This window comes from Burkholderia sp. 567 (assembly GCF_040545115.1).
Lineage (GTDB): Bacteria > Pseudomonadota > Gammaproteobacteria > Burkholderiales > Burkholderiaceae > Burkholderia > Burkholderia ambifaria.
Map to the genome: position 1 here is coordinate 56,615 of NZ_JBEPLG010000005.1, position 57,671 is coordinate 114,285.

49 protein-coding genes and 1 pseudogene (1 of these 50 cut by a window edge) are annotated in these 57,671 nt (G+C 64.7%); 20 read left to right on the forward strand and 30 right to left on the reverse strand.

Going from position 1 to position 57,671, the window contains the following annotated elements:
• Positions 1–16: 16 nt before the first annotated feature.
• The 5 genes from mhpA to ABIC50_RS16120 are packed head-to-tail and all read right to left on the reverse strand — an operon-like array spanning position 17 to position 4,862.
• Positions 17–1,579 carry a bifunctional 3-(3-hydroxy-phenyl)propionate/3-hydroxycinnamic acid hydroxylase MhpA gene (gene mhpA / locus ABIC50_RS16100; protein WP_354165381.1) on the reverse strand — a complete coding sequence of 521 codons (1,563 nt, stop codon included), beginning with the start codon at positions 1,577–1,579 and terminating at the stop codon, positions 17–19.
• Positions 1,580–1,584: 5 nt separating this feature from the next.
• The gene (locus ABIC50_RS16105) at positions 1,585–2,460 is read right to left on the reverse strand and encodes a fumarylacetoacetate hydrolase family protein (protein WP_354165383.1); all 876 of its coding nucleotides are present in this window, start codon (positions 2,458–2,460) and stop codon (positions 1,585–1,587) included.
• Positions 2,457–3,392 carry a VOC family protein gene (locus ABIC50_RS16110; RefSeq protein WP_354165386.1) on the reverse strand — a complete coding sequence of 312 codons (936 nt, stop codon included), beginning with the start codon at positions 3,390–3,392 and terminating at the stop codon, positions 2,457–2,459. Before ABIC50_RS16110 ends, ABIC50_RS16105 begins: the two co-directional genes overlap by 4 nt.
• Positions 3,389–4,444 carry an amidohydrolase family protein gene (locus tag ABIC50_RS16115; RefSeq protein WP_354165388.1) on the reverse strand — a complete coding sequence of 352 codons (1,056 nt, stop codon included), beginning with the start codon at positions 4,442–4,444 and terminating at the stop codon, positions 3,389–3,391. Before ABIC50_RS16115 ends, ABIC50_RS16110 begins: the two co-directional genes overlap by 4 nt.
• The gene (locus tag ABIC50_RS16120) at positions 4,437–4,862 is read right to left on the reverse strand and encodes a GlcG/HbpS family heme-binding protein (RefSeq protein WP_011659294.1); all 426 of its coding nucleotides are present in this window, start codon (positions 4,860–4,862) and stop codon (positions 4,437–4,439) included. Before ABIC50_RS16120 ends, ABIC50_RS16115 begins: the two co-directional genes overlap by 8 nt.
• Before the next feature lie 166 nt (positions 4,863–5,028).
• Between ABIC50_RS16120 and ABIC50_RS16125 the strand changes: the two genes are divergently transcribed.
• From ABIC50_RS16125 to ABIC50_RS16140, 4 genes and pseudogenes are all read left to right on the forward strand, one after another.
• Positions 5,029–5,760, forward strand: coding sequence for a GntR family transcriptional regulator (locus ABIC50_RS16125; protein ID WP_175734762.1), 732 nt, complete (start codon positions 5,029–5,031; stop codon positions 5,758–5,760).
• Between the two features lie 7 nt (positions 5,761–5,767).
• Positions 5,768–5,989: pseudogene (locus ABIC50_RS16130) on the forward strand (carboxymuconolactone decarboxylase family protein); the annotation flags it as partial.
• Between the two features lie 121 nt (positions 5,990–6,110).
• A complete protein-coding gene (locus tag ABIC50_RS16135; RefSeq protein WP_175790462.1) occupies positions 6,111–6,878 on the forward strand; it encodes a nuclear transport factor 2 family protein in 768 nt (255 codons plus the stop codon).
• A gap of 16 nt (positions 6,879–6,894) precedes the next feature.
• Positions 6,895–7,263, forward strand: coding sequence for an antibiotic biosynthesis monooxygenase family protein (locus ABIC50_RS16140; RefSeq protein WP_126225791.1), 369 nt, complete (start codon positions 6,895–6,897; stop codon positions 7,261–7,263).
• Between the two features lie 267 nt (positions 7,264–7,530).
• On the opposite strand, the gene proX (ABIC50_RS16145) is transcribed toward ABIC50_RS16140, so the two are convergent.
• From proX (ABIC50_RS16145) to ABIC50_RS16205, 13 genes are all read right to left on the reverse strand, one after another.
• A complete protein-coding gene (gene proX, locus ABIC50_RS16145; protein WP_011659298.1) occupies positions 7,531–8,559 on the reverse strand; it encodes a glycine betaine/L-proline ABC transporter substrate-binding protein ProX in 1,029 nt (342 codons plus the stop codon).
• A 118-nt stretch (positions 8,560–8,677) separates the two neighbouring features.
• Positions 8,678–9,205, reverse strand: a complete 528-nt coding sequence (locus ABIC50_RS16150) for an Lrp/AsnC family transcriptional regulator (protein WP_354165390.1) — start codon at positions 9,203–9,205, stop codon at positions 8,678–8,680.
• A gap of 150 nt (positions 9,206–9,355) precedes the next feature.
• Complete coding sequence (locus ABIC50_RS16155) at positions 9,356–9,568, reverse strand: hypothetical protein (protein ID WP_471685703.1); 213 nt, start codon at positions 9,566–9,568, stop codon at positions 9,356–9,358.
• A 148-nt stretch (positions 9,569–9,716) separates the two neighbouring features.
• Positions 9,717–10,106, reverse strand: coding sequence for a carboxymuconolactone decarboxylase family protein (locus tag ABIC50_RS16160; RefSeq protein ID WP_126225794.1), 390 nt, complete (start codon positions 10,104–10,106; stop codon positions 9,717–9,719).
• 67 nt (positions 10,107–10,173) lie between these two features.
• Positions 10,174–11,202 carry a glycine betaine/L-proline ABC transporter substrate-binding protein ProX gene (gene proX, locus ABIC50_RS16165; RefSeq protein WP_354165393.1) on the reverse strand — a complete coding sequence of 343 codons (1,029 nt, stop codon included), beginning with the start codon at positions 11,200–11,202 and terminating at the stop codon, positions 10,174–10,176.
• Between the two features lie 129 nt (positions 11,203–11,331).
• Positions 11,332–12,282 (reverse strand): ABC transporter permease, encoded by a 951-nt coding sequence (locus tag ABIC50_RS16170; protein ID WP_354165395.1) that lies wholly within the window; start codon positions 12,280–12,282, stop codon positions 11,332–11,334.
• Positions 12,275–13,462: a quaternary amine ABC transporter ATP-binding protein gene (locus ABIC50_RS16175; RefSeq protein WP_354165396.1), complete on the reverse strand. Its 1,188-nt coding sequence runs from the start codon at positions 13,460–13,462 to the stop codon at positions 12,275–12,277. Before ABIC50_RS16175 ends, ABIC50_RS16170 begins: the two co-directional genes overlap by 8 nt.
• Before the next feature lie 5 nt (positions 13,463–13,467).
• Entirely contained in the window at positions 13,468–13,836 is a 369-nt protein-coding gene (locus ABIC50_RS16180) for an NIPSNAP family protein (protein ID WP_011659305.1), read from the reverse strand.
• Positions 13,833–14,675, reverse strand: coding sequence for an alpha/beta fold hydrolase (locus ABIC50_RS16185; protein ID WP_175734756.1), 843 nt, complete (start codon positions 14,673–14,675; stop codon positions 13,833–13,835). Before ABIC50_RS16185 ends, ABIC50_RS16180 begins: the two co-directional genes overlap by 4 nt.
• A 3-nt stretch (positions 14,676–14,678) precedes the next feature.
• A complete protein-coding gene (locus tag ABIC50_RS16190) occupies positions 14,679–15,761 on the reverse strand; it encodes an LLM class flavin-dependent oxidoreductase (RefSeq protein ID WP_354165399.1) in 1,083 nt (360 codons plus the stop codon).
• A gap of 31 nt (positions 15,762–15,792) precedes the next feature.
• On the reverse strand, positions 15,793–17,304 hold the full coding sequence (locus ABIC50_RS16195; RefSeq protein ID WP_354165401.1) for an aldehyde dehydrogenase: 1,512 nt from the start codon (positions 17,302–17,304) through the stop codon (positions 15,793–15,795).
• Between the two features lie 28 nt (positions 17,305–17,332).
• The gene (locus tag ABIC50_RS16200; RefSeq protein WP_175678672.1) at positions 17,333–18,316 is read right to left on the reverse strand and encodes a flavin reductase; all 984 of its coding nucleotides are present in this window, start codon (positions 18,314–18,316) and stop codon (positions 17,333–17,335) included.
• Positions 18,317–18,548: 232 nt separating this feature from the next.
• Complete coding sequence (locus ABIC50_RS16205) at positions 18,549–20,357, reverse strand: helix-turn-helix domain-containing protein (protein ID WP_354165403.1); 1,809 nt, start codon at positions 20,355–20,357, stop codon at positions 18,549–18,551.
• Between the two features lie 144 nt (positions 20,358–20,501).
• On the opposite strand from ABIC50_RS16205, the gene ABIC50_RS16210 reads away from it, so the two are divergent.
• The 3 genes from ABIC50_RS16210 to ABIC50_RS16220 all read left to right on the forward strand — a co-directional run bounded on the left by ABIC50_RS16210 (position 20,502) and on the right by ABIC50_RS16220 (position 23,492).
• A complete protein-coding gene (locus ABIC50_RS16210) occupies positions 20,502–21,107 on the forward strand; it encodes an amino acid synthesis family protein (protein ID WP_354165406.1) in 606 nt (201 codons plus the stop codon).
• A gap of 133 nt (positions 21,108–21,240) precedes the next feature.
• A complete protein-coding gene (locus ABIC50_RS16215; protein WP_354165408.1) occupies positions 21,241–22,185 on the forward strand; it encodes a 2-hydroxyacid dehydrogenase in 945 nt (314 codons plus the stop codon).
• Between the two features lie 131 nt (positions 22,186–22,316).
• Positions 22,317–23,492, forward strand: coding sequence for a porin (locus tag ABIC50_RS16220; RefSeq protein ID WP_354165891.1), 1,176 nt, complete (start codon positions 22,317–22,319; stop codon positions 23,490–23,492).
• 132 nt (positions 23,493–23,624) lie between these two features.
• Here the strand turns inward: ABIC50_RS16220 and ABIC50_RS16225 are convergent, their stop codons facing one another.
• The 6 genes from ABIC50_RS16225 to ABIC50_RS16250 form a co-directional block, all read right to left on the reverse strand.
• Positions 23,625–24,569: a PDR/VanB family oxidoreductase gene (locus ABIC50_RS16225; protein ID WP_354165409.1), complete on the reverse strand. Its 945-nt coding sequence runs from the start codon at positions 24,567–24,569 to the stop codon at positions 23,625–23,627.
• A gap of 152 nt (positions 24,570–24,721) precedes the next feature.
• Positions 24,722–25,816, reverse strand: coding sequence for a Rieske 2Fe-2S domain-containing protein (locus tag ABIC50_RS16230; RefSeq protein WP_354165412.1), 1,095 nt, complete (start codon positions 25,814–25,816; stop codon positions 24,722–24,724).
• A 743-nt stretch (positions 25,817–26,559) separates the two neighbouring features.
• Positions 26,560–27,447 carry a LysR substrate-binding domain-containing protein gene (locus ABIC50_RS16235; RefSeq protein WP_354165414.1) on the reverse strand — a complete coding sequence of 296 codons (888 nt, stop codon included), beginning with the start codon at positions 27,445–27,447 and terminating at the stop codon, positions 26,560–26,562.
• 490 nt (positions 27,448–27,937) lie between these two features.
• On the reverse strand, positions 27,938–28,123 hold the full coding sequence (locus ABIC50_RS16240; protein WP_229063468.1) for a hypothetical protein: 186 nt from the start codon (positions 28,121–28,123) through the stop codon (positions 27,938–27,940).
• A 153-nt stretch (positions 28,124–28,276) separates the two neighbouring features.
• Positions 28,277–29,119, reverse strand: coding sequence for a formate/nitrite transporter family protein (locus tag ABIC50_RS16245; RefSeq protein WP_354165416.1), 843 nt, complete (start codon positions 29,117–29,119; stop codon positions 28,277–28,279).
• A gap of 328 nt (positions 29,120–29,447) precedes the next feature.
• Positions 29,448–30,803, reverse strand: a complete 1,356-nt coding sequence (locus ABIC50_RS16250; RefSeq protein ID WP_354165419.1) for a nitrate- and nitrite sensing domain-containing protein — start codon at positions 30,801–30,803, stop codon at positions 29,448–29,450.
• Positions 30,804–31,338: 535 nt separating this feature from the next.
• Here ABIC50_RS16250 and ABIC50_RS16255 point away from each other — a divergent pair.
• From ABIC50_RS16255 to ABIC50_RS16265, 3 genes are all read left to right on the forward strand, one after another.
• Entirely contained in the window at positions 31,339–31,995 is a 657-nt protein-coding gene (locus ABIC50_RS16255; RefSeq protein WP_354165420.1) for a response regulator transcription factor, read from the forward strand.
• 118 nt (positions 31,996–32,113) lie between these two features.
• The gene (locus ABIC50_RS16260; RefSeq protein WP_354165422.1) at positions 32,114–37,624 is read left to right on the forward strand and encodes a trifunctional serine/threonine-protein kinase/ATP-binding protein/sensor histidine kinase; all 5,511 of its coding nucleotides are present in this window, start codon (positions 32,114–32,116) and stop codon (positions 37,622–37,624) included.
• A 208-nt stretch (positions 37,625–37,832) separates the two neighbouring features.
• Positions 37,833–38,993, forward strand: coding sequence for an NAD-dependent formate dehydrogenase (locus ABIC50_RS16265; protein WP_354165425.1), 1,161 nt, complete (start codon positions 37,833–37,835; stop codon positions 38,991–38,993).
• A gap of 132 nt (positions 38,994–39,125) precedes the next feature.
• Here ABIC50_RS16265 and ABIC50_RS16270 read toward each other — a convergent pair whose 3' ends face one another.
• The 4 genes from ABIC50_RS16270 to ABIC50_RS16285 all read right to left on the reverse strand — a co-directional run bounded on the left by ABIC50_RS16270 (position 39,126) and on the right by ABIC50_RS16285 (position 43,460).
• On the reverse strand, positions 39,126–39,800 hold the full coding sequence (locus tag ABIC50_RS16270) for a response regulator transcription factor (RefSeq protein WP_354165427.1): 675 nt from the start codon (positions 39,798–39,800) through the stop codon (positions 39,126–39,128).
• Positions 39,790–41,979 (reverse strand): PAS domain-containing sensor histidine kinase, encoded by a 2,190-nt coding sequence (locus ABIC50_RS16275; RefSeq protein ID WP_354165429.1) that lies wholly within the window; start codon positions 41,977–41,979, stop codon positions 39,790–39,792. The genes ABIC50_RS16270 and ABIC50_RS16275 overlap by 11 nt, the downstream gene beginning before the upstream one ends.
• A 121-nt stretch (positions 41,980–42,100) precedes the next feature.
• Positions 42,101–42,487, reverse strand: a complete 387-nt coding sequence (locus ABIC50_RS16280; protein ID WP_012366369.1) for a response regulator transcription factor — start codon at positions 42,485–42,487, stop codon at positions 42,101–42,103.
• Positions 42,488–42,638: 151 nt separating this feature from the next.
• A complete protein-coding gene (locus ABIC50_RS16285; protein ID WP_354165432.1) occupies positions 42,639–43,460 on the reverse strand; it encodes an alpha/beta fold hydrolase in 822 nt (273 codons plus the stop codon).
• A gap of 336 nt (positions 43,461–43,796) precedes the next feature.
• Between ABIC50_RS16285 and ABIC50_RS16290 the strand changes: the two genes are divergently transcribed.
• The 9 genes from ABIC50_RS16290 (at position 43,797) to ABIC50_RS16330 (ending at position 54,741) form a co-directional block, all read left to right on the forward strand.
• Positions 43,797–46,130 carry an FdhF/YdeP family oxidoreductase gene (locus ABIC50_RS16290; RefSeq protein ID WP_354165434.1) on the forward strand — a complete coding sequence of 778 codons (2,334 nt, stop codon included), beginning with the start codon at positions 43,797–43,799 and terminating at the stop codon, positions 46,128–46,130.
• Positions 46,131–46,364: 234 nt separating this feature from the next.
• A complete protein-coding gene (locus ABIC50_RS16295; protein WP_354165436.1) occupies positions 46,365–48,029 on the forward strand; it encodes a cbb3-type cytochrome c oxidase subunit I in 1,665 nt (554 codons plus the stop codon).
• A 1-nt stretch (position 48,030) separates the two neighbouring features.
• Positions 48,031–48,630, forward strand: coding sequence for a cbb3-type cytochrome c oxidase subunit II (locus ABIC50_RS16300; RefSeq protein ID WP_354165439.1), 600 nt, complete (start codon positions 48,031–48,033; stop codon positions 48,628–48,630).
• The gene (locus tag ABIC50_RS16305; protein ID WP_354165441.1) at positions 48,627–49,220 is read left to right on the forward strand and encodes a c-type cytochrome; all 594 of its coding nucleotides are present in this window, start codon (positions 48,627–48,629) and stop codon (positions 49,218–49,220) included. Before ABIC50_RS16300 ends, ABIC50_RS16305 begins: the two co-directional genes overlap by 4 nt.
• A complete protein-coding gene (locus ABIC50_RS16310) occupies positions 49,217–51,499 on the forward strand; it encodes a heavy metal translocating P-type ATPase (RefSeq protein ID WP_354165443.1) in 2,283 nt (760 codons plus the stop codon). Before ABIC50_RS16305 ends, ABIC50_RS16310 begins: the two co-directional genes overlap by 4 nt.
• Entirely contained in the window at positions 51,496–52,740 is a 1,245-nt protein-coding gene (locus ABIC50_RS16315) for a molybdopterin-dependent oxidoreductase (protein ID WP_354165446.1), read from the forward strand. The genes ABIC50_RS16310 and ABIC50_RS16315 overlap by 4 nt, the downstream gene beginning before the upstream one ends.
• 14 nt (positions 52,741–52,754) lie before the next feature.
• Positions 52,755–53,189 (forward strand): c-type cytochrome, encoded by a 435-nt coding sequence (locus ABIC50_RS16320; RefSeq protein ID WP_354165448.1) that lies wholly within the window; start codon positions 52,755–52,757, stop codon positions 53,187–53,189.
• Between the two features lie 204 nt (positions 53,190–53,393).
• Positions 53,394–53,735, forward strand: a complete 342-nt coding sequence (locus tag ABIC50_RS16325; RefSeq protein ID WP_354165893.1) for a DUF4148 domain-containing protein — start codon at positions 53,394–53,396, stop codon at positions 53,733–53,735.
• 97 nt (positions 53,736–53,832) lie between these two features.
• Positions 53,833–54,741: a LysR family transcriptional regulator gene (locus tag ABIC50_RS16330; RefSeq protein WP_354165451.1), complete on the forward strand. Its 909-nt coding sequence runs from the start codon at positions 53,833–53,835 to the stop codon at positions 54,739–54,741.
• A gap of 35 nt (positions 54,742–54,776) precedes the next feature.
• Here ABIC50_RS16330 and ABIC50_RS16335 read toward each other — a convergent pair whose 3' ends face one another.
• A complete protein-coding gene (locus ABIC50_RS16335) occupies positions 54,777–55,202 on the reverse strand; it encodes a DUF3331 domain-containing protein (RefSeq protein ID WP_354165453.1) in 426 nt (141 codons plus the stop codon).
• Positions 55,203–55,448: 246 nt separating this feature from the next.
• The gene (locus tag ABIC50_RS16340) at positions 55,449–56,399 is read right to left on the reverse strand and encodes an AraC family transcriptional regulator (RefSeq protein ID WP_126225822.1); all 951 of its coding nucleotides are present in this window, start codon (positions 56,397–56,399) and stop codon (positions 55,449–55,451) included.
• 636 nt (positions 56,400–57,035) lie between these two features.
• Here ABIC50_RS16340 and ABIC50_RS16345 point away from each other — a divergent pair.
• Positions 57,036–57,671 carry the 5' portion of a LysR family transcriptional regulator gene (locus ABIC50_RS16345; protein ID WP_354165455.1) on the forward strand. The gene runs 333 nt beyond the window's last position, so the window shows 636 of its 969 coding nt (coding positions 1–636); the start codon lies at positions 57,036–57,038; its stop codon lies beyond the right edge, outside the window.

A 57,671-nucleotide genomic window follows, 5' to 3' on the forward strand; every position in this document is an offset into this window, starting at 1 on the left:
TCGTTTTGCCGGCGTGCTAGCGCAGTGCTATTGCGAGCGTCGAGAGCTGCCGCTCGAGTTCGGCTGCGTCGGCGGCCACGCCCCACACGTAGTGGTCGGGGCGCACGATCGCCGCCTTGCAGCTGTGCGTAACGAACCAACGGGCCAGCACGCCCTCGCATTCGGTGACGGCGAGCACGCCAGCCGAGGCCTCGCCGCCTGCCGGGCCCACCTGTATGACCGTCGCCGGAATTTCCCGCGCTGCCGCCAGCGCCGACGCGCCGAGCACGCCCGCCTCCGACGCGACGATGCGCCAGCCCCCGCCCACCACGACATCGAGCAGTTGCGCCGCACCGCCTTGCGCATCGACAAGCGGCTGCGGAAACAGCGTCCCGCCGACCGGATTGTCGTCTTCGGCGAGCAGCCCCGCCTGCAGCGGCGGCACGATTTCCTGGCGCGTGACCGTCTTCACAACGCCGCCCGCCTCGCGCAGCAAGCGCGCATCACGCTCGCGCGCCGCCTCGACATCACGTTCGCAGATCACGCGGCCGATGTCCTTGATGCGCGTCGTGAGGCAGCGCACATGGGCCTTGCGCTCGACCTCGTAGCTATCGAGCAGCGCATCGGACGACCCGCCGTGCAGCACGCGCTCGAGCTTCCATGTCAGGTTGACGACGTCGCGCACGCCCTGACACATCCCCTGGCCGATGAACGGCGGCTGCTGATGCGCCGCATCGCCCGCGATGAACACCCGCCCGCGCCGCCACTGCGCCGCGACGAGCGCATGAAAGCGATAGCTCGCCGCGCGCCAGAGCTCGCCGTCGTCGGGCGTGAGCCAGCGCGACAGCAGCTCCCACACCTTCTCTTCCCGCTGCATTTCGCGCGGATCTTCATCGGGCGACAACATGATTTCCCAGCGGCGATGCGAGCCAGGACCGACGATGTACGTGCAGGGACGCGCAGGTTCGCAATACTGGATCGCCACCTTCGGCAGCTTCGCGAGGCCTCGCTCGTTGACGCGCATGTCGACGACGACCCAGGGCTCGTCGAAGATCAGATCGTCGAGCGCGATGCCGAGACGCGTGCGCACGAAGCTCGACGCGCCGTCGCACGCGATCAGATAGCGGCCGGTCACCGTCCTCGTCTCGCCGATATCCGAGCGAAGCTGTGCCCGCACACGCTCACCGTCGTCCTCGAAATCGACGAGCTCGGTGCCGAGCGCGACCTCGATGCAATCGTAGGTCGCCGCCTGCTCGCGCAGCGCCGCTTCGACGGGCGGCTGCGTGAAGACCATCGTCGGCGTGTAGCCGAGTGGATAAGGCTGCGGAACAGTATCGATGCGCTTGATCAAGTCGCCGTCGACGCCGTAGTACTCCGACGGCGGGAACGCCGCAATATGGGACGCGATGCGCTCTGCCAGACCAAGATCCTGGAAGATCCGCATGATCTCGTGATCGAGCGCGATTGCGCGCGGCTTGTCGTACACCGTGCGCGCCTTGTCGAAGCACAGCGTGCGGATGCCAAGCTTGCCGAGCAGGTTGGCCGCCACCGCGCCCGCAGGGCCGAAGCCGGAAATGAGAACGTCGAAATCGTCGGTCATCGCTTTCACTGCGCCGCAGCCTCGTCCTGCACGACGTTCGACAGCACGCCGATGCCTTCGATATCCACTTCCACGCGATCGCCGGCCTTCATCCACACCGGCGGCGTGCGCGCGAAGCCGACGCCCGCGGGCGTGCCCATCACCACCACGTCGCCGGGCTCGAGCGTGAGGCACTCGGTCAAGAGCTCGATCGTCTCGGCAACGCTCCAGATCATGTCGGCCGTATTCGCGCGCTGCATCGCCTCGCCGTTCAGGCGCAATTCGAGCTTCAGGCCCGCGGCGCCCGGCGGCAATTCGTCGGACGTCACGAGCCAGGGGCCGAATGCGCCGGTGCCGTCGAAGTTCTTGCCGATGGTCCATTGCGCCGTGCGCTTCTGATAGTCGCGCACCGAGACGTCGTTGAAGCAGGCGTAGCCGAACACGTGGTCGAGCGCGTTTTCGCGCTTCACGTGGCGGCCTGGCTTGCCGATCACGACGACCAATTCGGCTTCATAGTCGAGCTTTTCGGACACGAACGGACGAATCACGGGATCGCCATGCGCGATCAGCGAGGTCGCGCCGCGGAAGAAGATCAGCGGATAGACGGGCTTCAGGTTGCCGCCTTCCTTGGCGTGGTCGTAGAAATTGTGGCCCAGGCAGACGATCTTGCCGGGCTTCGGCACCACCGGCGCCAACTCCACTTCGGACAACGGAATGCGATTGCCCACGTCAGCACGGGTGGCCGCGTTGCGCGCCGCCGCGACGACATCCACGCCCGCCTCGAGCGCCGCGCGCAAGTCGGCCGGGACAGCCGGGTCCGCGCGGTTCAGGTCGATGACGTCGCTGCCGTCGAGTACGCCAAGCCGCGTGTCGCCGTTCTGTTTAAACGTGATCAGTTTCAATTGAGACTCCCTGGATCGGATGAGTAGTGACGGCCTGCCTCGCCGTGAAAGAAAATCCTCTTTTGCGCTTCCTTGAGCCGAGGCGACGGCGCACGGCCCACGCCCCACTGGTCGATGCGGCCAGGCGGCCAAGTCCAGTCGGCGGGACCGCCGGTGCGATAGGTGTCGTCGACCTGCTGGACTTCCGCCGTGTACTCGATCACGAAATCGAACGGCCCGAGGAAATACGCGAAGACGTTGTTGCCGGGACCGTGCCGGCCCACGCCCCATTCGATCGGATAGCCGGCGTCGTTCATCCGGCCGCCGCCGCGCATGACCGAATCGAGATCGGGCATCAGGAACGCGATGTGGTTGAGCGTGTTCTCGGTGGCGTCTGCGAGCGCGATGCTGTGGTGGTCGCTGCTGCAGCGCATGAACGCCATGATCCTGGTCCGGTCGGACAGCTTGAAGCCGAGCGCGTCCTCGAAGAAGCGCTGTGCCACGGCGACGTCGGCGCTGTTGAGCACCACGTGCGTGATCTTGACCGGACGGTCCTCGACCTCGGCGGTATCGGCATGGCGGTCGTCCCCCGTGATGAAGCGCAGGATGCGCCCCTGCGGATCGCGAGCGACGAGCTGCGTGCCGCCGCCCGGCTCGCCGGTCGCGTCGGGGCTGCTGACGATCGCGCCGCCGTGCTCGGGAATCACCTGCGCCAGCGCATGCAGCGCATCGATCGAGGCAACGCTGAAGTCGACCGAGCGCACGTCGGGCTGCTCGCTTCGATGCAACGCCAGAATATGGTGCGCCGCGCCGGTGCCGCGCAGATAGACGGCATCGGCGGTGCGCGCGACCACCGCGAGGCGCCACGTTTCCGTATAGAACTGCTCGGCCAGCGCGAGATCGGGAACGCCGATCGCGATGCCGCGCAAGGCGGTGACAAGCGGTTGCTTCATGCAAAGCTCCTTGAACGCATGCCGAGGAACGTTTCGGCATTCTGATGAATAAGGCGTACTTGCGCGGAGGGTTCCAGGCCGGCGCTCAAAATCCGGCCGACCGGGTCCTTGTCGCGGAACGCAAACGGATAGTCGGTGCCGAGCATGATCTGCGTCTCGCCGAAACGCGACACGAGGTGCGCGAGCGTGGCGTGATCGAAGACGAGCGCGTCGTAATAGAGACGCCGCGCCTGCGCAGAAGGCGATTCCACGATCGCCTCGCCGAGCGGCGCGAACACCGAATGCGCCTGCTCGAGACGCGGCAGCAGCGACGCAAGCGTGCCGCCGCCGTGGCTGAACGCGATGCGCAGGCGCGGCCGGCGCACGATCAGGTTCGTGCAGATGACAGAGGCCGCCGCAAGACCCACGTCGGTCGGATAGCCAAGCGCCTGCAACAAGGGCTTCGGCCCTACGAGCCGCTCCGTGCCCGCAGGCTTCAGTGCATGGACGAAGATCGCGGCCCCGAGCGCTTCCGCCGCCTCGAAGAACGGATCGAAGCGCGGATCGCCGATCGGTACGCCGTTGACGTTGCTGCCCACCTCGACGCCGGCGAACTCCGGCACGGCCATCAGTCTGGATAGCTCGGCGATCGCGGCATCGATGTCCTGCAGCGGCACGGCGCCCAGACCGATCATGCAACCACCGCTTTGGGAGACCATCCCGCCGATTTCATCGTTGATATAGCGCAGCAGAACGGCGGCATCGGCCACCGGCATCCAATACGAAAGCAGCTCGGGCATCGGCGAAAGCGCCTGAATGCCGACCTGCTGCGCCGTCATGTCGTCGATGCGCTTGCCGATGTCCCAACATTGGTCGGACACCGTGCGATAAACGGCACCATCGATCATCACGTGGCGGTGGCACGCGTGAGCCGGTGCCATCAACGGCCACGACAAGGGCGCGTGCGCCCCCGCATAGCGCGGGAAGTCCGCCGGCACGACGTGGGTGTGCACGTCGATGCCGTGCCCCGCGCAGCAGGAATGGGCGGCATGCCCGCGCGTTGCCTCATCCATGCTGAAGTCCCGCCGCCGTCACGCCGGCGATGCAGATCATCTCGTCCTCGTCGCCCGTTCCGCCGGAAGCGCCGACCGCGCCGAGCACGTCGCCCGCCTCGTTGCGGATCACGACGGCACCCGTCTGCGGAATGAATTTGCCGGCATTCATGGCCGACAGCGCGTTGAAGAAAGTCGGGTTGTCCTTCGCCCGCGCCAGCAGCGCGCGACTCGAGACGCCCATGCTGGCCGACGCCCACGCCTTGCCCTGCGCGATGTCGACGCGGGACATCGACGCCCCGTCTTCGCGCTGCGCCGCCTTGAGGTGTCCCGCCTCGTCGAGGACCACCACGGCCATCGGCTTGAAGCCGTGCTCGCGCGCCGCCTCGAGCGCGACGCCCACGATCTGGCTGGCTTGCGCCAGGGTCAAACGGTCCATGGTTTGCCGCTCCCTCCGAACTCTGATGGAGCGGATTATATATATTTTTCCGTTGTTTTATCGTTTTTATACACAAACAAGGGAAATCACCTATATTTCACCAACTCTTACGGTGTGCGCCACTATCGGATATACTTTCCCGCACAATCCCAACATAGAGGTCACCGTGTCCCGACCGAGCGAGCAGCCGTTTCCCGTCACCGTCCCCGCGGCCAACGGCACGGCTTCCAATATCACCCTGGCGACCAGTCTCTACGATCGGCTGCGCACGGACTTGCTGGCCGGCAAGCTGGAACCCGGCCGTAAACTGCAAATCGAATTTCTCTGCGAGCAATACCAGGCGGGCCAGACGCCGGTTCGCGAGGCGCTCAACCGGCTCACCTCGGACGGCCTGGTGGAAAGGCGCGACCAGCGCGGCTTCGCGGTGACGGACATCAGCGCCGACGACCTGCGCGAGATCACCCGAACGCGAATCCTTCTCGAAGAAGTCGCGCTGCGTGAAGCATTTGCCGCCAACCAGCCCGAGTGGGAAGAAGAACTGGTGCTCGCCTATCACCGGCTGTCCAAAGTGCCGCGCTCGCTCAACGAGACCGAGTATCTGGAGAACCCAGAGTGGGAGCGGCTCCACCGCGCGTTCCACCGGGCGCTCATCAGCGGCTGCCGGTCGCGCTGGCTCATGGGCTTTTGCGAGCAGCTCGCCGACCAGCTCTACCGCTACCGGCAACTGTCGGTGCGGCGCATCTATCCGAACCGACACGAAAAGGAAGAGCACAAGGCCATGCTGGACGCGGTCGTCGCCCGAGATTCCCTGCGGGCAATCGAGTTGCTCAAGACGCACTACCAGAAAACGGCCGAAATCATTTTGACCGATACCGCGCTGTTCCCACGGAACGAATGACCACATGGGCCGACGCACCCGCAGCCTGATGCAGATCGCGCTGCTGACCGTGGCGGGCCATACCAACGAACTCAAGCTGCATGTTTAGGGAGTTCTAAACAACGGCGTCAACGTTGAAGAGATCAACGCAGCCTTGCTGCACGCGACGGCCTATTCAGGCATTCCCCACGGCCTGGGTGCCTTCAAGGCGGCGCATGAAGTGCTGGTGAGCGAGGGCGCGCTGGACTGACAGGGGGCGCCACGTTCGCGCTCCTCCCGCGCGCAGCCCGACAAGCAGAACAAGCGGCGAACCGGCTAGCCGGTCCGCTCATTCCTGGCGGTTCAACCACTCTGTCATCGAAAGGATTTTCATGTCCTCTGATCTCAAAGCACAAGTCGTCGCGCTACTCAAGTCCATTGAGACCGGTGAATCAGCACCGGCGGCCGTGATCAACCCCGCCAAGTACATCCAGCACAATCTTGCCGTCGGTGACGGGCTTGCAGGCTTCGGCGCCGTGCTGCAGGCCCTGCCAAAGGGCTCGGCGAAGGTGAACACGATACGAGTGTTCAGAGACGGCGATTTCGTTTTCACGCACACCGACTACAACTTCTTTGGCCCGAAGATCGGCTTCGACATTTTCCGGTTCGAGAATGGCCAGATCGTCGAGCACTGGGACAACCTGCAGCAAACGCCGAACACGCCCAACCCGAGCGGACGCACGATGATCGACGGGCCGACGGTGCCGGAGGACCTTGGCAAGACGGAGGTCAACAAGAATCTGGTTGCAGCATTCGTCGACGACATTCTGGTGAACGGCCGCATGGAGCGCCTTGCGGATTACTTCGACGGCGACAACTACCACCAGCACAACCCGCAGATCGCTGACGGTCTATCCGGTCTTGGTGACGCGCTGCATGTCATGGCAATGAAAGGCATCACGATGAAGTACCAAAAGGTCCACAAGGTTCTCGGCGAAGGTAACTTCGTGCTTGTCGCCAGTGAGGGGGAGTTCGCAGGCAAACCGAGCGCGTTCTACGACCTCTTCCGTGTGGCGAACGGCAAGATCGCCGAACACTGGGACACTATTGAAGGCATTCCGCCTCAGGCCGATTGGAAGAATACAAACGGAAAATTCTGAGGAGGCGGAGCAATAAATGAAAATTTTGAAACTCCTATTGAGCTGTGCTCTCGTAACGACGTTCGCAATCCAGCCGGTTGCGGCCGACGAAGTTGCGAACGGCGTTATCGAGATTGTCACGTTCAAGCTAAAGCCCGGCATCTCCATCCGCGCGTTCGAATCAGTCGACAAAGCTGTGGAGCGTGAACACGTCTCGAAACAGCCGGGTTTTATTTCCCGCGAGAGTGCGCATGGCGCTGACAACGAATGGTTGGTGGTCGTCCATTGGCGATCCGTGAAGGACGCCGATGCCTCGATGGCGACTTTTCAACGCGCTAGTGCGGCCGGCCAGTTCATGTCGATGATCGATGCTTCCACGATGAGCATGAAGCGATACCAGAAGTAATTCCTCAGGCAACGGCCCGCGGGCCGCTGCCTTGGATGCGACCGTTCGTTTCTTCTTCATTGGCATATCCATGGCTTTTACACCTCATGATAGGTATATGGACGCCTCCCGTTTGCGAAGGATTTCGAGCAACCTGACCTGACAGGAACGGCTTGCGCTGTATATCCAGCCGTATCGCAGCGGATACGTGAATTCGGCGATACCGTGCAAGACCGACGCCTGGATCGGCACCGGGACCGCCGTCACAAGATCAGGACCAGGCCGCCCTCAGCGCCCCTTGCTCGCCGCCGCCACCCACCGATCGAACGTCGCCTTGTTCGCAGCGATCCACTGATCCGCCAGCGTCGTGACGATCGCCGACGAACCATGCGCCTGGCTGATCGCCAGCTCCCAGTTCGACCAGGTCGACGAGGGAAAGTGGATCTGCTCGACCAGCGCGCGCACCGGCGCATTCGCGGCGATGAAGTCCTTGTTGGCCACCGCGCTGTAGTTCCAGGAGGCCATCGCCATCCGGCACGGGTTCGCCCCGCCCGCGCAGCCCGGCACGTCCTTCACCAGCGCCGAGCCGGCGTTCGGCACGTTCGGCGGCAGCGCGTCGGCCGGCGTGGGCAGCCAGACCACGTCCTTGCCCGGCACCAGCTCGCTGGTGGTCCACGAGGGGCTCCAGGCATAGAAGAAGGCCGGCTCGCCGCCCTTGATGCGCGACACTACGTCGGCCATCAGCGCCTCGTACTTGCCCGTGACCGGCTTGACGGTCTGCCGGAGCCCGAACTTGTCGAGCTGATAATTCACCACGTCGCCGCAACTCCAGCCGGGATCGCAGCTGATCAGCTGCGCCTTGCCGTCATTGCCGAACAGCGCGGCGATCTTCGGGTCCTTCATCTGCTCGAGGCTGGTGATGTTGTGCGCGAGCGCCGTCTTCCGGTCGATCAGGTAGCCGTTGATACCGCCCCCGTCGATCTGCCCGCGGCCGACCTGCACCGCGCGGTCCTGCACCGCGCGAAAGTTCGGGTCGCTCTGCGGGAAGTTGACGTCGGTTTCCAGGTCGACGTCCCCCTGCGCGACGGCCTGGAAGAACAACACCGTGCCCATGGTCTTCAGCTTGACGTCGTAGCCCATCGCCTTGAGCGCCTTGGTCGTGATCTGCACCGATACGTAGTTGGCGCCGAGGCCGTCGGTCTGCGCATAGTTGATGGTCTTGCCGGCGCCCGGCAGGTCGGCGGCCGACGCAGCGCCTCCGGTAACGAGCGTCGCGACGCACGCCAGTGCGGCCAGTGCCGGTTTCAGTTTATTCATGATCGATCTCCATGCCTGTTTGGATAGGGTGTGATGCATGCCGGCACGCCACGCGCGCCGGTTTGTTGTTGTATTCCACCTGCCTCGAACCGCTCGGCTCGCTACGTCGCGAGCCGCTTCAGCGGGCCGGCAGGCTCGCGTCGGATGCCCACGACGGCAATCCGTCCACCTTGGTCTTGACCACCTTCGTCACCACGTAGGTGAAGTAACGCTCGATGCCGACCTGCGCGCCGAGCAAGCTGTCGATGAACTGCTGGTAATGCTCGATGTCGCGCGACAGCACCTGCATGACGTAGTCGACGCCGCCGCCGGTGGCCAGACACTCGACGATCTCCGGCGCCGCCGCGACCCGCTCCTCGAAGCGACGCATGTCCTGCGCGGTATGCCGAGCCAGCGTCACCTCAACCACCACGCGGCTGCCGGTGAACGCGCCGGCCCAATCCACTTCCGCGCGATAGCCGCGGATCAGGCCCTGGGCCTCGAGCCGCTTGACGCGCTCCCAGGCCGGCGAGATCGACAGGTTCACCTCCTGCGCGAGCCGCGATTTGGTGATGCGCCCTTCGGTCGAGAGGATGCGCAGGATCGCGATGTCATAACGATCGAGCTTGATCCGCCCGGCCCCGGCGCCTGCCTGTTCACCCTTCATGGTCCCCCCCTATCCTCGATTGGATGAACTACCTTAGGGGAGGTCAAAAAACCGTACCTCCTCCGAAACGAGGAAAGCAGACCGCGGTGCTCCATCGTTTGCTAGCAGCCCGGCGCGGCGCGCTTCCCCGTTCCTGCGCGTCATACGGGTTTATCTGGCGCCGGCCGCGATGCGATCCGCAACCTGGTCGACTGCCTGCCTCACCTGCGCGATGATCTGCGCCCGATCGAGTATCGGCACCTGGCCGATCACCGAACGGTCGGGGGGATTGCGCACGTCCAGCGTCGCGCCGCTGTCGCTCGACAGCCAGCGGCCGTCGACATGGCATTGCGAGCGGATCGGGACCGGATGTCCGGTAAGCATGGCATCGACTCCAGAAGGAACGGTATGGCCATTACTATGTCCCCGCGGCCGCCTCGAAACTTTTGGTTCAGTGGCAGCGGGCTTACGGTTTTTTCTGCTTGTCGGGCGGCGCACAGAAAGAACGCAAAACCAGGTCCGCCCGGCACCGTCAGCCCAGCACGCCCTCACTCACCAGCACTTCATGCGCCGCCTTGAAGGCACCCAGGCCGTGGGGAATGCCGGAATAGGCCGTCGCGTGCAGCAGGGCCGCCTTGATCTCCTCGACGCTGACGCCGTTGTTCAAGGCGCCCTTCACATGCAGCTTGAGTTCGTTGGTATGGCCCGCCACCGTCAGCAACGCGATCTGCATGAGGCTGCGGGTGCGGCGGTCCAGGGTGTCGTCGCCCCAGGCCCATCCCCAAGCCCAGGCCGTAGTCGCGCGCTGAAACGCCATCATGAAATCGTCGGCCTTCGCCAGCGAGGCATCGACATAGTCGGCGCCCAGCACCTCGCGGCGAATCGGCAAGCCCTTGTGGAACAGCGCGTCGTCTTCGTTCATCTCCACTCTCCTTTCATTGGACGAAAAAAAGCGCGCGGCTCGCCGCGCGCCTGGTCGATACCATCCTTCACTTCGCCTGGCTGGCCACCGTGATCCATTGATCGAGCTGGGCCTTGTTGCCGGCCATCCAGTCGCCGGCCAACTGCGTGATCAGCGCCTGGGTGCCGCCGTTCTTGCTGATCGCGTATTCCCAGGATGACCAGGTGGTCGAGGGGAACTTGATCTGCTCGATCAGCGAGCGGATCGCCGGATTGGCCGCGATGAAGCCGCGGTTGCCGACGGCGCCCCAGTTCCACGAGGCCATCGCCATACGGCAAGGGTCCGCGTCGCCAGCGCAACCCTTCACGCCCCTCACCAGCGGCGAGCCGCTATTGGTCATATTGGGCGGCAAGGCCGCCGCCGGCGTCGGCAGCCAGACCACGTCCTTGCCCGGCACCAGGCTGCTGACCGTCCAGGAGGGGCTCCAGGCGTAGAAGAAGGCCGGCTTGCCCTGCTTGATGCGCGCCACCGTATCGACCATCAGCGCCTCGTACTTGCCACGCACTGCGCGCACCGTTTCCTGCAGGCCGAACTTCTTGAGCTGGTAATCGACCACGTCGCCGCAACTCCAGCCCGGATCGCAGCTGATCAGCTGCGCCTTGCCGTCCGAGCCGAACAGGGCAGCCAGCTTCGGATCCTTGAGCTGCGCGAGATTGGTGATCTTGTAGGCGTCGGCGGTCTTCTTGTCGATCAGGTAGCCGTTGATGCCGCCGCCCACGATCATGCCACTGCCGACGATCTGCGCATCCTTCTCCACCGCGCGAAACGCCAGCTCCCGCTGCGGGAAGTTCACGTCGGTGGCGAGGTCCTCGTCGCCCTGCGCCACCGCCTGGAAGAACAAGGTGGTGTTCATGGTCGTCAGCTTGACCTCGTAGCCGAGCCGCTTCATCGCCGCCATCACGATCTGCGTGGCGACGTAGTTGCCACCGAAACTGTCTCCCTGCGAATACCGGATCGTCTTGCCCTTGCCCGGCATGTTCTGCGCGAACGCCGGCACGCCTGCCATCATCACCGCCGCGAGCGCTGCCGCGCCGCATGCTGCCGCCAACCTTTTCATCGAGCTACTCCTGCGTGTGGATACGATCGTCCAGGGACGATGCTTGCTGGAAATCGATCCGGCGCCATGTCGGCGACGGGAAACACGGCGCGGCCACCCGGTGCAGCCGCGCGCTTGCGCTGCATGACTTCAGAGCGCCTGCTTGGGATCGCTGTGCTCGGGCAAGGCCGGCGCCGCAGGCCCGCCGCGGCCGCCGCGTACCAGGCGCACTACCACCGAACGCAGCGAGCCGCCCGCGCCGGGCTGCGAACGCGCGAGCTTCTGGGTCACGCGGTCGAGCATCATCGCCAGCATCACGATCGCCACGCCGCCGATCGCGGCCTGCCCCACGTCGAGCCGGCCCAGGCCCTGCAGCACCACCAGGCCGAGCCCCTCGGCGCCGATCATCGAGATCACCACCGACATCACCATCGCGGTCAGCACGGTCTGGTTCAAGCCGCCGAGGATGGTCGACACGGCCAGCGGCAGTTGCACTTCCCAGAGCAGCTGGCGATGGTCCGCGCCGAACGCGAGTCCGGCCTCGACTAGTTCGTGGTCGACCATGCGGATGCCGAGATTGGTGAAGCGAATAAGCGGCGGCATCGCGGCCGTCACCACCGCCACCTCGCCCGACACGGTGCCCACGCCGAACAGCATCACCACCGGCACCAGGTACACGAAGGTGGGCGTGGTCTGCATGATGTCGAGGATCGGCTGCACCACGCGCCAGACCCGCTCGCTGCGCGCGCAGGCGATGCCGATCGGGATCCCGATCACGGCGCAGAAGGCGATCGCGGTAACGATCAGCGCGAGCGTGGTCATCGCGTCCGACCAGACGCCGAGCACCGCGATGGCCAGCAGCCCGAGCAAGGTGAAGGTGCCGATCGCGCGGCCCGCGAAGCGCCAGGCCAGCAGCGCGCAAACCAGGCAGAACAGCGGGAACGGCACCGCGTGCAGGGCGTCGATATTGGCCTCGAGCAGCTTCTGGATCGGCCACTTGATGACCAGGAACAGCGGGCGCAGGTGCAGCGCGATCCACTGCACGGCGGCCTGGATCCACTGGGCGATCGGGAATACCGCCAGATCGTCGGCTTTAAACATGATGAGCTCCGTTGACGCTGCCCGCGCCGATGCGTGCGAGGATCTGCCCCGCTTCCAGCCGGCCGACCAGCCGACCCGATTCGTCGAGTACGCCGAGCGCGCGCGCCGTGCCGAAATGGCCGGCCACGTCGATCAGGCGCGCATGGCCCGGCACGCAGGCGAACGCGCCATCCAGCGGCGGCAGCGCGGCGCCATCGCGCAAGGCCTGCAACTGCGTGTCGCCCACCACACCGAGCATGCCCAGCACGCGTGCCTCACCGTCCACCACGAAGGCCGGCCCCGACCCCGCGCAGCCGAGCACGGTCCAGCCCTCGCGGCGCACCAGCGGCGCCAGCGGCGTCATCGAGGCCTCGGCGTTGAACAGGCGCGATCGATCGACCTCGCGCGTGAAGGCGGCCACGTAGTCGCTTCCGGGCGCGGTCACGATCGACTGCGGCGTGCCCTCGCGCACCAGCTTGCCTTCCGACATGATGGCGATGCGCGTGCCCAGCTTCAGCGCTTCCTGGAAGTCGTGTGTGATGAACAGGATGGTCTTGTTGAGGCTGCGCTGCAGGCGCAGCAGCTCGTCCTGCATCTCGGTGCGGATCAGCGGGTCGAGCGCGCTGAAGGCCTCGTCCATGATCAGGATGTCGGCGTCGGTGGCCAGCGCGCGCGCCAGGCCCACCCGCTGGCGCATCCCGCCGCTCAGCTCGTGCGGCATCTTGCCGGCCCAGCGCGCCAGGCCCACCACCTCGAGCACCTGCTCGGCGCGCTTGCGGCGCGTCGCGCCGTCCACGCCGCGCAGCTTCAGGCCGAACTCGACGTTCTCGATCACCCGCCGGTTCGGCAGCAGCGCGAAATGCTGGAACACCATCGAGATGCGGTTGCGGCGCACCTCGCGCAGCTCGCGCTCTCCCAGCGCGCAGAGATCCACGTCGTCGAGCAGAATGCGCCCGGCGCTGGGCTCGTTGAGCCGGTTCACGCAGCGCGCCAGGGTCGACTTGCCCGAGCCGGACAGGCCCATGATCATGTACATCGCGCCGGCCGGCACGCTCAGCGACACGTCGTCGAGGCCCACCACCTGGCCGGTGTCGCGCAGCACATCGGCCTTGCTGGCGCCGTGGCGAAGCATGCCGAGCGCGCGGGCGGGGCGATCGGAGAACACCTTGTACAGATGCTCGATTTTCAGGCGTTCAGTCATCAAGGTCACTCCTTCGGTGGAGCAGGCCGGGCGCTCGGCTCGGCCCGCTCGGTCGGCAGTTGTTGCAGCGGCGAAAACGCGGTGGGCACCAGGATCCGGTTCTCGGCCTGCTCGATCAGCTCGGACAGGCGCGGGATGAAGGCCTGCCAGCGCGGGTCGGCGGCGAGCCGCTGACGGCGCAGGCGGCGGTCCTCGAGATCGGCATAAGCCCACCAGTGCACCACCTGGGACAGGCAGCCGATCTCGGTGGTGAAGTAACCGATCAGGTTGCCCAGCGCCGGCTGCTGCAGCGGCAGCGCCTCCTCGGCGACCAGCTTCAGGAAGCGCGCCATCGCGCCGTTGCGGATCCGGTAGATGCGCTCCTCGACGATCATCGGGCCGCCTCCCCGCTGTCAATCAGGAACTCCCGCATCAGGGCGGCGACCTGCTCCGGCGCCTCGTTGAGCAGCGAGTGGCGCAGCTTCGGCAGGATCTCCAGCCGCGAATCCGGAATTCGTTCATGCATGTAGCGTGCCATCCGCGGGTTCGAGCCGGCGTCGTGCTCGCCGGTCGCAATCAGGGTCGGCATCGCGATCTGGTCGATCAGGCCGCCGAAATCGGTCTGCGCCAGCACGCGGTAGGCGGCCGCGTAGCAGTCCGGATCATTCTGCGCGTTGCGCCGGCGCAGCTCGGCCACCAGCGCCGGATGCCGCGCCTGGAAATCCTCGGTCAGCCAGCGCGACAGCGAGGCGTCGTAATGCGCGCCGCGCTCGCCCGCCTGCAGGGCGGCCAGCCGCTCGGCCACGCCCGCGCGCTCCTCGGCGGTGCGCCCGGCCACGGTGGCCAGCAGCACCAGCCGGCGCAGCCGCGCCGGACGCGTCAGCGCGAGCCGCTGCGCGATCAGGCCGCCCAGCGAGAAGCCGGCCAGGTCGAAGCGGCTGAAGCCAGCGTGATCTGCCAGCGCCAGCACGTCGCCGACGAAATCGTCGATCTCGTAGCGCCCCTTCACGCGCTCGGAGCGGCCATGCCCGCGCAGGTCGAAGCTGAGCACGCGAAAGCCGCGGCCCAGCGCATTGATGGCGCCCTGCCAGGCCTCGAGATAGGAGCCTACGCCGTGAATGCAGACCAGTTCGCGCGGCCCCTCTCCCTGCAGGCGATAGGCCAGGCGCACGCCGTCGACGGTCAGACTGCCCTCGATCGCGTCGGGCGGCGCCTCGGGAAGTGCGTCGCACATGGCTCAGGCCCCCGCCGCCGCGGCTTGGCGCTCGCGCTCGCGCTCGCGTGCGGCGAAGTGCGGCATGATCTCGTTGACGAACAGGCGCAGCGTCTTCATCTGCAGCTCGAAGGGCAGGTTGAAGGAAAGGCCCAGGCAATACTGGTCGACGCCCTCGTCCTCGTAGATCTGCAACTTGCGGATCACCTCGTCGGGCGTGCCGAACATCAGGTTGTCGCGCACCGCCGCGGGATCGTAGTTGGCGCGATTGGCCACGGTCTCGAAAGGCACCGCCTCCGGGAAGCCGTTGCGCACGGTGCCAATGTTCTGCATCAGGTTCTCGAAGTAGCGGCCGTAGTCGACGCTGTGGCGCACGGCAGTCTGCCAGTCCTCCTCGCGGTCGTAGACGCAAGTGCGCCGCTGCATCATGAAGCGCGGGCGCGGATGCTCGGGATGGTCGGCCACCGCCTTGCGGAATTTCGCGCCGAGCACGGCCACCTCGGACGGCGGAGACGACAGCGGCGTGGACAGGATGTTGGCGCCGATGCCGACCGCCCAGTCGAAGCTGCCGGGGTCACGCGTGGCCACCCAGATCGGCGGATGCGGCTGCTGCAGCGGCTTGGGCACCGAGGTGGCGAGCGGGAAGCGCCAGTAATGGCCCTCATGCTCGTAGTCGCCCTCCCACAGCCGCTTGACGGCCGGCACCAGCTCCTTCATGTAGGCCACGCCTTCCTGCTGGGGAATGCCGCCGGCCATCCGGTCGAACTCGTACTGGTAGGCGCCGCGCGCGATGCCGAACTCGAGCCGGCCATTGCTCAGGTGATCGCACATGGCGGCCTCGCCGGCCAGCCGGATCGGCGACCAGTAAGGCGCCACCAGGGTGGCGGTGCCCAGCCGGATGCGCTCGGTGTGCTGGGCCAGCCAGGTCAGCACCGTGAACGGGTTCGGCGAGATGGTGCATTCGATGGTATGGTGCTCTGCAGTCCAGAGCGTCTCGAAGCCGCCTTCGTCGGCCACGCGCGCCAGCGCCAGCAGCCGGTCGCGCGCCTCGGTCATCGACGCCTCGGGGGAGAATCGCTCCATGCTCAGTGATACGGCGAATTTCATAGATGCCTCGTGTCGGATGGAAACGCGTGTTTCAACGCAGACGAATGACGAACGGATCCTGCATCGCGCCCGAGTAGTCGAGCACCACGTTCTTGAGCCGTGAGAACTCGCGCATCACCTCGAAGCCACCGCGCCGGCCGTAGCCGCTGTGCTTGAGGCCGCCGTTCGAGGACATGTAGGCGGCCGAGCGGTAGGTGTTGATCCAGACCGTGCCGGCGTCGATATCGCGCGCGAAGCGCATCGCGCGGTCGATGTCGCGGGTCCAGATGCCGGAAGCCAGGCCGTATTCGGTGTCGTTGGCCAGCGCCATCAACTCGGCTTCGTCCTGGAACGGCACCACGCCCACCACCGGCCCGAAGATCTCCTCCTGCATGAAGCGCATCGAGTTGGTGGCCTGGGTCATCACGGTCGGCTCGAAGTACCAGCCCTCGGCCAGGGCGCCCGAGCTCGGGCGGCGGCCGCCGGCCGCGATCCGCGCGCCCTCTTCCACGCCCGAGGCCACGTAGCGCTGCACCTTGTCCAGCTGGGTGGCCAGCGCGAGCGGCCCGATATCGGTGTCATCGTGCATCGGGTGGCCGACCCGCACGCGCCGGGTGCGCTCGACCAGGGCCTCGACAAAGCGCTCGTAGATCGAAGCCTCGACGAAGCAGCGCGAGCCGGCCACGCAGGTCTGGCCCGCCGCGGCGAAGATGCCCGACACCACGCCGTTGACGGCGCGCTCGATCTCCACGTCGCCGAACACCACGTGCGGGGACTTGCCGCCCAGCTCCATCTGGCAGGGCACCAGGTTCTGCGCGGCATTGCCGGCGATCTTGCGGCCCGTCACGGTGCTGCCGGTAAACACGTACTTGGCCACGCCGGGATGGCGCGTGAGCGCCTCGCCGGTGGTGGCGCCGTCGCCGGTCACCACGTTGAAAACGCCAGGCGGGATGCCGGCCTCGATTGCCAGCTCGGCCAGCGCCAGCGAGGAGGCGGTGGCGTGCTCGGACGGCTTGACCACTACGGTATTGCCGATCGCCAGGCACGGCGCCAGCGTGCCGGTCAGCATCATCAGCGGCGAATTCCACGGGATGATCATGCCCACCACGCCGATCGGCTCGCGCAGGTTGAAGTTCAGCATGTCGAGCTTGTTGACGGGGATCGTGTCGCCCTGCAACTTGTCCGCCATGCCGGCGAAATACAGATAGGAGTCCGGAATGGCGCGCATCTGCGCGCGCATCTCCTTGAGCAGCTTGCCGTTGTCGCGGCATTCGAGCAGCGCCAGCGCGTCGGCGTGCTCGAGCACCAGCTCGCCGAGACGGCGCACCAGCTTGCCGCGCTCGGTCTGGGTCATGCGGCGCCAGGCCGGGTTCTTCAGCGCGGCCTGGGCGGAGCGCACTGCCGCGTCGACGTCGGCCGCGTTCGACTGCGCGAACTCGTACCAAGGCGTCGAGGTGGTGGGATCGTAGCTCGGGGCATAGCTGCCGCTGACCGGCTCGACGAAACGGCCGTCGATGAAATTGCCGATGCGCGCATGCTGCAGGGTTTCGACTGTGGTCTTCATGAAATGTCCTTGGTCATCCAGCCTGGGTTCAGGAGTGCACGTGATGGCGCCACGGCTGCGCCGCGCCGACGGTCGCGACACGCCCGCCGTCGTGCGAGCCCATGTAGATCGAATAACTGCCGCCGCCGGCCGTCTCACGCACGAAACGGCGCAGCATCGCGCGCATCTCGACAGAGGCGATTTCGTCGTACGGAAGCGCATCGAGAGCGAAGAAACGAAACTCCGGCGGCAGCGCCAGCGCGCCGCGCGGCTCGGCCAGGCGGGCCCGGTAGATGAGGTAGCCGGAATCGTGGCCGTCGGTGTCGTAGACGGAGTAGAGGAAGGTGTCGTCGGACATCAGCGCCAGCGAGCCGCCGCCCGCCACCGGCAGGCGCCCGTCCACCAGCCGGCGCGGCGCGGTGGGCAGCACCCAGCCGCCCTTGCCGTCGTCCACCAGCAGCACCTCGCCCTGCGCCTCGATCAGGTAGCCGACGATCATGTCGGTGGACGACAGCCAGCCCGGCGGCAGGGGGTCCTTGACCTGCGCGTAGCGGCCGCGGCAGAAGCCGAGGGGCGCCGAGGGGCTGGTGCCGAAGGCCTGCACGCGGCCGATCAGGATCAGGTGGTCGCCGGCCTCGACGCGCTCGTGCATCGAGCAGTCGAACCAGGTCAGGCAGTCGGTCAGCACCGGCGCGCCGGTGTGCACCACGTCGTGGCTGATCGAGGCGAACTTGTCGACCGCCTTCGAGGCGAACAGGTTGGAGACGTCCACTTGGCTGTCACTCAACAGGTTCACCGCGAACTTGTCGGCGGCGACGAAGGCCGGGTAGCTCGACGCGCCCGCGCCGACGCAGACCAGCAGCAGCGGCGGATCGAGCGAGACCGAGGCAAAGGAGTTAGCCGTCATGCCGCGCGGGCGGCCCTCGGCGTCGATGGTGGTGAGCACCGTCACGCCGGTGACGAAGGTGCCGAAGGCGCGGCGCAGCGCCTTCGGGTCGATGGTGGTTCGGTTATCGGGTACTGCGGCTTGCATGGCCTTCACCTCGTACATCGTTGTCTTGAGGTGAATGTAGGTAGCTGAAATCGGGCTGGCTTCCTGCGGATCGAAGGAGAACTGGCGGAACCTCACCTGCTGTTCGTCGGACCGGGAAAACCACTAGGGTCTGTTTACATATGGAACGCGCATGCGTTGCCACGAGAACGGCCGCTCGCGAGGCGCGCGACGCGCGCGAGCCCGCCAGCAGGCGCTTGCGCGGCCGTCCCGCCTAATGCGCGCGCTCCGCCGCGGCCACCGGCGCGCTGCCCTCCAGCAGGTTGTGCAGTTGCAGCGCGAGCTCGACGGCGAAGCGCCGCTCAGGCGTCTCCACGTCGATGCCGAACAGGTCGGAGATGCGCGACAGCCGGTAGCGCAGCGTGGTCACGTGCAGGCCCATCGCATCGGCGCAGGCCTGGCTGCGGCAGCCGTGTCGGATGTAGACCGCCAGCGTGTCGAGATAGGAAGCGCGATGGCTGGCGTCGTATTCGACGATCGGACCGATGGTGCCGGTGATGAAAGCCCGCACGTCGGGCGAATCGGCCGCGCCCATCAGCATCGGCAAGGGCCCCAGGTCGGGCACGCTCAGCGCGCCGGTCTTGCCGAACGAGCGCGCCACGCGGATCATCCGCCAGCAGCGGTCCCATTCGTTGGCCAGCTCGGTCAGGCCCGCCACGCAGTCGCTGACCACGAGGGTCGGCTCGCCGCCGAACAGGGGGGTGAGCGCCCCGCACAGCTGGCGCGCGAAGGCATTGACGCTGGCCAGCGGCCGCTGGTCGTCCTCGGGCAACAGACAGACCAGGCCGCCGCCGACCGTCACCGGATGCGAGATGACCTTGTGCTGCGCCGCGATCAGACCAACGGTGCGATGGCACTCGGCCGATCGGTCAAGCGCCGGACCTTCGCGGTGCGGATAGTCGACCACGAGCAGGCGCATCGGCGTGCCGAGCGCGATGCCGAGCCGGCGCGAGCGCTCGACGATGTCCTGCTCGTCGCGCCATCGCCGCTCGACGATCTCGAAGAACAGCTCGGTCAGGGTGCGCGTCTCGGCGCGAAAGCGGATCACGCTGCGCATCAGCTGCACGCTCATCGCGAACTTCGCGCTCTCGATCGCGAGCGCCTGCAGGTCACCCTCGGCGCGCTCGCCGAAGCTCAGCAGCGCGCCCACCGTGTCGCCGTCCACCGCCAGCGGCTCGACGTCGGCGGTGAGCGGCACCCCGCCCGGCAGCACGAAGCCCACCCGCCGCGAGGCGTGGCGCGCAATCGCCTCGCGCGCGGTCTCGCGCATCTGGCGGCCGGTTTCTCCGTCGAGCACGGCGCGCCAGGCGGCGGCGTCGAGCCCCTCGACGGGCGGGCGCGAGGCCAGCAGTTCGCCACCATAGAAGTCGATCACCAGCACCGGCGAGTCGAGCAGGTCGGCCAGCATGCCGGTCAGCGTGTCCATCGAGCCGCCCACCAGCACCTCCTGCAGCATCGCGCCCTGCACCGACAGCACGCGCCGCAACTGCTCGGCGGCGGCCTGCTGCGCGCGCTGGCGATGGGCGCGCTCGATCGCGATCGCGCCGAGGTGCACCAGCAACTCCATGAAGGCCAGGTGCTCAGGCGCCACGTCCACCACCTTGCGCGCCGACACCACCAGCACCATCGGCCGCCCCTCGGCATCGCAACTCGCCATCGGCAGCACCAGCACGGTGCGATAGCCGCGCTCGGGCGCCTCGCGCCGGTAGCCGAGGAATTCGGTGGTCTCCAGCGCGTCGCGGATATAGACCGGCTCGTTGCGCTGCAGCGCGACCAGTGCTGGGCTGGTGGCCAGCTCCCACCGGTCGGCAAGCGTCCGCTTGAGTAGGGTCGGGTCGCGCCGCGCGATCACCAGCGCGTAGCCGTGCGCGATATCCACGCTCATGATCGCGCCGAGATCCCAGGAGCCGTGATGGCAGGCCAGGTCGATCAGGCTGTGCAGCAGCGTGTCGACGTCGGCATCCGCATTGATTCGGCTGGCGACGTCGCGCAAGGACGACATGAGCGACAACGTATCCGGCATCGAGAGCCTCCTGTTGGGCGTAGCTGACTATACGACTTATCGCAGTGTCAAAAAAGTCGCGCTTCCCCCGGAACGGAGGAAGACGCTCGAATTGACGCTACTTAGCATGCCTCGCATCGATCACGTCATCCGATGGGAGTGCTGATGAATACCGATTTGCAAGTGCGCAAGATCTCGACCTTCGTCGAGGAACTGGTTGTCGAGGGCGGGCGCGCGGCGCCGCGCCCGATTACGACGGTGGTGGTGGCGGCGGTGCTGAGGAACCCCTGGGCCGGGCAGGGTTTCTGCGAGGACCTGCAGCCGGAGATCCGGCGCCTCGCGCCACCGCTGGGCGCCGAGCTGACGCGGCGCCTGGTGGCGCTGATGCCGGCCGCGCGCGTGGAAGCCTACGGCAAGGCCGCCGTGGTGGGCGTAAACGGCGAGATCGAGCATGCCTCGGCGCTGATCCATACGCTGCGCTTCGGCAACCTGTTCCGCGAGGGGGTCGACGGCACCGCCTTCCTGAGCTTCACCAATACGCGGCTCGGGCCGGGCTCGATGGTCTCGCTGCCGATGATCCACAAGTCGGCCACGGGGCAGCGCTCGCACTTCCTGACGGCGACATTTCAGATCGCCGATGCGCCGGGTCCCGACGAGGTGCTGGTGGCGATCGGCGCGGCCGACGGCGGCCGCGCCCATCCGCGCATTGGCGACCGCTTCATCGACATGGCCGAGATGGAGGCCCGCAAACCGGCCGAGGCGCAGACCTAGGGCGACTGAGGCGCTGGCGCGCCTTCGCGGCGTGCCAGCCCCGCGCCTGCTCGCGTCTCCTCCGTTTCGCAGTAAATCACGACGTGCCGCATGGCACGCCCGCTCCACCGTTTCCGCCGCCACGGCACCCGCCATGAACGACATCATCATACTGGCCACCCGGCTGCCCGCCGGGCAGGAGGCCGAGTATCGCGCCGCGCTCGCCGCGGCGATGCCGGCCGAAACCATCGTGCCCCTGCGCGAGGCCGATGCCGACGCGCGCGCCGTCGCGAGGATCGCGGTCGTGGCGCGTCCCGATCCCGCCGAACTCGCCGCCCTGCCCCGGCTCGCCTGGATCCAGAGCCTGTGGGCCGGCGTCGAGCAGTTGGTCGAGAGCCTGCCGGCTACCGCGCCGCCCGTGGTCCGGCTGGTGGACCCGGAAATGTCGCGCACCATGGCCGAGGCGGTGCTGGCCTGGACCTACTACCTGCAGCGCGAGATGCCCGCCTACCGCCTTCAGCAGCAGGCGCGCGAATGGCGGCAGCGGCCCTATCGCAAACCGCAGGACATACAGGTCGGAATCGTCGGCCTTGGCACGCTCGGGGCCGCCGCCGCCGCGCGCCTGCTCGAGGCGGGCTTCCGCGTCGCCGGCTGGAGCCGCTCGCCGAAGACCATGGCCGGCGTGGACACCCATCACGGCGCCGAGGGCCTGGCTCGCCTGCTCGGCGCGAGCGAGATCGTGGTCTGCCTGGTGCCGCTGACCGACGAGACACGTGGCCTGTTCGACCGGCACACGCTGTCGGCCATGCGGCCCGGCGCGGCGCTGATCAATTTCTCGCGCGGCCCGGTGGTGGTCACCCAGGACCTGCTGCAGGCCCTCGATGCCGGCCGGCTGTCACATGCGGTGCTCGACGTGTTCGAAGTCGAGCCGCTGCCCGAGGTTTCGCCGCTCTGGGCCCATCCGGCCGTGACGGTGCTGCCGCACATCTCGGCGCCGACCGACCTGCACACGGCGGCGGCCGTGGTCGCGGCCAATGTCGCCGCCTATCGCGCCAGCGGCCGCATCCCGGCCGGCGTCGATCTCTCGCGTGGTTACTGAACCGGCGCGAACCGTTTCGTTTCATCCGGCCCGAGCCGCGCCATCGGTCGTTCTCGTCCGCTGGCGTGTATCCGCACGCCGGCGCGGTGCCAGCAAGGTTTCGATTCATGCAACACGACCATGGGGAAATCATGAGCAAGGCAGCAGGCTTGAAAACACGCATTGCGGCAGCGGTGGCGACGGCGCTGACGATACTCGCCGGCAGCAGCACGGCGGCGCAGGCACAGAGCAGCGTCACGCTGTACGGCATCATCGATGAGGGGCTCAACTACACCAGCAACGCGAAGGGACACGGCACCTTCCAGATGAAGAGCGGCGACACCTTCGGCAGCCGCTGGGGCATCGCCGGCTCCGAGGACCTGGGCGGCGGCACGCGCGCGCTGTTCCGCCTCGAGAACGGCTTCGACGTGAACAGCGGCGCCTTCAGGCAGGGCGGCCGCGAGTTCGGCAGGCAGGCCTGGGTTGGCCTGCAGTCGGACCGGCTCGGCACGCTCTCGTTCGGCCGCCAGTACGACCCGACCATCGACCTCTGGAGCGGGCTGACCGGCGCGGGGGGCGTGAGCGGCGACGTCGCCTCGCATCCGTTCGACAACGACAACGCCGACTTCGATTTCCGCGTCAACAACTCGGTCAAGTACACCAGCCCGAACTTCAATGGCCTGAAGGCCGAGGCGATGTACGGCTTCAGCAACGACACCGGCTTCGCCAACAACCGGCTCTACAGCGCCGCGCTGCAATATAAGCTGGCGGGCCTGACCGCCGCGCTCGGCTACCTGAAGATCGACGCGGGCGGCTCGGCCAACGGCGCGGTGTCCACTGACGCGGTGTTCACCGGCTCGTCCGAGCAGAACATCGTGGCGGGGCTGTCCTACGCGTTCGCGGCCACCAGGCTGGGCCTGGCCTACTCGCACGTCGACGTCTACGACCCGACCGCCAACGCCTATATCGCCTCGACGGCCACCAGGCCGCCGGGCGGGCGCTGGCAGTCCTGGAAGTTCGACAACTTCGAGGTCAATGCGAAGTACGCCTTCACGCCGTCGCTCTGGCTGTTCGGCGCCTACACCTTCACCGAGGCGCGCCTGCACGCGAGCACCGGCGATTTCGAGCCGAAGTGGCACCAGCTCTCGCTGATGCTCGACTACGACCTCAGCAAGCGCACCTCGCTCTACATGCAGGCGGCCTACCAGCACGTGGTCAGCGCGCATACCGGCACGGCCTTCGATTTCGCCACCACACCCGCCTCGGCCGGCGCCTCGTCGGGCGAGAACCAGACCCTGGTGCGGCTCGGCATGATCCATCGCTTCTAGGCAAGCGCAAGTGGCCTTCCGCGGCCGGCTCGCTCGACGGGCCGGCTGCGCCCCGATCCCAGGCGGATCTCTTTTCGAGGTAGCAGATCGGGTAGCAGCGGTGCATTACTGCGCCGCTTTCTGGCGATGGTCCTACAGGTCGATCAGCAGCGGTGTCTTGGCTCTTGAGCAACAGGGAGTGAATTGGTCATTCGCGGCGTGCTCTTCGTCAGTCATGTAGACGTCGCGATGATCTGGCACACCTTCCAGGACCTTCGTCATGCACGTTCCGCATACGCCCTGTTCGCACGACGTCTGAATATCAATACCGTGCGCAGCTAAGGCTTGTGCTGCGGTTTGGTCAGATCGAACCTCGACGATTTTCCCGCTTCGCGCAAGGCGCAATTGAAATGGCAAATCACTCTCGCTGCTCGTCGGTGCATTTCCGAAATATTCGCGATGGACGTTTTCGGAACCCCAACCGGCTGACATCGCTTCCTTGATGACCGCATCGATGAATCCACCGGGGCCACACACATAGAGATGCACATCAGGATCGGGCGAACGCAAAACTTCTGAGAATTTCACCCTCTCTCGGCTCGGCGCCGTGTCGTAGTAGAGGCGAGCATGCGGGGCGAAGTCGTCGTGCTCAACCCGTTCGCGGAAAGCGGCGCGCTCGTGATCGCGCACGCAATAGTGAAGGTCGAAGTCCTGTCTTTCCTCACGGAGGTGTTCAGCCATCGCGAGGATAGGCGTAATTCCGATGCCTCCGGCCATCAGGACAGAGCGACGCGCCCCGGCGGTCAGCGGAAAGTGATTTTTTGGCTCGCTGATTTCAATTAGCTGCCCCTCAGCGAGGTTGTGCATCGCCCGCGAGCCGCCTCGTGAGTTCGGCTCAAGAAGAACTCCGATCTGATAGTGCGAACGGTCGCTTGGCGCGTTGCACAACGAATACTGCCGGACCAAGTCGTTACCGAGAAAAACATCGATATGAGCGCCCGCCGAGAAGAGAGGGAGTTGCTCGCCGCCGGGAGCTACCAACTTGAAGGCGGCAATTCCGTTAGCCACCAGCTTCTTCGATTTGACAAGTACTTTCATTTCGAGTCCATGAAGCATCTGCTGAGAGCGTCAAGCGTTCAAAAGGGAACGGTTGACCCTTGACTTATTGAATCGTTGTTCAGATTTCGAGACTGCCGGTTATTCCAGTTGGCGAAGTTATTCGATGTTGCGTCTGCAGCTTTCGCGGAAAGTCACTGACCCTTCAGGCTTTCCGCCGCGGGATGCGCCGCGAAGCTGATGGTTTGCATGGTGGCTTCCTCGTCGGCCAGAAGCTTGTCAAGGATGCGTCGCGCACGGACGGCTGCTGCGTCGCCAGCGAGCAAGACCGGTTTTAGAGACCAGAAATCCGCCTCTCCAATCATGTGTTGCTGTGCTTCGAGCATCGGGAGGTCCTCATTCTGGAAAGGATGGACGAGCCCCGAGACAAAGTCCTCTGCACGTTGCATCCCGTCGTCACCCATGGAGAGCGGATTGGACACGGCAAACCAGTAATGCGTCGTCGATGCCGTCTCAGGAGAGAAGATGTGGGCGATCTTGTTGGAGACGCCTTCAGAACGAGGCTTGCCTGTCGCGACTGAGCCGGCGTCAAGGAGCATGTGCGCTGGTGCGTCCCACCGAACGTCAATCCATCGGTCGACCAGTGTGCCAACGGGAATTCGGCGTTGGCGATAGAGGAATTCGGGCATGATGTCCCCGACCGTTTGTCGCATCGAATAAACCGTGTTGCCCTCCTGAACGACGCTCGTGATTGCGTCCGCAACCGATGAACTACCCAGCGTTCCCGGATGTAGATACTGAATGTGACTCAAATCCAAAATGTTGTCCGTCTCGAGAACATAGTTCGCTTTTACGTGAAGGTACCGCTTGGCGACATGGCTGAGCTGGGGATCGAGGCACGAGAAGTCAGGTATCTTGGATGAGTCTGCTATCGATGCTTCGCCCATCCAGATCCAGATAAGGGAGTATTTTTCAACGACCGGATACGTTTTTAGCTGAGCCGCCTTCGGGACAACGCCCCCACCGTGGGGGTTCCGCGTGCACTGGCCACTGCCATCAAATTCGAGGCCGTGGTATGGGCATTGAACACCGTTCGGAAGTTTCTTTCCGAGGTGTAGTGGCGCGAAGCGATGGGGACAACGGTTCGAGACGGCCTGTACTTCGCCTCGATCATTTCGGAAAAGAAGTACAGACTCGTTCAGCAATGTGCGTTGGAAAAGCTCGTCGGCCTTGACTTCGCTATCCCACGCGGCCACATACCACGCGTTTCTCAAAAATGGGCGCTTCATGTTCTGTCCAGGTCGCATTTAATCCAAGTACTACGAAAGAAAAAGCTTCGGAATTCCCTATTGGTGCAATCCGGTAGCTAGCATTTCGGAGGTCGCTGTTCGCGTGGTGTCCGAGGCCGCTTTTTCGAAGGGGCAGAAAGGCACGGGGTAGGACGATCCACCATCGAAAGCGACAAATTGCGCGCAGACTGGCACAACTTCAATTGGCAGGCAGGCATACAGCACGGCGTGTACTCCGTAGATGTCTCCACGCTATCCGCGTAGCGACAGCGTTCTGTTCTGGCACAGCGCTCGTTGTGACAGTTTTCCGGGCGCATGGGGCCCTCTTAGGTTCGTCAACTCGAGGCTACGTTTACGCCAAGGTTAGAAGAGACGGTCGATCTAGGGAAATGGTATTTTTCGTGGAAATCAATCGACGCGGTCGATTGATGCTGCATTGTTCGACTTCCCGGTGATCGATTGGTTGAGAAACAGGCCGAGGAGATTCGAGGGCAAAGCCGTCGTACATGGCGGTGCAGCACGAGCAGGTCGGACGACTGCTCGCGCCACTGTCTGAACAGAGGCAGCGTGCCGTCGAATGCGTGACGCGTATGCTCGACGGATCGCAAAGCTCGGCCCCACGGGCACCGCTAGCGCACGAGTTTGAACTGGAAGCGAGGCGCTCATCGGCCCGCGCAGCGCCAAATCCTGATGGAGTGAGGCTCGTGGGAACCAGCTGCGCGGGAACAACTCCGCTAAAGCCGCTATTCGGACTGATGGGCGCACTGTCGCTTCAGTATGTCGGCGAAGGCCTTCGAGGTGGCGCTCTGTGGTCCATCTTGTTTTTGCAGGAGCACGGGCGTGCGAATGGGCTTGGGGTCGACGATTCGGACAACGGCAAAATCGCTTACGGCCTTGGACAGAAACTCGGAGCCAATAGTGGGAATGCGAAGTGAGCGGGACAGTTCGAACATTGGCACGATGGAGTTGATTTCCGCGACGGGCGTAGGTTGAGCATGCACGGCACGAAAGCACGCATTCAGAATGTGCCGTGCCCCCACTTCGGCAGACGGAAGAATGAGCGGCTGACGATGGAGCTCGACCATGCGGATACGTCGTCGCTTTGCGAGAGGATGATTCAACGGAGCAAAGATGACGAGTTCCTCGTTGAAGAGCGGTTCGAACCAAAGCCCACCCGTGTCGGATGGTGTATAGCAGATGCCGACGTCTAGCTGGCCGTTTCGCACGCGTTCTTCGATCGACTTGCCTGGCAACTCGGCGATTGTCACGTGAACGGTCGGGTTTTGCGTGAGGAATTCCGAAACGCAGCCGGGCAACAAGCGAACGTTGAAGGTTGAAGTCGTCCCGATACGCAATTCGCCTGAAAGCTCGGAGATGCAATTTCTTAGTGAGACGATGCCACTGTCAAGTTCGCCCAAGGTGCGAGCAACGGTTCCCAGAAATTGCTTACCGTCCCGATTGAGCGTGACGCGCTTGCCAACCCGGTCGAACAATTCGACTTTGAGTTCATCTTCGAGCTGCTTAATGGTGTGAGACAGGGTGGATTGACTGACATGTAACTGCTTCGCCGCTTGCGTGAAGTTAGCGCATTCAGCCAGTACGTTGAAGGAGCGCAGGTGTCGCAATTCCATGGTTATCCTTGGGGAAGCTTGCGTCGATCTATCGTGGTGAACGTGGTACACCCGCGGTCCGCTGTCAGCGCCGCGCGGGCGTAGCGTCGTAGCCGGCCGCATTGCGTGCCGGGAATCGTCCATAAGATCAGGGCCTTACGGTCGGGCCCGAAGTCTATGACGCGAATTGACAAATTTAATCCGGACGTATGCGAATTGACGACATTATTTTGGCGGGACCGTCAATAAAGTCGTCAACTTGCGGGCCGCAAGCCTTGATCCACGACGATTCTGGAGTGAGAGATTTATTTTGGTCTACGGCGGCTGGCACGACGGCCGGACTCGGCGCGCGCTACAGGCGCCGATCGACGTCCATCCGGTGATATGCAGAATGCGGATCACGTCCAGAGTATCGGCCGATTGCCGAGAGAACACCACCGGCGACCAGGTGACGCGTCTGGCTGGCGCCTCCACGAGTCGGTCGCCGAACCACTCGCGGCGCGCCGGCCGCTCACGCTGCAGGGCTATTGTCCGGCGATTCGGGATCCGGTAAGAACGTCACCTGGCTGAGCGGCACGACGAAACTCGGTAACCAGTCATCCAGGGCCTTGCACACGCGTTCGTAGGCCGCGTCGAGCCCTGAACCCTCCGGCGCATTCAGGTCATCCGGAAACAGGCGATGGCCGGCTTCGATCATGTCGTGCGCCCAGTCGACTCCGCGCGCGGCAAGGCTCGTCGGCGCGACCGTGTCGTAGATCAGTCCCGACGCATCCGCCGACGTGACGGTCGCGCGCCCCCGGCGGGCGTTTCAGCGCCTCGCCGGCGTTCGATTGCGGCTTGCGCAGTGCGATCAGGCCTTGCGCGCGACGACACCCACCGGCGAAGCGGGCGCGCGTTTCGGTGCGGTCTTGTAGTGCGTGCTGTACAGCGCCGCGCCGACAAACACCAGCCCGCCGACCAAGTTGCCGAGTACCGTGGGGATTTCGTTCCACAGCAGATAGTCGACGATCGTGAAGTGAGCGCCGAGCATCAGGCCGGACGGGAACAGGAACATGTTCACGACCGAGTGCTCGAAGCCCATGTAGAAGAACACGAGGATCGGCATCCACATCGCGATCACCTTGCCGGGTACGGACGTCGACATCATCGCGGCGACCACGCCGGTCGACACCATCCAGTTGCACATCACGCCACGCACGAACAGCGTGAGCATGCCGGCGGCGCCGTGCGCCGCATAACCGAGCGTGCGTGCTTCGCCAATGCCGCCGATCTTCTGTCCGATTGCGTTCGGCGCTTCCGAAAAGCCGAATGTGAAGATGATCGCCATGAACAGCGCGACCGTCAGCGCGCCTGCGAAATTGCCGAAGAACACCAGCGTCCAGTTGCGGAACACGCCACCCCAGGTCGCGCCGGGCCGGCGATCGATCACCGCGAGCGGCGCGAGCGTGAAGACGCCGGTGAGCAGGTCGAAGCCGAGCAGGTACAGCATGCAGAATCCCACCGGAAACAGCAGCGAACCGGCCAGCGCGTTGCCGGTGTTGATGGTGATGCTGACCGCGAAGGCGGCTGCGAGCGCGAGGATCGCGCCCGCCATGTACGCGCGAATCAGCGTATCGCGGGTCGACATCGACAGCTTCGATTCACCGGCGTCGACCATCCTGGTGACGAATTCGTGGGGCGTGAGGTAGGCCATGGTGTGCGCTCGTAAAGTTGGACGGACAAAAAAAATGCGCCAGGCACTCGCTCGACATGCGAGTGCCTGGCGCGGACGCTGTTATCCACGTGATCGGCCGCCACGGTTCGACATGGCGTGATCATCAGGCCGCCATTAGCCCGACGAACGAGATGTTCGCAATTTCTATACCAGTGACGGGAATATCGCGATGCAGACTGGTCGGACGCGAAATGCCAGGGGAGAAGGCCGCAGCCGATCGCAGAGAATCGCACTCGCGCGGTGCAAACTGCACTTCGTGCATGCGGTTCGGGCGCCGCCGCGGTGCGTGAAGCGCGGTGCGTTCCGGTCAGGTCGTGCCGTCGTCGTGCGGTGTCTCCGGGCCGCTTCGCTGCGTACGGCGTCGCGCGGAAGGCTGCGCGTGCTCGTCGACGAATCGCTCAGGCGACGTCAGCGCGTCTTCCGCGATATCGGCAAGCGGCCGATTGCCGTCCATCGACGCTTTCTGCAGCATCCGATACGCTTCGTCCTCCCGCAGGCTGAAGCGCGTCATCAGCGTATTTTTCGCGCGCTGCACGAGCTTTCGTTCGTAGAGCGCGCGACGTGCCGCGTCGAGCTCGACCTCCGCGCCGGCCAGTCGCGCCGATTGCGACGCCAGCAGGGATTTCAGGCTAGCGAGCGTCCCCAGGTCTGAGCCGGAGAGACGTCCCGGCAGTTCGTGAACCGCCGCGCGCGCCGACAACGGATCGCCGGCGAAGAACTGGGCGAGCGCCTGGGTATGCGGGGGCGGATTGTTCCGCAACTGCGCCATCAGGCGCTCGGAGTCGCGCAGCGTTCGGTGCGCGTCGTCGATTCGCGCGTTGCACGTTTCCTGCACCTGCAGCGTCAGCGCAATCTGAAGGTGCCAGAGATCATCGATGCGGGCGCTCGCGGCGTCGAACCATGCTTCGCTCAGGACGGCATCGAGCGCATCGCCGGCGTGCGCCGTGCACAGTACGCGGCGCAGCTTCTCGAGCGCCGCCATGTGCGGCTCCGTCATGCGGGTTTCCCACCATGCGTTTTGCGCCGTGCTTGCGAAGCTCGCGAAGACTTCGAGACTGCGCTCCTGCGCGGCTATCAGATACAGCAGGCGCTGCTGCTGGTCCGCCGAAAACGTGCCCGCCGCGAACATGTGCGCGCCGACGGCGCGTTCCTGTCCCGCTTCCTCCTTGCCCTCGACGACATGGACGAGGGCAATCAGCATGCGCGACACCGACGGATCCGCCCCGCTGTCGGCAAACTGGAAAATCAGCTCCACCAGGCCGCCGATCACGGTACTGAACGCCTGGACGGAATCCGGCGCGGACAGCGCAAGATGGTCGATCTGTTCGCGCAGCACATCCAGCGATTCAAGGTCGAGCAGCACCCAGGCGATCAGCGACAGCAGGCGTGACGTCGAGCCTCGCGTGGGCGTCAGCTCCAGATCCAGGCGCTCGCGCAACTGCGCGACGAGCGGCGCCGATTCGCCGCGCGAAGCCGCGCGTTCGGCGACAAAGCGCTTGCCGCTCGATGCCAGATAGATGCTGGTGGCGCCGCGCTCGCGCTGCAGCGCATGGATCAGGCGGCCGAGCAGGTCAACCAATTCGATCTGCTCGGCCAGGTGGCGCAGGGACGCGATTTCCTGATGCTTGGCGAGCAGCGCGAATTGCAGGGCGGTGGCGGGCATGGTGGATACTGACCGTCGACAGGGACTCGGTGCAGTGTAGTGCGGACAATAATCGTTATTTTTTGACGCCTTGCATGTCAAGATTCGTGACGAAGGCGCGGTCCGCAACCGAAACCTGAGTTCGAGCGGGCAATCGGAGCGTAGTGATAGGGTTCCCTATAGCCCGATCGTCACGCAATCTAAGCAGCCGGCGAATGCGCTCCATCAGCCGCACGATCGGCAAAACTTGGCCAGCCGGCTGCACACGGACGAAATTCATGAACTGCCAGATGGCAATACCTTGGGCTTGCTCCGCCACACTGCTTGACGCGGCGATGCGCGCCGCCGAACGTGTTCGATTTAGTTCCAGAGACTGATTTCACGCGCACCATCATATTGCTCGCGACCCGCCGCCCTCGTCCGATCAGGATGCCCTCTGCCGGTTCCGGCGACTTGTTTCGCTCTAAAATGTGGCGCTATATGGCCGGGGTGCCAGCTTGTTAAGCAAAAACATCAATCAAGTGCAATTCCTATGGATCTCAGTGGCGGAGCGGTGATGACGGACCTGAATGGTGATACGACGGACCCGGTCGTCTTTGTCATAGATGACGATAGCGCCGTGCGTGAAGCGGTCGAAACGTTGCTCGATTCCGTCGGCTTGCATGTCGTTTCGTTCGACAGTGCGCATGCGTTCCTGGCCGCCGGCTTGCCGGACCGGCCGAGTTGCGTTGTCCTCGACGTTCGCTTGAAGGGGCACAGCGGACTCGCCGTGCAGGAGCACATCGTACGGAACATGCGCTTGCCCGTGATCCTGATGACGGCGCACGGTGATATCCCCATGTCGGTTCAGGCGATGAAGGCCGGTGCGCTCGACTTTCTTCCTAAGCCGTTTCGCGGACAGGACATGATCGACGCCGTGACACGCGCGTTGGAGTCGGATCGCAAGCGCCGCACGTCCGATCGATCGATGGCGATATTGCGGGCATCCTATGACACACTGACGCCGCGAGAACGAACCATCATGACGATGGTCGCCAACGGGCTGCTGAACAAGCAAATCGCGACCGAACTGGGCTTGAGCGAGATCACGGTCAAACTGCACCGCGGGCAAGCGATGAAGAAAATGAAGTCGCCGTCGATTGCCGATTTCGTACTGAAAGCGCAAGCGCTGGGTTTGATCAGCCGCGACGCGCGTCTGGCCGCACAGGCCTGAGCGCGCAACGATAAACGAGCCGCGGCGATCGTGACGGCGCCGCGCCAGGTCGCCGAGGGTTGCCGATCGTCATGACGACTCCGTCAGCCATAACTCTCCCGGAACAGCGATCACCGGCATGACCGATACCGCCCCCTCCGTCATCCCTGAAGACGACGGCATCTCTCACTCCCGCGCATGCATCACGAACGCCGAAGGGCGGCGCATCCCGGTCGTCGTCGCCCGGCCGCGACGCGGCGCATCCAGCACGATCGCCGTCGAACATCTATTGAACGAATACCGGATGCGCGAGCAGTTGGACAGCGCGTGGGCGTTGCGCCCGCTCGAATTACAGCGGCAAGGCGACAGCGTCGCGCTCATTCTTGAAAACGCGGCCGGCGTCAGCCTCGAGCAGCTATTGAGCGAGCCGCTGGACACCCGACGCTTTCTGAATATCGCGCTTCAGATCGTCGTCTCTGTCGGCCATATGCACGCCGCGAGGATCGTTCACCGCGATCTCAAACCCGCCCACCTGTACGTTGACGAACCCGGCGGCCGTATGAGGCTCACCGGCTTCGGAATCGCGCTCGGCGGCCAGCATCGCCGCGAAATGGCAGATCACCCGGAAATCATTGCCGGCACGATGGCCTACATGGCGCCTGAGCAAACGGGCCGCATGAATTGGCAGATCGATGCGCGCAGCGATTTGTACAGCATGGGTGTCGTGTTTTATCGCATGTTGACCGGGCAACTGCCATTTTCCGCAACCGCTCCGATGGAGTGGATACACAGTCACACGTCGCGCACGCCCGTCGCGCCCCATCTGCGCCACGGACTCGTCGATCCCCAGGTGTCGGCGATCGTCATGAAATTGCTCGAGAAATGCCCCGGCGAGCGCTATCAAAGCGCGGCAGGACTGGAGCGCGACCTGCGTCGCTGCATGGCGGAGTGGTCAGCGAGCGCGACGATATCTCGGTTCGACTTGGGCGTCGCCGATCTGCCCGAGCGACTTTCCGGACCGGCCAGGTTGTACGGCCGGGACCAGGAACTGGCGCGACTGACCGGCGCATTTTCACGGGCCATGCTCGCGGGATCGACCGAGCTGGTGCTGATTTCCGGTTATGCCGGGATCGGCAAATCGTGTCTCGCGCGCGAGCTGCAAACCGCGGCCGGCACGTTTCAAGGGACTTTCGCCAGCGGAAAGTGCGACCAGTACAACAGCGACGTACCGTATGCCGCGGTGGCGCTTGCGCTGAAAGGCATGATCAGGTCCGTGTTCGCCAGAGGCGAAGACGACGTACGCCGCTGGCGCAGCGCGATTCTCGATGCACTTGGGCAGAACGCAAGCCTCGTCACGGACTTCGTGCCGGATCTCGAACTGCTGATCGGCAAGCAACCCGGCGTACCGGAGTTGCCGCTGCCACAGGCTCAGGTCCGTTTCCAACGCGTGTTGACGGACCTCATGCAGGTGTTCGCGACGCTGAGCCCTCCCCTCGTGCTCTTTATCGACGATCTTCAATGGGCAGACGCCGCAACGCTCGATCTCATCGAACATATCGCGCACCATTCCGACATGCGCCACCTGCTGCTGATCGGTGCGTATCGTCACAATGCAGTCGATGCCGATCATCCACTGACGCGAAAGATTTCCATCGCCAAAGCCGCGGGAATCGCCGTTCATGAAATCGATCTGCTGCCATTGACTGCCAGGGATGTCGCGCCCCTTCTTCGCGACATCCTGCACTCCACCGACAAGTTGATCGAGCCGCTTGCGAGAGCCGTATATTCGAAGACGGCAGGCAACCCGTTCTTCGTCGTTCAGTTCCTGCATGCACTCGCGGAAGAGAACGTGCTCGTCATCGATCCCGCCGCCGGTCGCTGGTCGTGGAACGTGCAAGACGTCCGGAGCGCCCGCTATACGGACAACGTCGCGGACCTGATGGCTATCCGGCTCAACCGGCTTCCACCACACTGCAAGGACGCGCTGCGCGACCTTGCGTGCCTGGGCAGCGCGGCGACGGCCTGCAATCTGGCGATCGTGCGTCAAACCAGCGAAGAAGCGTTGCACGGTGAGCTTCAAGCCGCCATCCGCCAACAACTCGTCGAACGCGCGGGAAATATCTATCGATTCGCTCACGACCGGATTCACGAGGCAGCCTATTCGCTCATCCCTGCTGGCTCGCGCGCGGAAATACACCTGACGGCTGCGCGGCGCCTGTTGCCGCATCTCGCCGAAGGGGCCGACGAAGGGCTGGTGTTCGAAATCGTCGGCCAATTCAATCGCGCCGGAGACGAACTCATCTTGCCGGAAGAGCGGCACGAAGTCGCCGCGCTGAATTTGCGAGCCGGCATTCGAGCGAAGCGTTCCGCCGCGTACGACACGGCGCTTCGCTACTTCAATGCCGGCACGGCGCTACTGAGCGCCATACCAACCAACGACCCAGCCGGTATCCATTTCGAGTTCGAACTCGAATTTGCCGAATGCGAATTCCTGACCGGACAACTCGAGCTGGCGGAACGGCGCCTGGCCGCCCTGCCGATACAAGGATTGGGCCTGATCGAGCGCGGTCGCGTCACGGTACAACGGATGGACGTGTACACGGCGCTCGACCAAAGCGACGACGCGATCGCCGTCGCGCTCGAATATCTGCGTTGCGTCGGTATCACATCGTCGGCACATCCGGCCGATCAGGACGTGCACGACGAATATGCGCAACTCCACCGGCGTGCAGCCAACCTGACGATCGACGACATCGCCGGATTGCCGGCCATGGTCGACCCGGTGGCGTTGACTACGCTGGAAGTACTGACCCGCCTGCTTTCCGCGGCATGCTTCACCGATTTCAATCTGAACTCCCTGATTACATGCAAGGCCATCAACCTCAGCCTGACCAGCGGAAACTGTGACGCGTCCTGCGTGGCGTTCTGCACGCTTAGCCGGACCGCGGGGCCGCGTTTCGGCGATTTCGACCTGGGGATTCGCTTCAGCCACGCGGGCTACCGCATTGCCGAACGCAACGCACAACACCGCTACCATGCCAGCACGTCCATGGTGTTCGCGATCTTCACGAAGTGCTGGGCCGAGCATGTCCGCGCGTCCAAGGACACACTGCGCTCTGCGTTTTCCGCAGCCAACAAGACCGGGGACCTGTTGTACGCATCGTATTCCCTGACCGGTCTGAACAGGGTATTGCTGTTCGCGGGCGATCCCCTTTCCGCCGTCCATACCGAAGCCGAACGCGGCCTTGCGTTTGCCCGGAACGCTCAACATGGGCTGATCGTCGACATCATCTCGACACAGCTCGCGTTCGTCGACAGCCTGCGAGGGCGGACGAGAAAGCTCGGGACGTTCGACAGCGAACGCTTCAATGAACAGGCATTCGAATTCCGGCTTTCGAATCGTCCCGGGCTTGCCATCGCGGAGTGCTGGTACTGGACGCGAAAGATGCAAGCGCGTTATCTGGCAGGCGACCACGACACCGCTCTCGCGTCGCTGCTCCGTGCCGAGCCGTTGATATGGACCTCTTCGATGTTCCTGGAAGAGGCCGAATTTCATTTCTACGCCGCGCTCACGTTGGCCTCGACGCTGGAGCGCGTTACGCCCGCGATGCGGGCCGGCCAGCTGGAGCGACTCGCCCGGCACCAGGCGAAGCTGAATGTGCTGGCGAGCAACTTTCCGCAGAATTTCGACAATCGCGCGGCGCTCGTGAATGCCGAAATCGCGCGCATCGAATCGCGCATCCTCGATGCGGAGCGGCTTTATGAACAGGCGATCAATTCCGCACGGGCGAACGACTTTCCGCATCAGGAAGCGATTGCGAGCGAATTGGCTGCGCGTTTTTACCAGTCCCGAGGCTTGTCGATCATCAGCGATGCCTACTTGCGCAATGCCCGTTACGGGTACCTGCGTTGGGAGGCGCCGGGAAAAGTCCGGCAACTCGACGACGCATACCCGCATCTGAATGCCGACCCACGTGGCAGCAACGCGCACGAGACGATGCGGTCGACGGCCGGCGAGATCGACTACTGGATGCTGATCGACGTTTCGCAGCGGGTGTCGTCCGAGATCGTGCTCGAGAATGTCGTCGATACGTTCATGAGAGCTGCGCTGACTCACTCCGGCGCGGATCGCGCCATTCTGATTCTCACCGCGGACGATGGTGCCGCGAAGATCCAGGCCGAGGCGACGGTTCGCGGCGAGGCGGTATGCATTCAGCAGGAAAGCTCGCCGCTCGACCCCGACCGGGTCCCGACGGCGACGATCAATTACGTGATGCGCACTCGCGAAGTGCTGTCGATACCCGATGCGTCAAAGGATCCGATATGCGCGACCGATGCCTACACGGTCACCCATCGCGTGCGCTCGATCCTGTGCATTCCTCTCGTTCGTCGACACACATTAGTCGGTACGCTTTACCTGGAAAACAGGCTTTCCACCGGCGTATTCGCGCCTGCCCGCCTGGCCTCGCTCGGCGTTCTCGTTTCGCAGGTCGCCATTACGCTGGAGAACGCGCGCCTGTATCGGGAACTGTCCGACCGCGAAGCCCGGATTCGACGCCTCGTGGACGCGAACATCATCGGCATCTTCATCTACGCGCTGGATGGCACGATATTGGACGCGAATGCCGCCTTTCTGGAGTTGCTCGGCTACAGTCGCGACGAGCTCGACCATCGCCAGTTGAACTGGAGGGACATCACGCCACCGGAATGGATTCAGGTCGACTTCCAGATCCACGAACCGGTACTTCGCGCGACCGGCGTGCTTGCACCGATCGAGAAAGAGTATTTTCGCAAGGACGGGAGCCGCGCGCCTGTCCTGGTCGGGGCCGCGATGTTCTCGCCGACGGGCGATCAAGGGGTCGCCTTCGTGCTCGATCTGAGCGAAAGCAAGCGTGCCGAGGCGCGTGCGCGAGACAGCGAAATCCGGTTCAGCGAAATGCAGCAGGAACTCGCGCACGCGAACCGGGTATCGACCGTCGGACAGTTGACGGCCATGATCAGTCACGAGGTGAAGCAGCCGATCGCCGCGATGTCCGCGAATGCCGACGCCGCGCTACGGTGGCTATCTGCTCGCCCGGCAAACGTCGACCGCGCAGCCAGAGCGCTCGAACTTATCGTACGCGATACCTTGCGGACCGGTGACATCATCGACCGCATCAGGAACCTCGTGCGCAAATCTCCGGTGCGAAAGGAGCAAGTCGACCTCAACGAGGCGATCCTCGAAGTGCTATTCATGACACGGCGAGACGCGGAGAAAAACGGCATCAGCATCGAAACGACGCTTGCCGCCCCGCCTCCGACCGTGACCGGCGATCGGGTACAGCTTCAGCAAGTCGTGCTCAACCTCGTCGCCAATGCGATCGAGGCGATGCACGCCGTCAACGAAGGACGCCGGCTACTGTCGATCTCCACATCGCGCAGCGGCGACGGCACGGTGGACATAAAGGTGAAGGACTCGGGCCCCGGTATGTCGGCCGCACATATGGAACGGCTTTTCGAGCCGTTTTTCACCACCAAGGATACGGGAATGGGCATCGGTCTCTCGGTTGCTCATTCGATCGTTCAGGCCCACGACGGACAACTGCGGGCGACCGTCCACGAACCGTCCGGCACGACATTTCACATCACGCTTCCATCGTCGGCATCGTAGCCCCATCGCGACATCGATTGCCGGCATTGCACCGCACGACTTGACGCAATCGATTCATCCAACGGGCGAAAGGCACCTCGGAGTACCGCGGGCACTTCATGCGATTTGGCAAAAGCCGTGCCGCAATAGAACTCGCCACGGTCCGTCTCTCCTAATCTGCGACGACGCGTCACCGCGTAGACCCGTCAACTCAGGAAGGAGACGATGAATGGCGAAAGTTCTCTGTGTTCTCTACCCGGATCCGACGTCCGGCTATCCGCCCCGGTACGTACGTGATGGAATCCCGGCGATCGCGGCATATCCCGGCGGACAGCGCTTGCCTTCCCCGCAAGGTACGCTGGGTTTCGCGCCGGGCGAACTCGTCGGGTGCGTGTCGGGGGAGCTCGGCCTGCGGCCCTATCTGGAAGCAAACGGTCACGAACTAATCGTGACGAGCGACAAGGACGGACCCGATTCCGCGTTCGAGCGGCACCTGCCCGACGCGGACGTGGTGATTTCGCAACCGTTCTGGCCGGCCTATCTGACGAGGGAGCGAATCGCGAAAGCACGCAAGCTCAAACTCGCGCTCACCGCCGGGATCGGTTCGGACCACGTCGATCTCCAGGCTGCGGCGGAGCGCGGCATTACCGTCGCGGAAGAAACGTTTTCGAACAGCATCAGCGTCGCGGAACACGTGGTCATGACGGTGCTGGCGCTGGTCCGGAATTTCGTTCCCGCTCATCAGTTCGCGACGAACGACGGCTGGAACATCGCCGATTGCGTGAGCCGAAGCTACGATCTCGAAGGCATGCATTTCGGAACGATCGGGGCGGGACGCATCGGGCTGGCCGTGCTGCGGCGGCTGAAACCGTTTGACGTACACCTTCATTACCACAGTCGTCATCGGCTGTCGGCGGACCTCGAACGCGAACTCGGCCTCTCTTACCACGACAGCGCCAGGTCCCTCGTGCAGGTCAGCGACGTGATCAACCTGCAATGCCCGCTTTATCCGTCCACCGAACATATGTTCGACGATGAAATGTTCAGCCACGTGAAGCCCGGCGCCTATCTCATCAACACCGCGCGCGGCAAGCTGTGCGACAGAGACGCGGTCGTGCGAGCGCTCGAATCCGGCCGCCTCGCAGGCTATGGCGGCGACGTGTGGTTCCCGCAACCCGCGCCGCCCGACCATCCGTGGCGCCACATGCCGAGCGAAGCAATGACGCCGCATATCTCGGGCACGTCGCTGTCCGCGCAGGCTCGCTATGCGGCAGGCACCCTCGAGATCCTGCAGTGCCATCTCGAGGGTCGGCCGATTCGTCCCGAGTACCTGATCGTCGACGCGGGAAAACTCGCCGGGACGGGTGCTGCGTCGTACAAGTTGAGCTGATGCGCGCAACGCGCCGATTCGCGGGGCCGAGACGTCGTGCATTCGGCGTGGTCCCGGCCGCCGCCGCCGTCGTCTGGAAACTCGAATCGGATGAGCGGCCGAACGTCCCGACTCATCGGGCTTCGACGCCCGCTAGCTACGCTGCATTCTGGCTGCCGCAGGCGCCTGCGCCGGCTGGCCGACACCCAGCGCCTCCGCCTTCTTCACGAAGTCGGCCAACGAGCGCGCCTCCATCTTCTTCATCGCCTGTCCGCGGTGAATCTTTACGGTGATTTCACTCAGATTCATTTCTGCGGCGATCTGCTTGTTCATCAGCCCGCTCGCCACGAACGCCATGACCTCGCGCTCGCGCGCGGACAGCGTGGCATAGCGTGCACGCAGGTCGGCGAGCGAACGATGCTCGCTTCTCCAGCGCGCGTCGCGCTCGAGTGCCGTCGTGACCGCATCGAGCATGTCCTGCTCCCGAAATGGCTTCGGAAGAAAATCCATCGCACCGGCCTTCATCGCCTTCACCGACATCGCAATATCGCCGTACGCCGTCATGAAGATGATCGGCAGATGCAGGTCGGCGGCCGCGATCTGCTCCTGAACCGCGAGCCCGCTCTGGCCTTTCAGGCGAACGTCGAGAATCAGGCAGCTCGCCACATCGGGTTTGTCGAAGGCGAGAAACTCCTGCGCCGATGCAAACGCTTCGACGCGGAACCCTACCGACCGGAGCAGCATGTCGACCGCCGTTCGCATCGACTCTTCGTCGTCGACGACATAAACGATTGATTGCTGGGCGGGGTCTTGCGTATCAGTGTTCATTACACATTTCCTCATCCAGTGGCAATACGAACTGTATGACCATTCCGGCCCGCTCCGGGATCTCGGCCCAGATACGTCCGCCATGCGCTTCCACTATCGACCGGCAAATCGACAACCCCATACCCATCCCATTCTGTTTCGTCGTGAAGAATACGCTGAACAGCCGGTCGAAGTCTTCGTTGCTTACCCCGGCTCCGTGGTCCTCCACCATCATGTGAGCGTGACCGTCCCGCGCCCGGGTGCGAAGCAGCAAGCGTCGCGTGCCGGGGGCGAGCCCCGACATCGCTTGTATCGCGTTCATCACCAGATTGATGACGACTTGCTGCAACTGGACGCGGTCGCCGCACACACGCTGTGGCGACGCGGAATAGTCGGCCTCTACGTCCACCCGGTGGGTTTCCAGCTCGCGCGCGACGAGTTCGAGCGATTCTCGCACAACGTCGTTCAGGTCGAGCGGCACCTGCTCGGGCGCGCGCTTTCTCGCCATCGCCCGAATCCGTCGGATGATGTCGGAGGCGCGCTTGGCGTCGCGGATCATCTGGGTGACGGATTGCTGTACCTCGCCCAGATCGGGCTCCGGACGGTCGATCCAGCGCAATGCAGCGTCACCCGCGGTGACGATCGCGGCAAGCGGCTGCGTGACTTCATGAGCAATCGATGCGGCGAGTTCGCCCAGCATCGTTACCCGCGTCGCGTGCGCCAGTTCGGCATTCGATCGATCCAGCGCTTCCTGCGCGACGACACGCTCGGTGATGTCCATCAATGCGCCGACGTATTCCGTTTCCTTTTGATGCCGGATCGGATGCGCGACGTAATGGACGTGTTTGACGCGGGCATCGGACATCAGCAGTCGAAACGTGATGTCCGGATCCGACGCACCTGCGATCTGGCGATGCCACGCATCGCGGACAAGCGCTACGTCGTCGGGGTGGACGCGCGACGCAATCGATTCGAAATCCGGCACCCGGTGGCGATCGAGTTCGAAGATGCGATACGTCTCGTCGGACCACCACATCGTACAGTCGGGAAGCCTCATCGCAATACTGCCGGTATGACTCAGCCGCTGCGCGCCCGATAAAAATGCCTCGCTGCGGCGCCACGCCTGTTCGGCCTGCTTGCGTGCTTCGATGTCGGTATTCACGCCATACCAGCGAACGACACGCCCGCTCTCGTCACGAAGCGGCGCCGCGCGGATATGCACCCACCGGTAAACGCCGTCCTCGCGCCTGATCCGAACGGTGCTCTCGAACCGTGACTCGTTATACACGGCGCGCTCCCACGCGTGCTGCATCGGATCGAAGTCGTCGGGGTGGACGACGGCACGCCAGATATCTTCTTCGCGCTTGGCCATGTACACACCGAACTCCGTCCACCGCTGGTTCACGTAGTCGATCTTGCCGTTACTGTCCGAGCTCCACACCATCGCGGGAATTGCGTCGATCATCGCGCGCAACTCGTCCTGCTGCCGCCGCATTTCGCCTTCCAGGCGCTTGCGGTCGGTAATGTCATTGTTGGTCGCGAGTATCGCAACCGCCTTTCCGCCGGCATCGCGCCACAGCGCGAGCCGACTCGAAATCATCACCTTTTTGCCGTCCTTGCGGACACGCTGCAGTTCGCCCTGCCACTGTCCGCATTCGAGTACGGCACGGTGAATGTCGTCGAGCGGCACCGACGCGACGGTCTGCGTCAACATATGGACCGGCTGGCCGAGCGCCTGTTCGGCCGTCCAGCCGTAAAGCGCCTCCGCGCCTTGATTCCAGAATGCGATCCGGTCCTGCAAGTCGTAAACGACAATCGCGTCATGAGTCAGATCGAGCAACTGAAGTCGCTCGCGCAGAATGCCGGTGTTGGCGAGATTGCGTAGCGACAACACTGCGGTCGTCACGATCGCGAGCAGGCTTACGCCGCAGCGGGCGAGCGCACCGCCGGAATATCGTGCGTCATGCGACAGCGCAAGCGCGAGCAACGTCAGTCCCACGCATCCGAATGCGGCGACATACGTCGCCCGACGCGAGCCGGCTGACGCGGCCAGCAGCACCACCGCCACGTAAAGCACGGCAATCGCGGTATCGAGCGGCGTCACGTCGATAATGAAAATAAGCGCCGTCAGTGCACCGGCCAACGTGTACAACACACGCGCGTCTTCTCGCCATGGCTTGCCTATTGTCCGATTGCTCATCGTCGTCGTGTTTCGCAGTGCCTGAAGGAAATGAAAAGTAGGGAATTGCCAGTCGGTATCTCCCGTTCCCACGGCGGCGCGTTGACGTTACGAGCGGCGATACCCGGCTTCATGAATGCGCTTATGAAGCCGGGTTCCCCCGACCTTCCTTCACCGATGCCAGATCACGGGCGACTTGTACGGCATCCACGGGTTTCCTCAACACGCTGATCGCCCCCATACCGACCGCCTGGCGCCGGACGGCCTCGGACACGAATGCCGAAATGAAGATGATCGGCACCGTGACGCCGCTGTCCACCAGCTGTCGATACATCTCCAGACCTGAAATGCCGGGCATCTGGACGTCTGAAATGATGCACGAGACTTCCCGAACGTCGTCGGACGCCAGAAACTGCTCCGCCGATGCATAAAGTTTCGCGCTCCATCCCAGAGAGCGAACCAGACTGGACGTGGCGACACGGACGGATTCGTCATCGTCAACAATCGAAACGATTGGAAAATTGTGCAAACCCGGGCCCTCGGACGGAATTCCATTTCGGGCGACCCGACATTGGCCGCCCTGTCGAACCCAATATTAGAGAAATCGACAATCCGCGGAAATCATCTATACGTATAGTTTCGCGCCGTCCCGCCCGACGACGCGACGCGCGGCCGGAACGTCATGCGCGGATGAACGCGAGCAGATCCGCGTTCACCTGATCGGCATGCGTGGTGCACAAGCCGTGCGGCGCGCCGGGATAGATCGTCAGCCGTGCCCCGCGAACGATCTCTGCCGCCAGCCGGCCGGAATCGTCCAGCGGAACGATCTGATCGGTATCGCCTTGCAGGATCAGCGTCGGAACGTCGATGCTGCGCAAATCGGCGGTGAAGTCGGTTTCCGAGAAGGCCTTGATGCAATCGTACGCGCTCTTGATCGAACATTGCATACCCGCATACCAGAAGGCATCCACCGTCCCGTCCGACGCCTTTGCGTGGTCACGGTTGAAGCCGTAAAACGGCACCGCCAGGTCCTTGAAGAACTGCGAGCGGTTCGCGAGGACGCCCTGTCGGATGTCGTCGAACACCGACAACGGCAAGCCGCCTGGATTGGCGTCGGTCTTCAGCATCAGCGGCGGCACCGCCGCGATCAATACGGCCTTCGCCACACGACCGGTGCCGTACCGGCCGATATAACGGGCAACCTCGCCACCTCCGGTCGAATGACCGACGAGCACCGCGTCCTTGAGATCGAGATACTCGATCAGTTCGGCAAGATCGTCCGCGTAACGCGACATCTCGTTTCCGCTCCAGGGTTGACTGGAGCGGCCGTGCCCACGGCGGTCGTGCGCGATCACACGATAGCCTCGCTCGGCGAGATACATCATCTGTGCATCCCACGCATCGGCATTCAACGGCCATCCATGCGAGAACACCACCGGCTGGCCTGAGCCCCAGTCCTTGTAGAACAGTTCGGTCCCGTCTTTCAATACGAGCGTTGCCATCTTCGTACTCTCCTTGACGATGCCGCTTCCAGCCGGTCTTTCACCGTAGAAGCGACGTTACGCGTCGCCCTGCGGCCGCAGCTCGCGGCCGCAAAACCCACGCACTGGAACGATTATCGAAACGACCATGCCCGGCTCTTTTTGACAGGGACCGGGATTTTCGGCTCCGCACGGTCGTCCGCGGCGCTCACCGCTCCGGACGCAGGCGGTCGATTTGCAGCGCTCACCGCTGCCGCGCGAATTCTTGCGTGCGAATTCGAAACTCGCGCCGTCACGGTGCAATGCCGCCGCGCATGCGCGCCTCAAGATCGAACCGAATCGATGGAGGAACCCGACATGGCCGAGAAAAAGACCGTTCGAATCTATAGCGAACCCGCCGGCGGCTGGGGCGCGCTGAAAGCGACGGGAGCGGCGCTCGCGGTACAGGGCATTGCCGTGTCCGGCGCGAAGACGCTGCTGCGGATGAATCAACCGGAGGGATTCGACTGCCCGGGTTGTGCGTGGCCGGACCCGAAACATACGTCATCGTTCGAATTTTGCGAGAACGGTGCGAAAGCGGTGGCATGGGAGGCAACGTCGAAGCGCTGCACGCCCGGGTTTTTCGCCGCGCACAGCGTGTCCGAGCTGTCGACATGGGACGACTACGATCTCGAGATGGCCGGACGTCTCACTCACCCGATGACCTATGACCGCGTGTCGGATCGCTACGTCCCGATCACCTGGGAGGCCGCGTTCTCGACGATCGCGACTGCCCTGAACGCCCTCGATCATCCCGATCAGGCGGATTTCTATACGTCCGGGCGCGCATCGAACGAGGCGGCGTTCCTCTATCAGCTGTTCGTACGCGAATTCGGCACGAACAATTTCCCCGATTGCTCGAACATGTGCCACGAAGCCACGAGCGTCGGGCTGCCCCAGTCGATCGGCGTCGGCAAAGGGACCGTGCTGCTCGAAGACTTCGAGCAGGCCGACGCGATCTTCATCTTCGGTCAGAATCCCGGCACCAATAGCCCCCGGATGATGACCGACCTGCACGCGGCATCGCGCCGCGGGGCGAAGATCGTCTCGTTCAACCCGTTTCGCGAACGTGCGCTCGAGCGCTTCACCGCGCCGCAGAATCCGCTCGAAATGGCAACGCTCGGTTCGACGCCGATCAGCGCGTTTCTCTACCAGGTGCGCGTCGGGGGCGACGCGGCCGTGCTCAAGGGGATGATGAAAGCCATCGTCGAGGCCGACGACGCGGCCGTCGCGACCGACCAACCCCGCATCCTCGACGTGACGTTCATCGCCGGCCATACGCACGGCATCGATGAGCTCGTCACGGACCTGCGCGCGGCGTCGTGGGACGCCATCGAGCGCGTATCGGGGCTCGCGCGCGCCGACATCGAAAATGCCGCGCGCATCTACATGGCGGCGAACAACGTGATCCTGGTGTACGGCATGGGGCTCACTCAGCACCGGCGCGGTACGGAAAACGTGCAGCAGATCGCAAATCTCGCGCTGCTGCGGGGCAACGTCGGCCGCCCGGGGGCCGGCATCTGTCCGGTGCGCGGACACTCGAACGTGCAAGGCAACCGGACGGTCGGCATCACCGAGAAGCCGAGCGCTGCGCTGCTCGACGGCATCGAGCGCGCGTTCGGCTTCCGTCCGCCCGCCGCACACGGTCATGACGTGCTCGCCACCATCGACGCGATGATGCGCGGCCATGCCCGGGTATTTTTCGCGCTGGGCGGAAATTTCGCCGCAGCCATACCGGACTGGGTCCGCGTGCAGCCGGCGATAAGCCGGCTCGACCTGACCGTGCATATCGCAACGAAGCTCAATCGCAGCCATCTGGTACACGGCAAGGCCGCATTGATTCTTCCTTGCCTCGGACGCACCGAAATCGATATCCAGGCGGACGGACCGCAATCGATTACCGTGGAAGATTCGATGTCGATGGTCCATGCGTCGGCTGGCCGCAACGCGCCGGCGTCGGAGCACCTGCTCAGCGAGCCGGCGATCGTCGCCGGTATCGCCCGTGCGACGCTCGGCAGTGCATCGCGCGTTCCATGGGAACATCTCGTCGCGAATTACGACCGGATTCGCGACGCGATCGAAGTGGTATTCCCGATCTTCCAGACATACAACGACCGCATCCGCATACCCGGCGGCTTCCATCTCGCGTCGACCGCGCGCGAACGGGTGTGGGCGACTTCGACGGGCCGCGCGAATTTCCTCGTCTTCGCCGGTCTTGACGAAGACTTCGATCATGGCGACCCGGAAGCGCTGATGCTCACGACGATGCGCAGCCACGATCAGTACAACACCACGCTCTATTCTCATTCGGACAGATATCGCGGCGTATTCGGGCAGCGCGACGTGCTGTTCATGAATCCGCGCGAACTCGCCAGGCGCAACCTGCATCCGGGCGAGCGCGTGGATATCGTCGCGCTCTGGACGGACGGCATCGAACGTATCGTGCGCGGCTTCAAGATTGTCGAATACTCGCTGCCGGACGGCTGCTGCGGCGCCTACTACCCCGAAGCGAATCCGCTCGTGCCGCTCGATGCGTTCGACCCGCAAAGCCGCACACCCGCGTACAAGTCCGTCCCGGTGAAGGTGATGCGTGCGGCAACGGTAGGCCCGGCTTCCGCGGCATTCGCCGTTGCGCGCGCGATCGGCGGGTAAGGCGCTCAGTATGGCCGACCGGCGACGCATACGAAAAAGGCATGCCGGCGATGATGAATTTGAATATTACGGGCGCGCCGGGGCTACTTATACTGGCTCCCGCCATCGCCACCGATTTCTAAGCAAATCGCAGGTCGATCATCCGTTGACGTCGTGCACCCGAATGCTTTGCCGTTATAGAGGATACCTTATGGATTCGCGTGGATATTCCGTTCACCGAGGAGCTTTGTCGAAATGAACTTCACGATTGGCACGCTGCTCGCGCTGTCGTTTCTGATCTCCGTGCTCGGGCTGTTCCTGTTCCTGTGGGCGCAAATGAACGGCCTGATGCGGGCCGGCCCCGATGCAGCCGAGGTCATCTTCGCCGCGGGTGAAGTCGGACAGACGGAAGATCCGGCCCTGTCCGCATCGCAACGCGAGCGCCTCCAGCAGGCGGCCGCGCATGTGGCGCCCGGCACACGTTCCGGCGCATCGGGCGACGCGCCGGCACTCGGCCGGGAACTCGCGGAACGCGCGCGGCTGGACGCGTCGAGCCGCGGGCCGACCTTCGTCTTTCTGAGCTCCTCGGTGTTCTGGCTGCTGCTGGGCTCCATTGCGGGCCTCGTCGCGTCGCAGAAGCTGACCGCCCCGGACTTTCTCACGCAGTCGGCCTGGCTCACGTTCGGCCGCGTGCGCACCGCGCATCTGAACATGGTGGTATACGGATGGGCGTCGATGGCAGGCATCGGCATTTCCCTGTGGATGCTGCCGCGCCTGCTCAAGACGCAGCTCGCGGGCGGCCGCTTCGCCATTGCCGGCGCGTGGCTCTGGAATGCCGGTCTCTCCGCGGGCATCGCCGCCATTCTGTCGGGATGGACCGACGGCCTGCAATGGCTCGAGATTCCATGGCAAATCGGCATCCTGCTCGCGGCGGGCGGTGCGCTCGCGGCGGTGCCGCTCCTCATGACCATCGCACGGCGCACCACGCGCCATCTGTACGTGTCGGTGTGGTATCTCGCCGCCGCGCTGCTGTGGTTCCCCATCCTCTACATCGTCGCCAAGGTGCCGGGCGTGCACTTCGGCGTCGAGCAGGCCATCGTCAACTGGTGGTTCGCGCACAACGTGCTCGGCCTGTGGCTCACGCCGATCGGGCTGGCAGCAGCCTATTACTTCATCGCGAAGGTGCTCGGGCGGCCCATCTACTCATACGCGCTCTCGCTCGTCGGATTCTGGGCTCTGGCCATGTTCTACAGCCAGGCTGGCATTCACCACCTGCTGGGCGGCCCGGTTCCGCAATGGCTGCAGAGCGTGTCGGTCGTCCAGAGCGTGATGATGATCGTCCCGGTGCTCGCCGTCGGCGTGAACCACCATATGACGGTGGCCGGCCACTTCGGCGCGCTGAAACACTCGCCTACGCTGCGCTTCGTCGTGCTGGGCGCCGTGCTGTACACGCTCGTGTCGCTGCAGGGGTCGCTCGAGGCGCTGCCGTTCTTCAACCGGCTCGTGCATTTCACGCAGTACAAGGTGGCTCACGCCCATCTCGGCCTGTACGGCTTCTTCTCGATGATCATGTTCGGCTCGATCTACTTCACGATGCCACGCGTGCTCGAACGCGAATGGCCGTACCCGAAGCTCGTCTGGCTGCACTTCTGGCTCGCGGCCGTCGGCTTTGCCATCTATTTCGTCTCGCTCACGATCGGCGGCGTTCTGCAAGGCATCGCATTGCTCGACCCCGCGCGTCCGTTCATGGCATCCGTCCAAGTTCTCACGCCATATCTGCAAGCACGCACCCTCGGCGGCGCGCTCATGACGATCGGCCATTTCGTATTCGCGTATCACTTCTTCGCGCTCGTCTTCGGTCGGCAGGGCGCGCGCTCAGACGCGGCGCCGGCGCGCCACGCGATCACGATGGCGGCCTGACATGAACCGCGTCCTGACCGTCGTAATCGGCTCGCTGATCATGCTCGCGATGGCGACGCTCGTCCTCGTCGCGCTTCCGTATCGGCAATTGCGCGACGAAGCGCCGCCCGAGCCGCTGAAGCCCTATACCGTCGCGCAGCTGCGCGGACGTGCGACCTACGTGAACATGGGCTGCGTCTACTGCCATTCACAGCAGCCGCGCGCGCCGTCGCTCGGCCCGGATCAACTGCGCGGATGGGGACGCCCGTCCGTGCCCGCGGACTACGTTTACGACTATCCGCACCTGCTCGGCGTATCGCGCACGGGGCCCGACCTGTTCAACATCGGCGCCCGGCAGCCGAGCGACGCATGGCACCTCGCGCATCTCTATCAGCCGCGCGCGGTGACGCCAGGCAGCGTGATGCCGGCCTATCCGTTCCTGTTCAGGGTGGTCGATCACGCGAAGCCGGGTGACGTCGTCGTGCAGTTGCCGCCGAAGGTCGCACCGGCTGACGGCAAACAGGTGATCGCGTCGCAGGACGCGCTCGATCTCGTCGCCTATCTCATGGCCCTCAATCACACCTATCCGGCACCGGCCGATCCGTCGGGAGCAATGAAATGAGCGAACAAGACAACGCGCGTGCCGTCCGCGCGCGCGAACACGCGGAACCGATCGAGCGCAGCAACCCGGTGCCCTGGCTGCTCGGCCTCGTGGCCGCCGCGCTGGCGGTCTGGGGCGTGAGCTACTTCCTCCTCAATCCCGCACTCGGTCCGAACCCGGCCGCGAAATCCCAAGCCGCGCCGGGCGGCACCGACGCCGTTGCCGCGGCGCCGGCGGCGGCCGACGGCGCCCTGCTCTTCGCGAGCCGCTGCGCGTCGTGCCACCAGGCTACCGGCGCGGGTCTGCCGGGCGCCTTCCCGCCGCTCGCCGGCTCGGAGTGGGTCAACGGCGATCCGAAGCTCGTCGCGCGCATCCTCCTGCTGGGCGTCACGGGCAAGATCACGGTGGCAGGCAGCACGTTCAACGGGTCGATGCCGGCGTTCGGCGCGACGCTGACCGACGACGAGATCGCCGCCGTCGCCTCGCACGTCCGGTCGAGCTTCGGCAATCACGCGCCGGCGTTGACGGCCGACGTCGTGAAGGCCGAACGCGCGGCCATCGGCAATCGCACGGCGCCGTGGGCCGGCGAAGACGAGCTGAAACGCCCATGAGCGAGGCCGCTGTAATGGCATCGCGCACACCCGACAGCGCGACGCTCGACGTGCGCGGCATGTGGTGCACGAGCTGTGCGAATGCGCTAGAACGCGTGCTGCAGCGCCAGCCCGGCGCGCTCGACGCGCGGGTGAGCTTCGCGTCGGAATCCGCGACCGTCGAGTGGGATCCGCGCCGCACCTCGCTCGACCATCTGCTCGCCGCCGCGGCGAAACTCGGCTACGAATGCACGCCCGAAAGCGAGACGCCCGATCGTCGCGCGCACACGGCCGCGCTGCTCGCCGACCTGACGCTGCGGCTCGTCATCGCCGCCTTTTGCTCGATGTGGGTGATGACGGCGCAAACGACGCTGTACTTCACGACGGCCGCCACGGTGCCGGAGCCCGTTCGCCATGGGCTCGCCGTGCTGGCCGGCATCGCCACGCTGCCGGTCGTCGGTTATTGCGCGCGACCGTTCTTCAAGGCCGCGTGGCGAACGTTGCGTGCACGCGTGCCCGGGATGGACTGCCTTGTCGCAATGGGTACAAGCGCGTCGTTCCTGCTTTCCGTGTGGCGGGTCGCGCACGGCGAATCGACGGTCTATTTCGATTCGGCGGCGATGATCGTCACGTTCCTGCTGGCGGGCCGCTGGCTCGAACTGCGCGTGCGCAGCCGCATGTCGGACGCCGTTCGCGCGCTGCTCGATTTGCCCGCGCAAACCGCGCGCGTGCTCGCAAGCGACGGCGCGCAGACGGTCGTGCTCGCCAAGCGCGTCGCAACCGGCAGCATCATTCGCGTGCTGCCGGGCGAGCGTCTGCCGCTCGACGGTGTCGTCACGGACGGCCGGTCGTCGCTCGATCGTTCGCTGCTGACGGGCGAAAGCGAGCTCGTCGGTGTGGAGCGCGGCAGCTTCGTCGAGGCCGGCGCCCTCAATGCCGACGGCGAGCTGCTGGTGTGCGTGAAATACGGATGGGGCGAGCGCCGCGTGGATTCGATCGCGGCGAGCGTGCGCGCGATGCTCGCGCGCAAGACGGCGTCGCAGGCCATCGCCGAGCGCTTCACGCGCCGCCTCGTCCCGGCCATCGCGATGATCGCGTTGCTGGTGTTCGTCGGCGGCGGCCTGCTGGGCATGGGATGGGCGGATGCGCTGGAGCGTGCCGTCGCGGTGCTCGTCGTCACCTGCCCGTGCGCGCTCGGCATGGCCGTGCCGCTCGCGCTGAGCGCCGGCGTCGGACGCGCGGCGCGCGAAGGCATTCTCTTTCGCGACGTCGAGGCCATCGAGAAGGCCGGCAAACTCTGCACGTTCTTCCTCGACAAAACCGGCACGCTGACCGAGGGCAAGCCACGGCTTGTCAGCGCACGCGCGGCAAGCGGCGTGCGCGAAGCCGAACTCATCGAGGAAGCGGCGCGCGCCGAACGCGGCAGCGAGCATCCGATCGCGGCCGCCATTCGCGCGCTCGTCGCGCCCGACCGGCTCGCCGGTGCCGTGGAGGCACCGCGCGGCACGTCGCGCGCGGTGCCGGGAGCCGGCGTGGCATGGGACGGCGCAGATGGCGAATGCATTCTCGCCGGCACCGCTGCATTCCTGCGCAGTCGCGACGTTCAGGTGCCCGAAATCGACGATGCGAGCACCGCCGTCCATGTCGCCCGCAACGGCTGCTGGCGCGGCATGCTGGGCTTCGCCGACCGCCCGCGCGAGGGCGCCAGGGACGCCGTGGCTTCGCTGCGCGCGCACGGCGCAACGGTGACCATGCTGACCGGCGACCGGCCGATCGTCGCGCGCGCCATCGCGCAGGCCGTGGGCTTGGGCGACGACTCCATCCTCGCGGCGCAGTCTCCCGAACGAAAGGCAGCACACATCGTTCACGCACAGGCCGCGGGTCGCGGCGCGGTCGCGTTCGTGGGCGACGGGCTCAACGACGCGCCGGCCCTGGCCGCGGCCGATGTCGGCATCGCGGTCGGCAGCGCGTCGCCCGCGTCGATGGCTGCCGCATCCATCGTGCTCGTCGATGCGGGCATCGAAAAGCTCGACCTCGCGTTGCGGCTCGCGCGCCGCACCGCGCGCGTCATGCACCAGAACCTCGCCGCCGCAGTCGTCTACAACGCGCTCGCGATTCCCGCGGCCGTGTTCGGCTGCGTGTCGCCCGCCACCGCTGCCGCGCTGATGGTCGCGAGCTCGATGTCCGTCACGCTGAACGCCGGCCGACTCGCGGTCCGCACCGATCGGCCGCCGGCCCCCACCGGCACGTCGCGCCCCGTGCGCGCTTTGTCCACCGAACAGACCTGGAGCACCTCATGAGCCAACACGATTACGATCCCGTCTCGCTGCACCGGCGCCGCCTGCTGGGCGGCCTCGGCGCGCTGGGTGCGGCGGCATTCATGATGCCCACGCTCGCGCGCGGCACCCAGAGCGGCACCATCGAGCTGCCGTTCGAGAACGGCAGCCGGCCGCTCACGTCGGACCTGCCGCAAAAATCCAATGTGATCCTGCAGCGCACGCGTCCACCGCTGCTCGAAACACCGTTCGACGTCTTCGACCAAGGCGTGTTCACGCCGAACGACCGCTTCTACGTGCGCTGGCACCTCGCCAACATTCCGAACTCCATCGATCCGGCCACGTACCGCGTCGCAGTTCACGGTGCCGTCAAGCGGACGTTGAATCTTTCGCTCGACGACCTGATGCGCGGGTTCCCGCGCTACGAGATCGCCGCGGTCAATCAGTGCTCGGGCAACTCGCGCGGCTTCTTCAGCCCGCGTGTGCCGGGCGGCCAGTGGGGCAACGGCGCGATGGGCAATGCGCTATGGAAAGGCGTTCGCCTGAAGGACGTGCTCGACCATGCGGGCGTGCGCGCCAATGCCGTTTGCGTTCGCTTCAACGGGCTCGATTCGGGCGTGATTCCGCAAACGCCGAAGTTCCTCAAGTCGGTGGAGATCGACCATGCACGCGACGGCGAGGTGATGCTCGCGTACGCGATGAACGGCGAGCCGCTGCCGCTGCTCAACGGGTATCCGCTACGGCTCGTCGTACCGGGCTGGTATGCGACGTACTGGGTGAAGATGGTGACCGACATCGAAGTGCTGGACACACCTGACGACAACTTTTGGACCGCCAAGGCATATAAGGTGCCGGCCAACCACTTCGCGAACGTGCGGCCCGGTGAGACCGACGTGCCGCAGATTCCCATCAACCGGATGCTGCCGCGCTCGTTCTTCACCAACATGAGGACCGGCGACAAAGTGGGCGCCGGTCAACCGGTGCTCGTCCGCGGTATTGCGTTCGGCGGCATCAATGCACTGGCGCGCGTGCAGCTGTCGACAGATGGCGGTCGAAGCTGGGCCGATACGCAACTAGGGCACGACTACGGCAAATACAGCTTCCGCCAGTGGCAGACGAACGTGCGCTTCGCTCAACGCGGCCCGCAGATGCTGATGGTGCGCGCCATCGACTCGACGGGGCAGGCCCAGCCGGCCACACCGAACTGGAACGGTGCAGGCTTCATGCGCAACGTCATCGAATCGATTCAGCTCGACGTGGCTTGACAAGGAGCGACAACATGAACGCAAGACTGAAGCGCATGGCGGTGATGTTGATGGTCCCCGTTTCCGTTGGTGCGTTGCTTGGCCTCGTGGGCCGGCACTACCTTCCCGAGTCCATTGCGGCGCAGGCGGCGCGCCAGGACGCTATCGCGCCGCCGGTGCACTTGAGCGCGCTCAACGTGACGTTACCGCCCGGCCATTCGGTGTTTCCGCCCGGGCCTGGTGCGGACATCGCCAACGCGAATTGCGTGATGTGCCACTCCACGGGCATGGTGCTGCGGCAACCGCCGCTCACCACCAGCGAATGGAAGGTCGAGATCACGAAGATGCGCAATGCGTTCGGCGCACCTATTTCACCGGACCAGATCGACGCGCTGGCGCATTACCTGAGCGCCATCGATGGCCGCAAGCCTCAGGCGGGCCCGTCCGGCGTCGACAATCAGGCGAGCTGAAAGCCATAACCGCGGTGTATGGCACGCATCGAAACAATGCATTTTTCTTGAGCGAGGTGCGCCGATATCCTTGTTTCATCGACTCGCAATCCATCGCGAGGCCGCCGAAACCCGGCAAAGGCAAACGCTGGTGGACAACGGCGGGATCGATCGACAGTGAAGGATGTGTCGCCTTCAATTCAACTCAACTCAAGGAGCTTCATCATGAAAACGCTCGCATGCATCGCCCTCGTCCTCGGCACCCTCGCCGCGCCGGCGCTCAGCTTCGCGCAAAGCAACACGCCGCTCACGCGCGCGCAAGTGCGTGCCGATCTGGTCCGCGTCGAGCGCGCTGGCTATAATCCGGCGACCGGAAACGATCCGCAGTATCCGGCGGACATTCAAGCAGCCGAAGCCAAGGTCGCGGCCGAGCAGGCAGCGAGCGGTTTCGGCGGCGCACCGACGGACGGTAGCTCGGCAAGCGGCAACCGCGCTCACGTGGCCGCGCATGCATCCGCATCGTGCGTCGGCCCGGCCAGCTTCTGCAATCCCTATTTCGGCAGTTGACCGCTGATGCGCCGCGCACTGTTCAGCCGAGCCCGCCCGCTCGGCAGTTCAGCCGGGTATGCGTAGCGCGCAGCAGCCGTCGCCTCTCCCGCGCCCCATGAACTTCACTCATCTTCTCGCCTTTTATGAAGTCGCTCGCGCCGGCAGCATCAGTGCCGGCGCGGAGCGTTTACACGTCAGTCAGCCGGCCGTCACCCGGGAAGTCCGCGAGCTCGAGGATCGCCTCGGCATCGTGCTGTTCGATCGGCTGCCGCGCGGCGTGGCATTGACCGAAGGCGGCAAGCTGCTCTACGAGTATGCAAGCCGCATCTTTACGCTCGCGGATACTGCCGAGAAAGAGCTCGCGGAGCTTGCGGGCCTCGGCTCGGGCCATATGAAGATCGGTGCGAGCGGCACACTGGGCGTTTTTTTCGTGCCGGAAGCAATCGCGGCGTTCAATGCAAGCCATCCCCGTGTCGCCATCGATCTTACGGTCACGAACACCGAGCGCGTGGAAGCGGGTTTGCACGACTTGAGCTTCACGATCGGCTTCATCGAGGGCCCTTTCGACGACTCCATTCTCCATGCTCGACGCATCGGCTCCGACGAGATCGCCGTCGTCGCGGCGGCAGGCCACCCGCTTGCGGGGACGAAAGTACGTGCACGGGATCTGGTGGACCGGACCGTGATCATGCGCGAGCCGGGGTCCGGCACGCGCGCGATCATCGAAGAATCGTATCGTCGCGCCGGCCTCGAGATCGAGCCGCTGATGTCGGTAAGCCATACCGAAGCAATCAAGCGGATGCTGCTGTCCCAGCACGCGCTGGCGTACATCTCGACGCTCAGCGTAACGGACGAGTTGCGACGCGGCGAACTGGCCATTGTCGAGGTCGAGGACATGCGGATCGTGCGACCGCTACACATGGTCTGGGCGAAGGGGCGATCGCTGTCGCCCAGCAGCCAGGCGTTGTTCGACCTGGTGGCGAGCGGCGCACTGAACACTGCGATCGCAGTGGGCGCAGCGTAGCGCGCGGCTCGCCGCTTGCCGCATCGTCGCCGAGGTCAGCGATCGGCTTCCACTTCGCGCAGCACCGACTCGAGAATCATCGCTCCGGCATTGAGCGGTCTCGGACGCCCACGGGGCTGATAGACGGTGTCGCCAGTCCGCACGGGCCGACCACTGATTGCGCACGTCCCGCCTGTGCGGGCGCGCGTCACATGCCAGGTCTGGTCGCCATACGAGCAGTGCGTCGAGTCGCGCCATGCGATCGTCACCGCTGTCGAGCTCACACGATCGACGAAACTCACGGAAACGGCGCGGCGCCCCGCACCTGGCGTTCCCGGCCGCGCATGAGGCGCCGTCCCGCGAGCATGCAGCGGCTCCATCGCAGGCGCGACCGGTCGCACATCGTTTCGGCACAATTGGGAGAGCAGGCTCAGCGTCTGCTGCCATGGATCCATCGCCATTACGTCGATCGAGAAGCTCATCATCGTCCTCGTTGCGTCACAGGTTTCACCGCTTCGACAAACGTGCTGCGCGACTATCCGAGCCCACCCGACTCGTCACATCGGCGAGCGTGCTCCGCCATCTCGCGTGCGTCATTCGACGCGCGCGCGCCGGCGCTCCTGCTACCCGGCGACACCTGCGGGACATGAAGCACCGCGTCGCGACCGTCGCGCGGGTGAGCGCCACGAAGAAATCCCGCGCTAATGGCAAGGAAAACCGGTACCCGTTCATCGATCGACATTTGCCTTCGCCCTCCAGCAAAAAGGCGTCTCTCCGACGAAGCGTTTGAACACCGTCGTGAAATGGGCTTGCGAACGGAAGCCGCAACCCAATGCGACATCGAGCAAGCCATGGCGTGATTCGAGCAGGAGCTGCTGTGCGCGCTCGATGCGCCGCCGCATCAGATATTCGTGAGGCCGCAATCCGGTGGCCCGGCGGAACTGCGCAGCAAAATGCATCCGCGTCAGCCCGACACTGTGTGCCATATCGGCGAGCCCGATCGATTCCGCGAGGTGCGCTTCGACATAGTCGACCACGCGGCGCATGCGCCACGACGGCAGTGCAGCCGCGCCGCGCACTTCGCTCCTGTTCGTCGCGAAGTGGCGAGCCACGATACGCGACACGATCGCGAGGCTGACGCTGTCGGCGAAAACCTTGCCCAATGCCGCGTCCTGCGTGTGGGACACCGCGAGCGCCTGACCGAGCCGCTCGAGCGCCGGATCCCGGATGAGGCGCGGATCGTCGATGACGATGTCGCCGGCATGGGCGCGCCCGAAAAGATCGGCATAGCACTCGGCCAATACCGTTTGGGATGCAAACAAATGCAGCACGTCACTCGGTGCGTCGAACACGGCGCGACATGCGACGCCCGGCGCGGTGATTTGCGCGGCACCCGCCGTCAGCCGGCCCTGCACGAGCGTGCGGCCCGCGTGCGAGAAGGTCAGCAACGTACATTTGAGGTTGATGCCGATGCAGTGCCAGTTCTCGCTGCAGTCGTTCGTTACCTCGAGCGTCTCGGTACCATTCCGGGTCCAACGCGAAAGCGCGATGTCGATATCGCGACCGGCGCCCGGGTCGCGCCACGCGTGTTCGGCGGCAATCGGGCTAGACGCGCGCACACCGGCAAGCGCGTCGAAATCGGTGGCTGTCCTGGAAGGACTCGATGACAAAAGAATCATGGCTAGCTACCTGGGAACATGAAGCGTTGCGCACGACCAGTGCGGTGAATACACGGTATCGAAACGAAGCACGTTGCACCAGCCGTACAAAGGGGTTGCGCGAACTTGTCGATGGGTGGGGCCGGTCATATCGAGGTTTAATCCACGAATCGGGGCGGCGCACCCGTCGGCGCGTGCCGTCGACATGGCGGCAGTTCATCCCCATCGCGCTGCAAGCCGGCACGAGGGCAATCGGTCGACTCGACGGAAGCCTTCCGGCCGGCGCCGCGGCACCATCGCCGGCACGTTCCGCGGCTACGAACCGATGGCCCGACCTATACCAAGGTATGAGAAAGGATGCGAAACCGGTCGGCCTTTCGCGCCGTCACCGCTTGGCCGTTGTCCAGTGCACCCATTTCGACGATCGGGCCTTGACGCCAGTCGAACATCCGGACGACAGAACCGAAATCGGCAACGCGCTATACGCGAGGATGAGCCGAAAGTGCCTATCGGGTACCCGCCTATCCCAACGTACGATGGTGCTCAACAGAGCGTGCCGCTATCTTTTGATCTCGTGACAGCATTCCGAAGCGCGCGATCGTCGATCCCGTCTCCTGCTGTCGGACAGTCGAGATTCCTGGACACGACGAGGTATTCATGGACACGCTACTGAGCATGCGGATCTTCTCGCATGTGGTGGAAACGGGCAGTTTCAGCGCGACTGCCGACCATATGGAGTTCAGCAAGGCATGCGTGTCGCGGGCGGTCTCCACGCTCGAGAACCGGCTGCGCGCGAGACTGCTGAACCGCACGACACGCAGCCTGTCGTTGACGGAGTCCGGGCAGCGCTATTACGCGAGATGCAAGCAGATTCTCGCCGATCTGGACGATGCCGAAGCGCAGGCCGGCGGCGCCTATACCGTGCCGCACGGCACCCTGCACGTCCATTGTTCGCCCGAACTCGGACTCCGGCGCTTCACGCAATGCCTCGTCGAATATCAACGCCAGCATCCGAACGTCAAGCTTCATGTCACGTTCATACCCGGCGCCGCACATCTGATCAACGACCGCGTCGATGTGTCGATCGTGCCCACGGCGTCACTGCCCGATTCCGGGAACGTGAGCCGGATGGTCGGTCAGATCGAGCATGTGCTGGTGGCCGAACCGACGTATCTTCAGGCCTGCCGAATCGACACATTCGAGCAGATAGCCCCGCACGCGCTGACGCCCATACCCGCGCGCGTTGCGACGCCGCAGCGCCACGCCAGGCTCACCATCGTCAAGCCCGCATCG

Bases quoted from the DNA above. Each gene is read 5' to 3' on its own strand.
- ABIC50_RS16220 (WP_354165891.1), top strand. From the start codon at position 22,317: ATGAGCAAGGCAGCAGGCTTGAAAACACGCATTGCGGCAGCGGTGGCG.
- ABIC50_RS16240 (WP_229063468.1), bottom strand. From the start codon at position 28,123: ATGATCGAAGCCGGCCATCGCCTGTTTCCGGATGACCTGAATGCGCCG.
- ABIC50_RS16135 (WP_175790462.1), top strand. From the start codon at position 6,111: ATGTCCTCTGATCTCAAAGCACAAGTCGTCGCGCTACTCAAGTCCATT.
- ABIC50_RS16170 (WP_354165395.1), bottom strand. From the start codon at position 12,282: ATGTTTAAAGCCGACGATCTGGCGGTATTCCCGATCGCCCAGTGGATC.
- proX (WP_354165393.1), bottom strand. From the start codon at position 11,202: ATGAAAAGGTTGGCGGCAGCATGCGGCGCGGCAGCGCTCGCGGCGGTG.
- ABIC50_RS16225 (WP_354165409.1), bottom strand. From the start codon at position 24,569: ATGAAAGTACTTGTCAAATCGAAGAAGCTGGTGGCTAACGGAATTGCC.
- ABIC50_RS16335 (WP_354165453.1), bottom strand. From the start codon at position 55,202: ATGAGCTTCTCGATCGACGTAATGGCGATGGATCCATGGCAGCAGACG.
- ABIC50_RS16160 (WP_126225794.1), bottom strand. From the start codon at position 10,106: ATGAACGAAGACGACGCGCTGTTCCACAAGGGCTTGCCGATTCGCCGC.
- ABIC50_RS16290 (WP_354165434.1), top strand. From the start codon at position 43,797: ATGGCCGAGAAAAAGACCGTTCGAATCTATAGCGAACCCGCCGGCGGC.
- ABIC50_RS16120 (WP_011659294.1), bottom strand. From the start codon at position 4,862: ATGGACCGTTTGACCCTGGCGCAAGCCAGCCAGATCGTGGGCGTCGCG.
- ABIC50_RS16250 (WP_354165419.1), bottom strand. From the start codon at position 30,803: ATGCCCGCCACCGCCCTGCAATTCGCGCTGCTCGCCAAGCATCAGGAA.
- ABIC50_RS16275 (WP_354165429.1), bottom strand. From the start codon at position 41,979: ATGAGCAATCGGACAATAGGCAAGCCATGGCGAGAAGACGCGCGTGTG.
- ABIC50_RS16310 (WP_354165443.1), top strand. From the start codon at position 49,217: ATGAGCGAGGCCGCTGTAATGGCATCGCGCACACCCGACAGCGCGACG.
- mhpA (WP_354165381.1), bottom strand. From the start codon at position 1,579: ATGACCGACGATTTCGACGTTCTCATTTCCGGCTTCGGCCCTGCGGGC.
- ABIC50_RS16215 (WP_354165408.1), top strand. From the start codon at position 21,241: ATGAACGACATCATCATACTGGCCACCCGGCTGCCCGCCGGGCAGGAG.
- ABIC50_RS16140 (WP_126225791.1), top strand. From the start codon at position 6,895: ATGAAAATTTTGAAACTCCTATTGAGCTGTGCTCTCGTAACGACGTTC.
- ABIC50_RS16260 (WP_354165422.1), top strand. From the start codon at position 32,114: ATGACCGATACCGCCCCCTCCGTCATCCCTGAAGACGACGGCATCTCT.
- proX (WP_011659298.1), bottom strand. From the start codon at position 8,559: ATGAATAAACTGAAACCGGCACTGGCCGCACTGGCGTGCGTCGCGACG.
- ABIC50_RS16205 (WP_354165403.1), bottom strand. From the start codon at position 20,357: ATGCCGGATACGTTGTCGCTCATGTCGTCCTTGCGCGACGTCGCCAGC.
- ABIC50_RS16190 (WP_354165399.1), bottom strand. From the start codon at position 15,761: ATGAAATTCGCCGTATCACTGAGCATGGAGCGATTCTCCCCCGAGGCG.
- ABIC50_RS16245 (WP_354165416.1), bottom strand. From the start codon at position 29,119: ATGGCCTACCTCACGCCCCACGAATTCGTCACCAGGATGGTCGACGCC.
- ABIC50_RS16200 (WP_175678672.1), bottom strand. From the start codon at position 18,316: ATGCAAGCCGCAGTACCCGATAACCGAACCACCATCGACCCGAAGGCG.
- ABIC50_RS16185 (WP_175734756.1), bottom strand. From the start codon at position 14,675: ATGTGCGACGCACTTCCCGAGGCGCCGCCCGACGCGATCGAGGGCAGT.
- ABIC50_RS16235 (WP_354165414.1), bottom strand. From the start codon at position 27,447: ATGGAATTGCGACACCTGCGCTCCTTCAACGTACTGGCTGAATGCGCT.
- ABIC50_RS16340 (WP_126225822.1), bottom strand. From the start codon at position 56,399: ATGATTCTTTTGTCATCGAGTCCTTCCAGGACAGCCACCGATTTCGAC.
- ABIC50_RS16300 (WP_354165439.1), top strand. From the start codon at position 48,031: ATGAACCGCGTCCTGACCGTCGTAATCGGCTCGCTGATCATGCTCGCG.
- ABIC50_RS16305 (WP_354165441.1), top strand. From the start codon at position 48,627: ATGAGCGAACAAGACAACGCGCGTGCCGTCCGCGCGCGCGAACACGCG.
- ABIC50_RS16115 (WP_354165388.1), bottom strand. From the start codon at position 4,444: ATGGATGAGGCAACGCGCGGGCATGCCGCCCATTCCTGCTGCGCGGGG.
- ABIC50_RS16285 (WP_354165432.1), bottom strand. From the start codon at position 43,460: ATGGCAACGCTCGTATTGAAAGACGGGACCGAACTGTTCTACAAGGAC.
- ABIC50_RS16175 (WP_354165396.1), bottom strand. From the start codon at position 13,462: ATGACTGAACGCCTGAAAATCGAGCATCTGTACAAGGTGTTCTCCGAT.
- ABIC50_RS16110 (WP_354165386.1), bottom strand. From the start codon at position 3,392: ATGAAGCAACCGCTTGTCACCGCCTTGCGCGGCATCGCGATCGGCGTT.
- ABIC50_RS16325 (WP_354165893.1), top strand. From the start codon at position 53,394: ATGAAAACGCTCGCATGCATCGCCCTCGTCCTCGGCACCCTCGCCGCG.
- ABIC50_RS16150 (WP_354165390.1), bottom strand. From the start codon at position 9,205: ATGAAGGGTGAACAGGCAGGCGCCGGGGCCGGGCGGATCAAGCTCGAT.
- ABIC50_RS16320 (WP_354165448.1), top strand. From the start codon at position 52,755: ATGAACGCAAGACTGAAGCGCATGGCGGTGATGTTGATGGTCCCCGTT.
- ABIC50_RS16180 (WP_011659305.1), bottom strand. From the start codon at position 13,836: ATGATCGTCGAGGAGCGCATCTACCGGATCCGCAACGGCGCGATGGCG.
- ABIC50_RS16270 (WP_354165427.1), bottom strand. From the start codon at position 39,800: ATGAACACTGATACGCAAGACCCCGCCCAGCAATCAATCGTTTATGTC.
- ABIC50_RS16330 (WP_354165451.1), top strand. From the start codon at position 53,833: ATGAACTTCACTCATCTTCTCGCCTTTTATGAAGTCGCTCGCGCCGGC.
- ABIC50_RS16315 (WP_354165446.1), top strand. From the start codon at position 51,496: ATGAGCCAACACGATTACGATCCCGTCTCGCTGCACCGGCGCCGCCTG.
- ABIC50_RS16210 (WP_354165406.1), top strand. From the start codon at position 20,502: ATGAATACCGATTTGCAAGTGCGCAAGATCTCGACCTTCGTCGAGGAA.
- ABIC50_RS16255 (WP_354165420.1), top strand. From the start codon at position 31,339: ATGACGGACCTGAATGGTGATACGACGGACCCGGTCGTCTTTGTCATA.
- ABIC50_RS16155 (WP_471685703.1), bottom strand. From the start codon at position 9,568: ATGCTTACCGGACATCCGGTCCCGATCCGCTCGCAATGCCATGTCGAC.
- ABIC50_RS16195 (WP_354165401.1), bottom strand. From the start codon at position 17,304: ATGAAGACCACAGTCGAAACCCTGCAGCATGCGCGCATCGGCAATTTC.
- ABIC50_RS16230 (WP_354165412.1), bottom strand. From the start codon at position 25,816: ATGAAGCGCCCATTTTTGAGAAACGCGTGGTATGTGGCCGCGTGGGAT.
- ABIC50_RS16295 (WP_354165436.1), top strand. From the start codon at position 46,365: ATGAACTTCACGATTGGCACGCTGCTCGCGCTGTCGTTTCTGATCTCC.
- ABIC50_RS16265 (WP_354165425.1), top strand. From the start codon at position 37,833: ATGGCGAAAGTTCTCTGTGTTCTCTACCCGGATCCGACGTCCGGCTAT.